The 57,671-nt window shown below is 71.0% G+C and carries 32 protein-coding genes and 1 tRNA gene (2 of these 33 cut by a window edge); 13 read left to right on the top strand and 20 right to left on the bottom strand.

Translation table 11 applies throughout. The features are described 5' to 3' along the window. Together pilV and BDD16_RS15355 are read right to left on the bottom strand one after the other, a co-directional pair. A protein-coding gene (gene pilV / locus BDD16_RS15360) for a type IV pilus modification protein PilV (protein WP_179634753.1) crosses the window boundary here: on the bottom strand, positions 1-252 show its 5' portion. It extends 243 nt beyond the left edge of the window; the window shows 252 of its 495 coding nt (coding positions 1-252); its start codon is at positions 250-252; its stop codon lies beyond the left edge, outside the window. A gap of 14 nt (positions 253-266) precedes the next feature. Then, the gene (locus tag BDD16_RS15355; RefSeq protein ID WP_179634752.1) at positions 267-794 is read right to left on the bottom strand and encodes a GspH/FimT family pseudopilin; all 528 of its coding nucleotides are present in this window, start codon (positions 792-794) and stop codon (positions 267-269) included. A gap of 200 nt (positions 795-994) precedes the next feature. Between BDD16_RS15355 and BDD16_RS15350 the strand changes: the two genes are divergently transcribed. From BDD16_RS15350 to BDD16_RS15335, 4 genes are all read left to right on the top strand, one after another. Continuing rightward, positions 995-2,176, top strand: a complete 1,182-nt coding sequence (locus BDD16_RS15350) for a vWA domain-containing protein (RefSeq protein WP_179634751.1) — start codon at positions 995-997, stop codon at positions 2,174-2,176. 74 nt (positions 2,177-2,250) lie between these two features. After that, positions 2,251-4,047 carry an autotransporter assembly complex protein TamA gene (locus tag BDD16_RS15345; RefSeq protein WP_179634750.1) on the top strand — a complete coding sequence of 599 codons (1,797 nt, stop codon included), beginning with the start codon at positions 2,251-2,253 and terminating at the stop codon, positions 4,045-4,047. A gap of 2 nt (positions 4,048-4,049) precedes the next feature. Then, complete coding sequence (locus tag BDD16_RS15340) at positions 4,050-8,306, top strand: translocation/assembly module TamB domain-containing protein (RefSeq protein ID WP_179634749.1); 4,257 nt, start codon at positions 4,050-4,052, stop codon at positions 8,304-8,306. Then, positions 8,297-8,371: transfer RNA gene (locus BDD16_RS15335), tRNA-Arg, on the top strand. The genes BDD16_RS15340 and BDD16_RS15335 overlap by 10 nt, the downstream gene beginning before the upstream one ends. A 17-nt stretch (positions 8,372-8,388) precedes the next feature. Here the strand turns inward: BDD16_RS15335 and BDD16_RS15330 are convergent. The 10 genes from BDD16_RS15330 to BDD16_RS15285 form a co-directional block, all read right to left on the bottom strand. Further along, positions 8,389-11,595, bottom strand: coding sequence for a type I restriction endonuclease subunit R (locus BDD16_RS15330; protein ID WP_179634748.1), 3,207 nt, complete (start codon positions 11,593-11,595; stop codon positions 8,389-8,391). 115 nt (positions 11,596-11,710) lie between these two features. After that, positions 11,711-13,072, bottom strand: a complete 1,362-nt coding sequence (locus BDD16_RS15325) for a restriction endonuclease subunit S (protein ID WP_179634747.1) — start codon at positions 13,070-13,072, stop codon at positions 11,711-11,713. After that, positions 13,062-14,615, bottom strand: coding sequence for a class I SAM-dependent DNA methyltransferase (locus tag BDD16_RS15320; protein WP_179634746.1), 1,554 nt, complete (start codon positions 14,613-14,615; stop codon positions 13,062-13,064). The genes BDD16_RS15325 and BDD16_RS15320 overlap by 11 nt, the downstream gene beginning before the upstream one ends. A gap of 95 nt (positions 14,616-14,710) precedes the next feature. Beyond that, positions 14,711-16,066, bottom strand: coding sequence for a GGDEF domain-containing protein (locus BDD16_RS15315; protein WP_179634745.1), 1,356 nt, complete (start codon positions 16,064-16,066; stop codon positions 14,711-14,713). Between the two features lie 116 nt (positions 16,067-16,182). Further along, complete coding sequence (locus tag BDD16_RS15310) at positions 16,183-17,259, bottom strand: OmpA family protein (protein WP_179634744.1); 1,077 nt, start codon at positions 17,257-17,259, stop codon at positions 16,183-16,185. Next, the gene (locus tag BDD16_RS15305) at positions 17,256-20,534 is read right to left on the bottom strand and encodes a hypothetical protein (protein ID WP_179634743.1); all 3,279 of its coding nucleotides are present in this window, start codon (positions 20,532-20,534) and stop codon (positions 17,256-17,258) included. Before BDD16_RS15305 ends, BDD16_RS15310 begins: the two co-directional genes overlap by 4 nt. Continuing rightward, positions 20,531-27,700: an SdrD B-like domain-containing protein gene (locus BDD16_RS15300; RefSeq protein ID WP_179634742.1), complete on the bottom strand. Its 7,170-nt coding sequence runs from the start codon at positions 27,698-27,700 to the stop codon at positions 20,531-20,533. The genes BDD16_RS15305 and BDD16_RS15300 overlap by 4 nt, the downstream gene beginning before the upstream one ends. Before the next feature lie 332 nt (positions 27,701-28,032). Beyond that, on the bottom strand, positions 28,033-28,611 hold the full coding sequence (locus tag BDD16_RS15295) for an SCO family protein (protein ID WP_179634741.1): 579 nt from the start codon (positions 28,609-28,611) through the stop codon (positions 28,033-28,035). Next, entirely contained in the window at positions 28,608-29,093 is a 486-nt protein-coding gene (locus tag BDD16_RS15290) for a hypothetical protein (protein WP_179634740.1), read from the bottom strand. The genes BDD16_RS15295 and BDD16_RS15290 overlap by 4 nt, the downstream gene beginning before the upstream one ends. Further along, on the bottom strand, positions 29,090-34,426 hold the full coding sequence (locus BDD16_RS15285) for a discoidin domain-containing protein (protein ID WP_179634739.1): 5,337 nt from the start codon (positions 34,424-34,426) through the stop codon (positions 29,090-29,092). Before BDD16_RS15285 ends, BDD16_RS15290 begins: the two co-directional genes overlap by 4 nt. Positions 34,427-34,656: 230 nt before the next feature. On the opposite strand from BDD16_RS15285, the gene BDD16_RS15280 reads away from it, so the two are divergent. Continuing rightward, on the top strand, positions 34,657-37,008 hold the full coding sequence (locus BDD16_RS15280) for a UvrD-helicase domain-containing protein (protein WP_246332566.1): 2,352 nt from the start codon (positions 34,657-34,659) through the stop codon (positions 37,006-37,008). A 19-nt stretch (positions 37,009-37,027) separates the two neighbouring features. Here the strand turns inward: BDD16_RS15280 and BDD16_RS15275 are convergent, their stop codons facing one another. Continuing rightward, entirely contained in the window at positions 37,028-37,267 is a 240-nt protein-coding gene (locus BDD16_RS15275) for a hypothetical protein (protein WP_218897826.1), read from the bottom strand. A 151-nt stretch (positions 37,268-37,418) separates the two neighbouring features. Between BDD16_RS15275 and BDD16_RS15270 the strand changes: the two genes are divergently transcribed. The 7 genes from BDD16_RS15270 to BDD16_RS23330 all read left to right on the top strand — a co-directional run bounded on the left by BDD16_RS15270 (position 37,419) and on the right by BDD16_RS23330 (position 50,478). Continuing rightward, positions 37,419-39,650, top strand: coding sequence for a PhoX family protein (locus BDD16_RS15270; RefSeq protein WP_179634736.1), 2,232 nt, complete (start codon positions 37,419-37,421; stop codon positions 39,648-39,650). Positions 39,651-39,798: 148 nt separating this feature from the next. Continuing rightward, on the top strand, positions 39,799-41,244 hold the full coding sequence (locus BDD16_RS15265) for an efflux RND transporter periplasmic adaptor subunit (protein ID WP_179634735.1): 1,446 nt from the start codon (positions 39,799-39,801) through the stop codon (positions 41,242-41,244). Continuing rightward, the gene (locus BDD16_RS15260) at positions 41,237-43,411 is read left to right on the top strand and encodes a PqqD family peptide modification chaperone (RefSeq protein ID WP_179634734.1); all 2,175 of its coding nucleotides are present in this window, start codon (positions 41,237-41,239) and stop codon (positions 43,409-43,411) included. The genes BDD16_RS15265 and BDD16_RS15260 overlap by 8 nt, the downstream gene beginning before the upstream one ends. Before the next feature lie 2 nt (positions 43,412-43,413). Beyond that, the gene (locus tag BDD16_RS15255; RefSeq protein WP_179634733.1) at positions 43,414-45,129 is read left to right on the top strand and encodes a preprotein translocase subunit SecA; all 1,716 of its coding nucleotides are present in this window, start codon (positions 43,414-43,416) and stop codon (positions 45,127-45,129) included. A 20-nt stretch (positions 45,130-45,149) separates the two neighbouring features. Next, positions 45,150-46,028: an efflux RND transporter periplasmic adaptor subunit gene (locus tag BDD16_RS15250; protein ID WP_180552347.1), complete on the top strand. Its 879-nt coding sequence runs from the start codon at positions 45,150-45,152 to the stop codon at positions 46,026-46,028. Beyond that, complete coding sequence (locus tag BDD16_RS15245; RefSeq protein ID WP_179634731.1) at positions 46,025-48,934, top strand: cadherin domain-containing protein; 2,910 nt, start codon at positions 46,025-46,027, stop codon at positions 48,932-48,934. The genes BDD16_RS15250 and BDD16_RS15245 overlap by 4 nt, the downstream gene beginning before the upstream one ends. Then, positions 48,931-50,478, top strand: a complete 1,548-nt coding sequence (locus BDD16_RS23330) for a GGDEF domain-containing protein (protein WP_179634730.1) — start codon at positions 48,931-48,933, stop codon at positions 50,476-50,478. The genes BDD16_RS15245 and BDD16_RS23330 overlap by 4 nt, the downstream gene beginning before the upstream one ends. Here BDD16_RS23330 and BDD16_RS15235 read toward each other — a convergent pair. Then, entirely contained in the window at positions 50,458-51,072 is a 615-nt protein-coding gene (locus BDD16_RS15235; RefSeq protein ID WP_179634729.1) for a glutaredoxin family protein, read from the bottom strand. The genes BDD16_RS23330 and BDD16_RS15235 overlap by 21 nt on opposite strands. Before the next feature lie 49 nt (positions 51,073-51,121). Next, entirely contained in the window at positions 51,122-51,814 is a 693-nt protein-coding gene (locus BDD16_RS15230; protein ID WP_179634728.1) for a retropepsin-like aspartic protease family protein, read from the bottom strand. Positions 51,815-52,100: 286 nt separating this feature from the next. On the opposite strand from BDD16_RS15230, the gene BDD16_RS15225 reads away from it, so the two are divergent. Continuing rightward, on the top strand, positions 52,101-52,469 hold the full coding sequence (locus BDD16_RS15225) for a tetratricopeptide repeat protein (RefSeq protein ID WP_179634727.1): 369 nt from the start codon (positions 52,101-52,103) through the stop codon (positions 52,467-52,469). Between the two features lie 6 nt (positions 52,470-52,475). Here the strand turns inward: BDD16_RS15225 and BDD16_RS15220 are convergent, their stop codons facing one another. From BDD16_RS15220 to BDD16_RS15200, 5 genes are all read right to left on the bottom strand, one after another. After that, a complete protein-coding gene (locus tag BDD16_RS15220; protein ID WP_246332565.1) occupies positions 52,476-53,672 on the bottom strand; it encodes a toxic anion resistance protein in 1,197 nt (398 codons plus the stop codon). Next, complete coding sequence (locus tag BDD16_RS15215) at positions 53,669-54,388, bottom strand: hypothetical protein (RefSeq protein WP_179634726.1); 720 nt, start codon at positions 54,386-54,388, stop codon at positions 53,669-53,671. Before BDD16_RS15215 ends, BDD16_RS15220 begins: the two co-directional genes overlap by 4 nt. Continuing rightward, positions 54,385-56,061: a vWA domain-containing protein gene (locus tag BDD16_RS15210; RefSeq protein WP_179634725.1), complete on the bottom strand. Its 1,677-nt coding sequence runs from the start codon at positions 56,059-56,061 to the stop codon at positions 54,385-54,387. The genes BDD16_RS15215 and BDD16_RS15210 overlap by 4 nt, the downstream gene beginning before the upstream one ends. Further along, positions 56,058-57,191 carry a substrate-binding domain-containing protein gene (locus BDD16_RS15205; RefSeq protein WP_179634724.1) on the bottom strand — a complete coding sequence of 378 codons (1,134 nt, stop codon included), beginning with the start codon at positions 57,189-57,191 and terminating at the stop codon, positions 56,058-56,060. The genes BDD16_RS15210 and BDD16_RS15205 overlap by 4 nt, the downstream gene beginning before the upstream one ends. A gap of 173 nt (positions 57,192-57,364) precedes the next feature. Beyond that, positions 57,365-57,671, bottom strand: the end of a protein-coding gene (locus tag BDD16_RS15200) for a LamB/YcsF family protein (RefSeq protein ID WP_179636176.1). Its footprint extends 464 nt past the window's final position; the window shows 307 of its 771 coding nt (coding positions 465-771); its start codon lies beyond the right edge, outside the window; its stop codon occupies positions 57,365-57,367.

Here is a 57,671-nt window from a genome sequence, read left to right as displayed (position 1 = left end):
GGAGGTCGCGGTCGATGGCGTGACCAGGAGGCTGTACTGCCCTGCCGTCACACCGGGCAGGTTGGCACGTACGCGGTCGGCGGCCTCGTAGGCCAGCACGGTGGCCTTGCTGCGCCACATCGCGCTGGAGTTGGCGGACAGCCCGCGCAACTGCAATGCGGCGTAGCCCAGTGCCGCCACCGCCAGGATCACGACCGACACCAGCACCTCGATCATCGCGAACCCGTGCGGGGTCCGGGAGGCCCTGCGCACGCTCCGGCTCCGGCTCAGGCGCATGTGGAGATCCTCGTCACATCGGCCAGTCCGCTGGGCGGCACCGTGACCAGCACCCCATTCTTCAGGCCCGTGCTCGGACACAGCACGAAGGTCACGGTGGCGGCCGGCGTCAGGTAGCCGATGGCGCTGAAGCGCAGGGTGGACGAGCCCTGCATCTTCAGCGTGCCCGGCAGTGCCGCATAGGTGCGCACCAGCGTGTCACCGCTGTCCTGGGTGCCGCTGCTGTTGTTGTCGAGGTAAAGGTTCCACCCCTTGGCAAATTCGTTGCCGGTGACCCCTCCCGTGGCGGGCAGCACCAGCACCGGCAGACCAGCCCGGGCCGCTTCGGTGCGCGCCAGCATGAGCGAGGAGACCAGGTCCGACGACAGCGCCGAGAGCCGGTTGCTGGCCGTGAAGGCCGTCAGCGACGGCATGGCCACCGCCCCCAGGATGGCCAGCACGCTCACCGTCACCATCAGCTCGACCAGCGTGAAGCCCCGCACGGCAGCAGCCGTGGCAGCGGCAGGGAGGTTCGGCATCGGAACAATCGGCGACAGCATCGGACAGGCGCGGTTCAGGCGAATGAAGGTGATGCTGAATGTAAGGAAACGCTGCCCTGCCGCAGCCCCCGAAGAAACGGTCAATGCCCGCGCAATTCAGCCCGGGTCGGCGCCGGACTGCACCACGTGGCCTAGACTTGCAGGCACGACGTGGTTGCCGTGCGTCCGGAGACACCCCCATGCTGATCGACTTCTTCTACACCCTGCGGGCCGCCAAGCTGCCGGTCTCGATCCGCGAGTACCTGACCCTGCTCGAAGCCCTGCAGGCCGGCGTGATCGATGACGACGGCGGCCCCTCGGTCGACAAGTTCTACTACCTGGCCCGCACCACGCTGGTCAAGGACGAGGTCCAGTTCGACAAGTTCGACCGCGCCTTCTCGGCCTACTTCAAGGGCGTGGAGATGCTGACCGACTTCACGCAGGAGGTGCCGCTCGACTGGCTGCGCAAGACGCTGGAGGTGGAGCTGAGCCCCGAGGAGAAGGCGAAGATCGAGAAGATGGGCTGGGACGAGCTGATGGAGACGCTCAAGAAGCGCTTCGAGGAACAGAAGGAACGCCACGCCGGCGGCAGCAAGTGGATCGGCACCGGCGGCACCAGCCCCTTCGGCCACGGCGGCTACAACCCCCAAGGCATCCGGATTGGCGGTGCGGGCAAGAACAAGAGCGCCGTGAAGGTCTGGGACCAGCGCACGTTCCGTGACTACGACGACAACCTGGAACTCGGCACCCGCAACATCAAGGTCGCGCTGCGCCGCCTGCGCCGCTTCGCCCGCGAAGGGGCGGCGGAAGAGCTGGATCTGGACGACACCATCCACTGCACCGCGGCCAACGCCGGCCTGCTCGACATCAAGCTGGTCCCGGAGCGCCACAACAAGGTCAAGGTGCTGCTGCTGATGGACGTGGGCGGCACGATGGACGAGCACATCCACCGCGTGGAAGAACTCTTCAGCGCCGCGAAAACCGAGTTCAAGCACCTGGAGTTCTACTACTTCCACAACTGCGTCTACGACTTCGTGTGGAAGAACAACCGCCGCCGCTACGCCGAGAAGTTCCCGACCTGGGACATCATCCGCAAGTACAACCGCGACTACAAGCTGATCTTCATCGGCGACGCGACGATGAGCCCCTACGAGATCGTGCAGCGCGGCGGCAGCGTCGAATACAACAACGAGGAACCCGGCGCCGAGTGGCTGCAGCGCCTGACCCACGCCTTCCCGAAATTCGCCTGGATCAATCCGGAGCCGCCCGGCGTCTGGGAATACCGCCAGAGCATCGCGATGATCCAGCAACTGATGAGCCAGCGGATGTTTCCGCTGTCGCTGGCCGGGCTGGAACAGGCGATGCGGCTGCTGTCGAAATGACCGGACGCAGGAGAAGACACCCACCGCTGCTGCTGGCGGCTCTGGTCGTTCAGGCTGCTGCCACCGCACCCGCCATGGCCCAGGTCGCGGCGCCGCCAGTGGCGCAGGCGGCCTCCGCAGCCGAAGACGACGCCGACACCCGCGATGTCACCTGGACACTCGACATCGCCGCGCCACCCGCGCTGCGCACGCTGCTGGCGCGCTACCTCGACCTCTCGCGCTACCTCGCCACGCCGGACACCGCCCGGGTCCCGCGCGGCGAGCTGATGCGGCTGCGGCAGGCCGCCCCCGCCCAGGCCCGCGCGCTGCTGGAAACCGAGGGCTACTTCAACGCCAGCGTCAGCACCCAGGCGCGCGACAACGGCAGTGTCATCGCGCTGAAGCTGCTGGTCGAACCAGGCCCCCGCGCGCGCGTCAGCCAGGCCCGCGTGGAATTCGAAGGTCCCCTGTCGGTCGCCGCCGAAGCGGGCGAGCCCGCCGCGGTCGCGCTGGTCGATCGGGTGCGGAGCCGCTGGTCGCTGCCGGCCGGCGAGGCCTACACGCAGGACCGCTGGAGCAGCGCCAAGGGCGAGGTGCTCGCGCTGCTGCGCGCCGAGGGCTACGCCACCGCCGGCTGGAGCGGCACCGTGGCGCAGGTGCGCGCCGTCGAGGACCGTGCGGCGCTGTTCCTGGTCGCCGACAGCGGCCCGCTCTACCGCTTCGGCGCGGTGCAGGTCACCGGGCTGGACCACGTCGATGCCGAGGCAGTGCAGGCGCTGCAGACCTTCTCCGCCGGGCAGCCGCTGCGCGAGCAGGCGCTGCTCGACTACCAGGACCGGCTGGTCAAGTCGGCGCTGTTCGACAGCGTCGCGATCGAGATGGAGCCGGACCCGGCGCTGGCAGACGCCATGCCGGTGGTCGTCAAAGTGCGCGAGCGCTCGCTGCAGCAGGCCACGCTCGGTCTGGGCATCTCCGACAACACAGGGCCGCGGGTCACGCTCGAACACCTGCACCAGCGTGTCTTCGATTTTCCCTGGCAGGCCAAGAGCAAGCTGCAACTGGGCCGCACCGACCAGCAGGCGTCGATCGACCTCACCTCGCACCCCCTGCCCGGCCCGTATCGCAATCTCATTTCGGCCTCGATCGGCCAGACCGACGCCAGCGGGCTGGAGGTCACCTCGCAGCGCGCCCGGATCGGCCGCAGCAAGGACGACGAGCGGCTGGAGCGCCTGTACTACCTGGAGTGGCAGCGCTCCCTCACCCGCCAGCTCGACAACGGCCTGACCGTGGACGACACCTCGGCCCTCTCCGGCAACTACCAGTGGATCTGGCGCCAGCTCGACCACCCGCTGCTGCCGACGAAGGGCGTGAGCCTGTCGCTGGACACGGCGCTGGGCCGCTCGTTCACCACCACGGCGCAGCGCAGCGGCGTCTTCGGCCGCCTCAACGGCCGGCTGACCCACTACGCCACGCTCGGCCAGAACTGGTACAGCACCAGCCGGCTGCAGATCGGGCAGGTGCTGTCGGCGACGGATGTGGCGGTGCCCTACTCGCTGCTGTTCCGCACCGGCGGCGATGACTCGGTGCGCGGCTACGCCTACCAGAGCCTCGGCCCGAGCAACGCGGCCGGCACGGCGGTCGGCGGGCGGGTCACGGCCGTCGGCAGCGTCGAGCTGGCCCGGCCGATCCTGGCCCGGATGCCCGCACTGTGGGGCGCCACCTTCATCGACGCCGGCAACGCCGCGCCGGACTGGCCCTCCTACAAGGCCGCCCTCGGCTACGGCGTCGGCCTGCGCTGGCGCAGCCCCGTCGGCGCGCTGCGCCTGGACCTCGCCTACGGGCAGCAGGTGCGCAAGGTGCGCCTGCATTTCAGCGTGGGCATCACCTTCTGACGATGGCTGACGACACCCCCGACGCTCCGATCCGTTCCCCGCAGGCCCACCGGTCCTGGTGGCCAGTGCTCGCCGGACTGGCCGCGCTGCTGCTCCTCCTGGGCGCCGGCCTGTACGCCGCCCTCGCCACCGAGCCCGGCAGCCGCTGGCTGCTCGGGATGGTGCCGGGCCTGCAGTCCAGCGGGGTGCGCGGTCGGCTGCTGGGCGATTTCGACGCCGACCAGCTCCGCTACCGGCTCAATGACCGCCAAACACTGCAGATCGACCAGCTGCGCTGGCGCGGGCTGGCACTGGACTGGTCCGATGGCAAGGCGCCGGTGCTGAACCTCGCCCAGCTGCTGATCGGCCACCTCGACCTGCAAGGCGCGTCCGCCAGCGACCAGCCCCCCGTGCTGCCGACGGCGCTGGACCTGCCGCTCGGTGTCCAGATCGGCGAGGTGCGGATCGACCGCCTGAGCCTCGACGCGCTGCGCGATCGGCCGGTGCGCGCGCTGTCGGCGTCGCTGAGCCTGCAGGCCGGGCGTGGCGGTCTGCACCGCGTGGACGGGCTGCAGCTGCACTGGGACCGGCTCGTGCTGCACGGCCTGGTGACACTGGGGGCGGACGCGCCGATGCCGCTGGAGGCGCGGCTGGTGCTGACCCCCGGCGCAGCGGCCGCGCCGGACACGGCGGCGCCCGCCGGACTGCCGCAGGACTGGCGCGTCGATCTGCGCGCCCACGGACCGCTGCAGCAGATCGCGGTCGACACGCGCATGGTCGCGCGCGGCCAGTCGCTGGAAGTGCAGGCCGAGGTCCGGCCCGCCCAGCGCCAGCCCCTGAGCCACCTGCAGGCCCGGCTGCAGGCGCTCGACCTCGCCCCCTTCGCCAGCGGCCTGCCCACCACGGCGCTGTCCGGACAGATCGACGCCCTGCTCGACAACCGCACCCGCACCGGCACGGCCCAGCAGCGCCTGCAGGTGCAGGTCGATCTGCAGAATCTGCGGCCCGGCCCCTGGACGCAGCACCTGGTGCCTGTCGAGACCGTCCAGCTCACCGCCAGCGGCGACCTGCGCAACCCGGACACCGGCACGCTCGACACCCTGCGCATCCACCTGAACGACGGCACCGACGACGCCGGCACCGTGCTCGGCAGCGGCCGCTGGACGCTCAGCGGCACCGGCGCCCAGCGCCGCCTGGACACGGCCCTCAGCAGCACCTGGCAGGACCTGCACCCGGCGCGGCTCGATCCGCGGGCACCCGCCGTGCAGGTCAGCGGCCCGCTCACGCTGACCTATGGCCAGTCGCTGGGCGAGAACAGCGCGGCCAGCCGGCGCATCACGCTGCACACCGACCTGCGCGGCCTGCTCGTCGGCGCCGGACTGCCCGAAGTCCGGCTGCTGCTGCAGGCCCAGGCCACGCCGCAACGCATCGACCTGGAACAGCTCCAGGCCCGCAGCGGCACCGCCCGGCTGGAGGCCAGCGGCCACGCCGAACAGGCCGACGCACACTGGCAGGTGCGCCTCCAGGGCGATCTGGAGGCCTTCGACCCCGGCGTGTGGTGGCCGGGCGCGGCCCAGGAGGCGGCTCCGGGGCCGCGCAGCGTCCACCGCCTGGACGGCAGGCTCGACACCGACCTGCGCATCCCCGTGCCGCTGGCCACGGGGCTGGCGGGACTGGCCGAGATCACGGGCCACGCCGACCTGCACCTCGACCCCAGCCTGATCGCCGGTGTGCCGCTGGCGGGCCAGCTCAAGTTGCAGACCCGCGCAGGTGCGGGCACCACCGGCGCGCCCCGCTGGAATCTCGACCTGAAGGCCACCGCCGGCGCCCCGGTCGGCGCCGCCGACGCCACCGATCTGCACCTGACCGGCGACCTCGCCCCGTCCGGCAGCGAGGACCGCTGGACCCTCCAGTGGAAAAGCAGCGCCCCCGAACGCCTGAATCCCTGGATGAAGCTCGCCGGCTCGCCCGCCCGGATCAGCGGCGACACCGAAGGCCAGCTCGACCTCGCCGGCCGCTGGCCCCGCGTGCGCAGCACCGGCCAGCTGCGCAGCGGCCAGCTGCACCTGGGCGCGTCCGATCTGCAGGCCCTCGACCTGCACTGGAAGGCCGGCACCTTTCCCGCCGACCCGATCGACGTCAGCGCCACGGTCGGCACCCTGCGCGCGGGTGGCCAGAACCTGAGCGGCCTGACGCTGCGCACCCAGGGCACGGCCGCCAGCCACCAGCTGCAGCTGCGCAGCCAGATCGACGTGCCCGCCCGCACCGACCTCCCGGCCCGCAAGCTGCAGGCGCTGCTGTCGCTGAACGGCGGCCTGGCCGAAGAGATCGGGCCGTCGCTGGCGCACCGGGAAGCCGGCCTGCGCTGGAACGGCCGGGTCGGGCAGCTGGAGCTTCGGGACGTCGCGGTGGTGCCGGCCGGCGGTCCGGTCACGGCCGCCGTCCCGCCGCCGCTGCTGCAGCTGGAGCCGGCCACCCTGGCCATCGTGCAGGACAGCAGCGGTCTGGCCGTGAAGCTCGGTGCCAGCCGGCTGTCGCTGATGGACGTGCAACTGCTGATCGACCACCTCGACTGGCAGAGCGGTGCGGCGGCGGGTCTGAGCCTGCGCGCCCAGCTCGCACCGCTGCGGGTGGCCCCGCTGCTGGCGCGCGCCCAGCCCGACTTCGGCTGGGGCGGTGACCTCACGCTCGGCGGACGCATCGAGCTGCAGTCCACCCCCGAGCAGTTCACCGCTGCCGTCACGCTGCAACGTGACAGCGGCGATCTCAGCGTCGAGGACGCGGAGCTTGGCACCGGCCCGCGCCGCCTCGGCCTCGCCGACCTGCGGCTGCGGCTCGACGCGGCCGACGGCGTCTGGCGCCTGACCCAGCTGGTCTCGGGCGGCAACCTCGGCAGCCTGAACGGCCAGCAGACCGTGCGCACCGACCGCCACGCCCTCTGGCCCGCGGCGGACGCGGCGGTGGGCGGCCAGATCGATCTGCAGATCGCCCAGCTCGGCAACTGGGGCCGCTGGCTGCCGGCGGGCTGGCGCCTGTCGGGCCAGCTCGCCACCGAAGCCCGCGTCGGCGGCACCTTCGGCGCGCCGGCCTTCGCCGGCGAGCTGAACGGCAGCCAGATCGCCGTGCGCAACACGCTGCAGGGCGTGGACTGGACCGACGCCCAGCTCAAGGTGCAGCTGGCCGGCGACACGGCCCGCATCGACACCTTCAGCGTGCGCGCCGGGGCCGGCACGCTGGTCGCCCGCGGCGAGGCCACGCTGGGGGCTGCGCCGCGCCTGGCGGTGAAGGTCACGGCCGACCGCTTCGCCGCGCTGCAGCGGGTCGACCGCAAGCTCGTCGTCAGCGGCGAATCCGATCTGGTGCTCGACGCCCAGAGCACCCAGCTCAAGGGCCGGCTGCGCGCCGACGAAGGCCGCTTCGACTTCACGCAGAGCGACGCGCCCGCGCTGGCCGACGATGTGGATGTCGACCGCGGCACCGGCGAGCCCCGGACCCGCGAGACCGGCCCCGCCAGCCGCCGCACCACCACGCTCGACCTGCGGGCCGATCTGGGCGACGCCTTCGTGCTGCGCGGGCGCGGCCTGAACACCCGGCTGGCCGGCGAGCTGCGCCTGACCAGCCCGGCCAACCGGCTGGCGATCCACGGCAACATCCGCGCGGTGGACGGCACCTACGCGGCCTACGGCCAGAAGCTGCGCATCGAGCGCTCGGTCATCGCCTTCACCGGCGTGGCCGACAACCCGCGGCTGGACGTCGAGGCGATCCGCCCGGACCTGGAGGACGTGCGGGTCGGTGTCACCGTCACGGGCACGGCCCAGAACCCGCGCATCCGCCTGTTCAGCGAGCCGAGCATGACCGACACCGACCGCCTGTCCTGGCTCATCCTCGGCCGCGCCTCCGACGGCCTGGGCCGCACCGACCTCGCGCTGCTGCAGCGCGCCGCCTACGCGCTCATCGCCGGCGAGAGCGACAGCCCGAGCCTGGTCGAGCGCATCGGCCTCGACCAGCTCTCGGTGCGGCAGGCCGGCGACGGCGACACGCGCGAGACGGTGGTCACCCTCGGCAAGCAGATCAGCCGGCGCTGGTACGTCGGCTACGAGCGCAGCCTGAACGCCGCCAGCGGCACCTGGCAGCTCATCTACCGCGCCGCCCAGCGCTTCACGCTGCGCGCGCAATCCGGTGCGGAAAACGCGCTGGACCTGATCTGGACGTGGAAGTGGGGGCCGCAGGCTACAATTCCGAGCTCTACCGCGCGTCCTGCAGCGCAGTCCTCCCCGTAGTTCAATGGATAGAACGGGCGCCTCCTAAGCGCCAGATACAGGTTCGATTCCTGTCGGGGGGACCACTTCGGCGAGACCCGCTTCAGGCCACCCAGGCCTCGCCCAGCGCCCTCGCCTGCTCCAGCACCAGCTCCACCGCCGCGACCTCCAGGTCCGGCGGGTACTTGTACTTGCGCAGGATGCGCTTGACCATCAGCCGCAGCTTGGCCTGCACGCTCTCGCGTTCGGACCAGTCCACGGTGAGGTTCCTGCGCAGGTTCTCGGTCAGCTCGTGGGCGATCTTCTTCAGCGTCTCGTCGGCGAGTTCCTGCACCGCGGAGGCGTTGTTCGCCAGCGCGTCGTAGAACCGCACCTCGTCCTCGCTCAGCCCGAGCTGGTCCCCGCGGCCGGCGGCGACCCGGAACTTCTTCGCCATCTCGACCAGCTCGCGCATCACCTGGGCGGCCTCGATCGAGCGGTTCTGGTAGCGCTTGACCACGTCGGCCAGCAGGTCCGAGAACTTCCGGTGCTGCACCACGTTGCCGGCGAAGCGGGCCTTGATCTCGCCTTCCAGCAGCCGCTCCAGCAGCTCCACCGCCAGATTGCGCTCGGGCAGGTTGCAGACCTCGGCGAGAAACGCATCGTCGAGGATGCCGATGTTCGGCTTGTCCAGCCCCACGGCGTCGAAGATGTCCACCACCTCGTCGGACACCACCGCCGCGCTGATGATCTGGTGGATCGCCAGCTCGCGCGCCTCGTCGGTCTTCTTCTGCTGGCTGATGTCGCGCTTGGTCAGCAGCACCTTCACCGCCTGAAAAAACGCCACCTCCTCCCGCACCGCCCGGGCCTCGTCGAGCGTGCAGCACAGCGTGAACGCCTTGCTCATCGCCAGCGCGGTGTCGGCGAAGCGCTTCTTGCCGTCCTTCAGGCCGAGCACGAAGTTGGCCGCGCCCGCCAGCGCCTTGTGGCCGGCGGTGAGGAAGTCGCTGTGGTCGAAGCCGTGGCCGTTCGTGCCCGCCAGCATGCCGCGCAGGATGTCGAGCTTCTCGGCCAGCACGCTGTACGCCTCGTGCGCGTCCACGGTCGGCCGCCCCCGGCCCTTGCTGCTGGTGTATTCCTTCAGCGCCGCCTTCAGCTCGTTGGAGATGCCGATGTAGTCCACCACCAGCCCGCCTTGCTTGTCCTTGAACACGCGGTTCACGCGGGCGATGGCCTGCATCAGGTTGTGGCCCTTCATCGGCTTGTCGATGTAGAGCGTGTGCAGGCACGGCGCGTCGAAGCCGGTCAGCCACATGTCGCGCACGATCACCAGCCGCAGCGGGTCGGCCGGATCCTTGAAGCGCTTCTCCAGCCGTTTCTTGACCTGCGCGCTGTAGAGGTGGGGCCGCAGCAGCGCCTTGTCGCTGGCCGAGCCGGTCATCACGATCTTGACGGCGCCGCGCTCGGGGTCGGCGTCGTGCCAGTCGGGGCGCAGCTTGACGATCTCGTCGTAGAGGTGGACGCAGATGTCCCGGCTCATCGCCACCACCATCGCCTTGCCGGATTGCGCCTTGGCGCGCTCCTCGAAGTGCGCCACCAGATCGGCCGCCACGCGGGCCACGCGTGGCTCGGCGCCGACCACCTTTTCCAGCGCGGCCCAGCGGCTCTTCAGCTTGGCCTGCTGGCTCTCCTCCTCGTCTTCGGCGAGTTCGTCCACCTCGGCGTCGACGGTGGCCATCTCGTCTGACTTGAGGCCCAGCTTGGCGAGGCGGCTCTCGTAGTAGATCGCCACCGTCGCACCGTCCTCCTTGGCCTGCTGCATGTCGTAGACGCTGATGTAGTCGCCGAAGACTGCGCGGGTGTCGCGGTCCTCGCTGGACACGGGCGTGCCGGTGAAGGCGACGAAGGTGGCGTTGGGCAGCGCGTCGCGCAGGTGCTGGGCGTAGCCGACTTGATACCGTTCCTGGGGCCGCTCGGGCGGTACGAACTCGGCCTTGTACGGCGCCGGCTCGCCCGTGCCGGTGGTCAGCACGGTGGTGGCGCGGCTGGGTTTCACCGGCTTGAACGTCTTCAGCTTGGCCTCGAAGCCGTACTGCGTGCGGTGCGCCTCGTCGGCGATGACGACGATGTTGCGGCGCGCGGAGAGCGTCGGGAACACGTCCTCGTCCTCGCCGGGCATGAACTTCTGGACCGTGGCGAAGACGATGCCGCCCGAGGGCCGGTTCGCCAGCAATGTGCGCAGTGCCTGCCGGGTGGTCGCCTGCACCGGCTGTTCGCGCAGCAGATCCTGCGCCAGCGAGAACACGCCGAAGAGCTGGCCATCGAGGTCGTTGCGGTCGGTGATGACGACGATGGTGGGGTTTTCCATCTGCGGCGCCTGCATCACGCGGGCGGCGAAGCACGTCATGGTGATGCTTTTTCCGCTCCCCTGGGTGTGCCAGACCACGCCGCCCTTGCCGCGGGTGCGCTCCTCGCCGTCCGGGCGCGAGGCGGCGATCACCTGCGTGATGGAGGCGCGCACCGCGTGGAACTGGTGGTAGCCGGCGATCTTCTTCACCAGCCGGCCGTCGTCCTCGAAGAGCACGAAGTAGCGCAGGTAGTCGAGCAGGTACGCCGGGGCGAGCACACCGCGCACCAGCGTCTGCAGCTCGTTGAACTGGCCGAGCGGGTCGAGCGTGACGCCGTCGATGGTGCGCCAGGCCATGAAGCGCTCGGCGTTGGCGGAGAGCGCGCCGAGCAGCGCCTCGGTGCCGTCGGAGATGACCAGCACCTCGTTGTACTGGAAGGCGTCGGGGATCTGGTCCTGGTAGGTCTGGAGCTGGTGGAAGGCTTTCCACACGTCGGCGTTCAGGTCGGCCGGATTCTTCAGCTCGATGATCACCAGCGGCAGGCCGTTGACGAACAGGACGATGTCGGGGCGGCGGGTGTGGCGCGGGCCGGTGATCGAGAACTGGTTGACCGCGAGCCACTCGTTGCGCTTCGGGTCGGACCAGTCGATGAGCCGCACGAAGTCGCCGCGGGTGTCGCCGTCGCGCTGGTACTGGACGGGCACGCCGGTGACGAGCAGGCGGTGGAAGTGGCGGTTGGCGGCGAGCAGCGACGGGGTGCCGAGGTCGAGCACTTGCCGGACGGCGTCGTCGCGGGCGGCGGGCGGGACGGTCGGGTTCAGCGTGTCGATGGCGCGGCGAAGGCGGCCCAGCAGCAGCACCTGTCGAAGGTTGTCGCGCTCAGGGTTCAAGCCTTCCGGCGCGATGACGTGGCCGTAGGCGTGCGTGTAGCCCACGTCCACCAGCCAGCCGAGGGTTTCCTGTTCAAGTTGGTCTTCGGTCATGCCCATCCCCTTGTCGTTTCTGTATTGATGGCAAGACTGCGATTGTCTGGAGCGGCAGGCACCTTCAGATATTCGACTGTGTGGCGCATTTCACAGTGCCACAGCCTCTTCAGTGTCAGGCGATGGCCGCTTCGATCTGCTCCTCGGCTTCGGGCAGGCGCAGTTGGCCGGAGATCAGGCGCGGGAGCAGGGTGTCGCGCAGGGTGGCAAGGGTGCGAATTTTTTGATGGTTCAGGGCTTTGCCTGCATCGACTTGTTCCATACCCGTCCGGTAAAGCTGGCAAGTTATTTCTGCAGACGGCAGTGCAATTTTTAGGTCTGACAATGTGCCCAAACTCAAATTAGCCTGCACGGCCTGAACTACTCGTTCACTCATCAGTTGCCTCGATTCGTCTCTTTGCAGGAATCGACTTATCAATCCACTCGGAAAACGGGTTTGCATCGGTCGTATTAAGGCTACGGCCTGATTAGTATTGGCAGGCAAAAAATCCTCGGGCATGATAGCAACTCGTCCGATGGTTCCGGCAATTGAAATCAAGACATCGCCTGCCTTCAGTTGAGATCGCCCCAGCAAATCGTGCGTTTCACGATCAATAAAGGCAAACTTTTCTACAATAAATCCACCATCATCCGTCATGGATTCAGCTTTGACAAAATTGATGCCTGCCTCAACAAATGGCCTTTTTAATGTGGTCGGTGTTGTGCCTTTTGTTATCCGCATAACAACATCTCCCAGTCGATGTACCAGCCACCCTTTCGGCACCAACCCCAACGCCGACTCCTCGAACCCATCCGGAAAAAACGCCGCCGTGGCGTCGTCCATCCCCGCAGGCGCGATGCCTTGCTGCTTTGCATACACGGGATCAAAATCGACGAACCACGACTTGAACAACGCTTGGGCGATGGATTCAAGGGTAGCGTTGGTTTCGCGCAGTAGGGCAATGCGGTAGTCGAGCGCATCAAGAATTCCCGCCATTTCACGCTGATCTTTCAGCGGAGGCAGGTGAATTGGAACAGCAGAAAGAATGCCAGTATTAAGGTTCGGCATGGTCGCACCAACAGCATGTCGCACCAACCAGTCTTTAGTATCAGGCAATCGCAAGCAGTGCGAGATAAATTTTGCACTGGCAATTGACTCAGTTCCCAACCGAACTTTCAGGCACCCCGTTCCACAAAACCAGCCGACTTCACGATTCCGAATCAGTGCATTTTTGGTGACATCTCCACGCCGGCTGAAAACAATGTCACCTAATCGAAGTACGTGCTGGCTCAATCGATCAACATCTATTTGCCCAATTCTCGCTATCCCATCTTCAATGATGCCACTGTCACCAATATTGGTCGGCATCACAACAGGAATACCAACCTCTTTATAGTCAGACGTGTGAAGTTGACTGCCAAAAGGTCCGGTCTGAATCGCTCCTCCTTGTATGTCACATATCGCACCAAGCGTGGTGCTCCGCCACTCAGAACTCATATCCCAGCCCCCCCAGCTTGGCGCGAATCACCAGATCCAGCTCCGCCCCCTTCGCCATCTGCTCCCCGAGCTTCTCCGTCAGCGCCCGCATCTTGGCCTCGAAGTCCTCGTCGTCGTCCTCCACCGCCTCCGCGCCCACATAGCGCCCCGGCGTCAGCACATGCCCGTGTTCGGCGATCTCGGCCAGCGGCACGCTGCGGCAATATCCCGCCACGTCGGCATACACCCCCGCGCCAGACTCCCCGCGCCACGCCGCCACGGTCCCAGCGATGCGCTCGATCACCGCGTCGGTCAGCTCGCACTGCACGCGGCTGATCATCGTCGCCAGCTTGCGCGCATCGATGAACAGCACCTCGCCCCGCCGCGCCCGCTTGGACTTGGCCAGGAACCACAGACACGCCGGGATCTGCGTGTTGAAGAACAACTGCCCCGGCAGCGCCACCATCACCTCCACCACGTCCGCCTCGACCATCGCCGCGCGGATCTGCCCCTCGCTGTTCTGGCTCGAACTCATCGACCCGTTCGCCAGCACGATGCCCGCCCGGCCGTTCGGCGCCAAGTGGTGGAGCATGTGCTGCAGCCACGCAGTGTTGGCGTTGCCGGCCGGCGGGTCGCCGTACTGCCAGCGCGCGTCGCCCATCAGGCTCGCGTGCCACCAGTCGCTGATGTTGAACGGCGGGTTCGCCAGGATGAAGTCAGCGCGCAGGTCCGGGAACTGGTTGCGCGAGAAGGTGTCGGCCGGCTCCCGCCCGAGGTTGAAGTCGATGCCGCGGATCGCCAGGTTCATCGCCGCCAGCCGCCACGTCGTCGGGTTGGCCTCCTGCCCGAAGATCGCCACGTCGCCCACCTTGCCGCCGTGCGCCTCGATGAACTCCTCGCTCTGCACGAACATGCCACCCGAGCCGCAGCACGGGTCGTACACCTTGCCGTGGTGCGGCGCGAGCACGGCGACCAGCGTCTTGACGATGCTGCGCGGCGTGTAGAACTGGCCGCCCCGCTTGCCCTCGGCGTTGGCGAACAGGCCGAGGAAGTATTCGTAGACCTGCCCGAGCACATCCCGCGCCTCGCCCGCCGTCGCCCCGAACCCGATCGTGGACACCAGATCGACCAGCTCGCCCAGCTTCCCGTCCGGCAACTGCGCCCGGGCATAACGCTTGTCGAGGATGCCCTTCAGCCTGGTGTTCTCGACCTCGATCAGCGCCAGCGCCTCGTCGATGCGCTTGCCGATGTCAGGCTGCTTGGCCGCCGCACGCAAGGCCTCCCAGCGCGCCGCCTCCGGCACCCAGAACACATTGGCCTCGCGGTAGTAGTCGCGGTCTTCGAGTTCGGCGGCGATGTCTTCGGGCGCGGCCTCGCCGTAGAAATACGCGTCGTCCGGATCCGCCAGCCGCAGCGTCAATTCCGCGTGCTTGGCCTGGAAGGTGTCGGAGACGTACTTGACGAAGATGAGGCCAAGCACGAGGTGCTTGTACTCCGCCGCGTCCATGTTGGCGCGCAGCTTGTCGGCGGTGGCCCAGAGGGTCTTTTTGAGGTCATCGAGCATGGTGCGCGGGATTCTGCCCGGCAATGGCGCCGGAATTGCAGATCCGCACCCTGCTGGACACCGCAGCGGTCGCCCGCCACGACATCGGCACCGCCTCAGCGCGCGAGACAGACCCGGTTGCGCCCCGTCTGCTTGGCCTCGTAGAGCGCACGGTCCGCGCGGCGCAGCAGGTGGATCTCGTCGTCCGGATCCCGGGCCCCGAAGGCCGTGATGCCGAAGCTGGCCGTCACCACCGCAGCCACCGGCGAGGCCGGGTGCGGCAGCGCCTCGCGCTGCAGCCGCTGCAGCAGCCGCTCGGTCAGGTTGAACGCCCCCTCGACACCGGTGCCGGGCAGCAGGATCGCGAACTCCTCGCCGCCGTAGCGGGCCACCACGTCGAGTTCACGGGCGAAGACCGATTTCATGGCGAGCGCGAACTGGCGCAGGCAGTCGTCGCCGGCCGCGTGGCCGCAGTGGTCGTTGTAGGCCTTGAAGGCGTCGATGTCGGCCATCACCAGCGCCAGCGGCTCGCCCGAGCGGCGCGCGCGCTGCACTTCGAGGTGCAGCTGTTCGTCGAACTCGCGCCGGTTGGCCAGCCCGGTCAGCGCATCGGTGGTGGCCAGGTGGCGCAGGCGCTTCTGGGCCTCGTGCAGGTCGGTGGCATCGGTCAGGCTGACGACGACCCCGTCCTTGAGCGGGCGGATCTGGATGTCAAGGTAGCGCAGCAGGTTCTGGCTGGTCAGCAGCACCCGCGTCACGGCCCGGGGCGTCGCCGAGGCCATCGTCAGCAGGCACTCGGCCTCGACATTGAGCGCCGCCCAGTCCGCCAGCGCCTCGTGCACCAGATGCCCGACCAGCGCCCGGGACACGAGCCCGAACATCTCCGTGAACGCCGGGTTGATCACCAGCACCATCCAGCCGAGATCGACACCCTGCGCATCGTGCACGCGGCGCAGCGCCAGCAGGGCGTCGCTGGTCGCGTCCAGCACGGACTCCAGCAGCTGGTGGCGCATCTGCAGGGGATGGCCGTAGACCAGCAGCCAGTCCGCGCCGTCCTGGCTGTCCAGCGGCAGGATCAGGCGCTCCCAGGTGAAGACGGAGAGCGAGCGGTCCGAGACGTGGACCGTGTAGATCGGCTGGTCGTGCGCGAGGGCGTCCTGGTAGGTCGCCAGGAAGAACGCCGACAGGCGTCCACCGAAGTCCGACACCTTGCGCCCCGTCATGTCGCCCTGCGAGTGGCGGGCGATCTCGGCGCCGTAGTGGCCGTAGACGAACTCGTCGCCCTCCCGGCGCAGCAGCATCAGGCGTGGGTACAGCTCGGGCCAGCGCCCGGCGTGGAACATCGCCACCGATGGCCGACGCTGCGCCATGCGCGCGGTCTGCCAGTGCTGCAGCAACTCGAGGACGTGCGGGTTGTTCGCGACGTTCTCGATGCCGTGTCGAATTACCTGGTGCCAGATCTGGGTCGTCATAAACCGCTGCTTCAGCGCGTCGAAGTTGGTACTCGATCGTTCTGAAGCATAACTGCATTCACGACGCTACCGGCACCCGTATCCGGGGCGTCTTCAGAAAACCGGCCGCACGCGCCTCAGCGCGGCACGCCCGTGATGCTGATCTCGACGCGGCGGTTCGGTTGCAGGCACTTCGCCAGGGCGGTCTGGGTGCGCTGCGCGCAGGTGAGGTTCGGCAGCGGCTCGGCGGCACCACGCCCCGCCGCCACGATGTCCGCCTTCACGCCCTGCTGCTGCAGGTAGGCCTTGATCGTGTCGGCACGGTCGGTCGACAACCTGGCGTTGTAGGCCTCGGTGCCGAGGCGGTCGGTGTGGCCCGTCAGCTCCAGCCGGTCGATGCGGGCATACATCCGGTCCAGACGGGCGACGAGCTGGTCGAGCTGCCCGCGGCCTTCGGGCAGCAGATCGGCCAGACCACGGCGGTCGAAGGCGAACAGCACGTTCGCGCTCAGCACGATGCGCTCGTGCACCACCGGCGGCGGCGCCACGGGAACCACCGCCGGCGGCTGCGGCGCCTCCACCGGGCTGGCCACCACCGGCGCCACCGGCACGGGCAGCGCCGGGCAGGCCTCGGCCGCCAGACGGGCGTCGCTGATCAGGTCCTCGGCGATCTGCACATACGGCTTGGCGTGGCGCCAGCCTTGCTGGCGGTGCTCGTTGCCGGCGTGCACGAGTTCGACCTCGCCGCAGGCGACCAGCTTCTCGGCACAGCGCCAGCCGGTGTGGGTCTTCAGCGCAGCGGTCTGCGCCCACAGGTCGTCGCGCAGCTTCAGCGCGTCGTTGACCAGCGGGGTCTGCTGCGCGGGGTTCTCGGCCGCACCGGGGGCGCCGCCGCGGGCCAGGTAGTCGGTGATCTGCCGCGAGGCGTCGAGCGCGCCCTGCGGGAAGGCCGAACGGTCGTTGCGCGTGTACTCGTGGAAGCTCACGTCGAGCCAGCACTGCGCCTTGGCCAGCGGGTAGCTGGCCAGGCGGTGGCGGCCGGTGTCGTTGAGGGCCTGGATCGCGTCCTGCTGGACCTTGTAGCCCTGGTGGTCGGCGGCGAGCGCGCCGTCGGTGGCCGCATCCGCGTGGACCAGCGGCGCAGCGGCCAGCAGGCCGAGGGCCAGCACGAGGGGACGCAGTGCCATGCGGGGGGAGGAAGTGGTGTAGTTCATCGCGGCAGGCTGCGGTTGATGTCGGGGTTGCTGCCGGCCCAGAGGTCGGCGTCGAACTTGTAGCGCAGGCGCAGGTAGACCCCGCGCGCGGTGTAGTCGCTCGACAGGTCGCGGTCGCTGAAACCGGCCCAGTTGAAGCCGGCGGAGAGCCAGAGGTTGGTCTTGACCAGATACCCCGCCTCGACGCCGATGGACTTCTGCAGCGACGCGCCGGTCTGGCCATCGGCCTTGCCGTGCATGACGCTGGCCTGCAGGCCCAGGTCCCAGTCCTCGGTGAGGTCGTAGACCAGCCGGCCGCCGAGCAGCCACGCCTGGTAGCGGTCGTCGCCGCCGCCCTGCGTGTTCGGGAAGCGCTCGCGCACGTCCTTGGCAGCGACACGGGCCGAGGTCCACCAGACCCGGCTCGGGTGAAAGTTCGCCTGCAGCGCGCCGACGTGGACACGGCGCGACTCGTCGGTGGCGTTGATGTTGTCCTCGGTCTTGTATTCGTATTTGCCGAGCACATCGAGCCGGTTGTGGTCCACCGGCCGGTAGGCGAAACCGATCTGGAAGCGGTCCTGCCAGCCGTCCGGGCGGGCGCCGTGGTTGTCGGTGGAGAGGTAGTAGTTGCGGGCCAGCGCGGTCCAGTCGCGGTCGAGCTTGCGCACCACGGTCACGGTGGAGAGCCAGCTGTCCTGCGTCACGCTGGTGGACACGGCGTCCAGCCGGCGCCATTCCAGCCGGCCCGACGCCTTCCACCATTCGCTGGCGGTGTAGTCGGCACCCAGCGCCGCGGCGGTGGCGTTCTGGCCGGTGCCGTCGAGGATCTTCAGGCGCTCCAGCCCGGTGGTCAGCGCCAGGCCTTCGCGGACATGCCAGACATTGCGCACGCCGGTGGCGACCTGCGAAGCGCGGCCGTCGCTGGCATCGCGCAGCCGGTATTCGCTGAAGACGTTGCCGCCTTCCATGTAGCTGCCGTCGATGCCGAGCGCGATGGCGTTGCTGTGCGCGGCGCTGTCGAGCGCGTACTGCGAGGACAGGCCAGTCTGCGACTCGCCGCGCAGGTAGAGCCGGGTGCGCTCGGCGAGCTGGTAGCTGGCGCCAACCTCGACCCGGTGGCGGTCGTCGCCGGTCACGTCGGCCTCGGCCAGCGCGCGCAGCGTGAGCCGGTCGGTGGCCTTGAACGCGGCGCTGACGAAGGCGGTGGTCGCCTCCAGATCGGGCACGGTGCCGGGGGCGGCGCCGGTGGTGGCGAGCGCATTGTTGACGTTGAACAGCGTGCTGCTGCCCGCACCGCTGAAGCCGCCTTCCGAGCCGGGGGTGAAGTAGCTGCCCGCGCTGGGATTCGCGCCGAGCGTGGCGAGCGCGCCGCGGATCCGGCCACGCTCGTCGATGCGGCGCAGGCCGCCGCCGAGCGTCAGCGCGGGTGTCACCGCCACCTCGGCGCCGACGGTCAGGCCGGTGCGGCGGGCGTCGTTGCCGGTGTCGTCGGTGCGCTGGGCGTCGGCCTTCAGGGTCACGGTGTCGGTGGCCTTGAGTGCCGCCGACGCGCCGACCTGCTGGCTGCCGGGCTGCACGCCAGCGGCCGTGTTGGCGAAACCGGCGCCGGTGCGGCTGGCGTAGACCTTGGCGGTCAGCGTCTCGCTGCGGTGGGCCAGCTCGATGCGGCCGGCGCGGCCGATCGCCGTGTCGCCGCCGGGCAGCGGCGTTTGTCCAGCCGCGGTGAGGGTCGGGCGCAGCGCGGCAAGGTCGGCGTCGGTGAAGGCGAGTTCGGCGACCAGGCTGGTCTGCTCGTTCAGCTTGACGCCGGTGTTGACGCTGGCCAGGCGGAAGCGCGCGTTCGGGTTGCGGTCCTCCACGGCGCTGCCGCCGACGGTGAGGCGCTCGCCGAGGTTGAGCTGCGCATCGGCGCCCGCCAGCCAGAAGGCCGCCCCGCCCTGGTCGATCTCGTAGCTGATGCGCAGCGAGACGGGGTTGCCGTCGGCGTCCTGGCTGGGCACCGGGCGGGTCAGCAGGATGCGGCCGCTGAAGGGCTCGAAGCTGTAGTCGTTGAGCCGCACCAGCGTCGTCACCGAGAGCACGGTGTCGCGGTGGTTGCGGTCGCGCACGACGAGCTGCACCTGCTCGCTGTTCTCCAGCGCCTGCGTGCCACTGACGGCGAAGGGGCCGCTGGTGCCGTTGGCCTGGACCTCCTCGACGACGTGGCGCAGCGTGTCGCGGCTGGCGTAGGCGTTGGCCACGCCGGTCGGTGTTTCCCAGTGGCCGCGCACGCCGGTCATCACCCGGTTGTAGGCGCCGAGCTGGCGCATCCGGGTGCCAGCCACGACCCCACCGCCGGCGGATGCGGTGTAGGCGTCGCCGGTCGAGAAGTCGCCGTAGAGCAGGAAATGGCGGTCCTTGTCGACCCGCACGAAGAGCTTGGACGAACTCTTCGCCTCGAAGCCCTTGACGCTCGAATCGCCGTAGACGGGGTAGAACTCCTCCGGCTTGATGTCGTTGAGCAAGCGGGCGCGGGTCTCCTTGTCGCTGTCGTAGGCCATGGTCAGCAGCATGTCGCCGCGGATCTTGCCCTTCAGGAACAGCGCCGCCCGTGCCGCCACCTGGCCGCGGCCGTTGTCGAAGCCGCGGCTCCACTGGCGCAGCTCGGCCTCGAAACCGTCGTCGATGCGGGCCGGGGTGATGGCGCTGTCGTAGCGGCGGCGGGTGCTGCCGATCACGCCTTCGACCAGACCGGCGGCGATCATCTCGCGCAGGTCGGGCGAGAAGCCGATCAGGCCGGACACCTCGGCCTCGCCCGCCGTGAGGCGCAGCCGCACGTCCTCGGGCTGGCTCGGGGCGATCAGGCTGAAGGTGGCGCTGCCGCCGACGACCTTCAGCTGCGTGCCGGGCACGCGGCGGTCGGCGTCCTTGCGGCTCGGGCCGAACTCGTCGGTGGCCGTGCCCTGCATCTGCAGGCGGGCGGTGCCGCTGTGCTCGATGGTGACGAGCACGGCGTCCTTCAGCAGCGCGCCGTCGCGGTCGTGCACCGTCACGGTGATGCTGACCGGCGTGACGCCGTCGGCCGTGGCGCCAGCCCCGCGCACCTCGACCTTGAGCTGCCCGACCCGGGCGTTGGCGGCGTACTGGCCGTCGAGCACGATCGCGGGAGCGGTCGTGCCGGGGACCGGGGCGAACAGCGGCTGGTAGCGGGAGGCGTCGCCCGGCTCGGCATGCGCCGCGCTGGCGCCTAGCAACACCACCGCCGCCGCAACGGCGTGGAGGGCACGGGTCTGAACTGGCATCGTGGTCGGTCTCATTGCGCAGCTCCGGTGGTGGAGCCGCTGTCTGGCTGGCGCGGCTTGACCGTGCCGCCCCGCTGGCGGGCGCTGTCGGTGGCCTGGGCCGGTGCGGTGACCGGCTTGCCGTCGAAGCGCAGCACCTGGCCGCGCTGCTCGGTGTCCACGCCCTGCGTCTCGCCGCGGGCGCGGCGGGCCTTGACCTGCTCCAGCACGCGGTTCGAGCAACTGCCCTCGACCACGTCGGCCCGGTGCAGCTCACCGTTCTTCAGGTCGAGGAACAGGCTGCCGGCGTCGCCCGCGTTGCGGCTGGACGTGGTCGTCAGGCGGCTGCCGCGCGGCAGCGTCGTCTGGTCGACCACCAGCACCTGCGTGCGCGGCGCCAGGCCACAGAGGCTGTACTTGCCTTCGACATCGCTGATGAGGCTGGTGCCGTCGGTGAGGTACATGCGCACACCGGGGATGCCCAGCTCCTCGTCGTCCTGCACGTGGTTGTGGTTGCAGTCGACGAAGACCTTGCCGACGACGCAGGCCTCGGCCGCGAACACGCCCCCGGTGACCCGGACGCGGAACTGGCTGACGTTGGAGCACAGCGCGTTCGGCGTCGTGCCGCAGGTGGCGCCGGGGGTGCCGGTGGCCTGCGCGCTGTTGATGCCGGTGCCCTGCATCGCGCCGACGCCGAGGCGGACGCGGTAGGTCAGCGTGACCGTGCTGCCCGAGGCCATCGCGCCAAGCGAGAAGCGCAGCGCCGGGCCGGGCTTGCCGACCGGATCGGCGATGCTGACGCCGTTGACCTGCGCCGTGCCGTCGATGTAGCGGAAGCCGGCGGGCAGCATGTCCACCACTTCCAGCGCCGGCAGCAGCGCGTTGCCGCTGTCCGAGCGCTTGATGACCACGGTGTAGCGCACCGAGTCGCCGAGTTCCGCCTGGGCACGGTCGCCAGTCTTGATGACCAGCAACGCCGGCACCACGGACGGGTCGAGCGGGATGTGGTTGTTCACCACGTCCGGACCGGCGGCGGGATCCAGGCGCAGCGCGGTGTACCAGGTGGTGGGCTCGGTGCCGGTCGGCGCCACGTTCTGCGCCTGCACGGTGCAGATGCCACCGGCCGCGCCGTTGGTGCAGCCCACCGGCGGGGTCAGCGTGCCGGCCTGCGCGGGCAGCGTGCGGCTGACCACGTAGTCGCTGGTCGGCGTGGTGCGCAGCTGGTAGGTGGCCGCGCCCGGGCAGCCCGCGGGTGCCGGGTTGTTCAGCAGGAAGCTGTAGACCCCTGCCAGCGTGCCGGCCGCCGAGGTGACGACGCTGTTCGCGCCGCCGACCAGACAGCCGGCCGGAACGACCGCGCCGGCCGCGTCCAGCAGTTCGACCCGCACACCGCCCACGGGGGCGCGGGAGTCGGTGCCGTAGACGACCCCGCTCGGGTCCAGCGGCAAGCTCTGGTTGATGCGGGCGCGCTGGCCAGAAGGCACGGTCAGGTTGCGGATCGTGCCGCTGGTGACCACGCCCGTGCCGGTGGCAGCGGTCGGGTCGTTGCCGCCGGCCGGGTCGTTGGAGACCGGGCGGCCGAAGTAGGCGCCGCTGACCGGATCGCGGAAGCGCACAGCAAAGCCGGTGCCCGGGACCAGTCCGTCGACACGGTAGTCACCCAGCGCATCGGTGGTGGAGGTGCCGACGACCGCGCCGCCGGCATCCAGCACCTCGACCGCCATGCCGGCCACCCCCGACTCGCTGCCGGACTGCACGCGGTCGTGGTTGGTGTCGCCCCAGACCCGGCCGGAGATGGCGCCGGCCTGCTGGACCGGGGTCGGGTCGGTGGCGGTGTTGTTGTCGCCCGTGCCGCCGGCACCGGACTCGCCACCGCCGCTGATGCGGACGTGGTTGACCAGCGCGGTGCCGTTGGCCACCGAGCACAGCCCGTTGGCATCCGGCGCCGCGCAGGCGCCCGCTGCGACGTTCACGACGAGCGTGATCGGCGCGGCGGACGCGCCGGCCGCGATCGGCGTCGACGCGGTGCAGGTGGCGCTGGTGGCGCCGAGGGCGGTCGTGCTGCAGTCCCAGCCGCTGCCGGTGGGCACCGCGGCGACCGTCATGCCGGCCGGCAGCGTGTCCACCACCGTGTACGGCAGGCTGGTCGCAAAACCACCCGTGTTGCGCGCGGCGATGGTGTAGGTGCCGGTGTGGCGCTCGGTGAAGACCGCCGGGCTGTGGATCTTGCTGACCTGCAGGTCCGGCTGGCCCAGCACGTTGACCGTCACGGTGGCCGTGTCGCAGGCCGCCGGGGTGGTGGCCGGGTTGACGCAGATCTGGTAGGTCAGCGTGTAGGGGCCGGGGGTCGTGTTGGCCGGCACCGTGAGGCGGCCTTGCGGATCGACCGTGGCGCCGGTGAGGCCGCCCGGGCTGGTCAGCGTGAGCGTCAGCTGGGCCGGCACCACCGGGGAGCCGCCGAGCGTGTCGTTGGTCAGCAGCGCGATGGTGCTGCCGGTCGCGGGCACCGCCACCGGGCCGTCGTTGACCGCGTCGATCACCGGCAATGCCGTGGTGGTGCTGTTGTTGCCGCCGGGGCCGGTGCCACCCTGGGTGTCGTTGGTGGCGCCGGTCAGGCCGGTCAGGTTGACCACGCCGCTGGCAGGCGCCGTGGCCGTGAGGGCGCAGACGATGGCGCTGCCCGCCGGCAGGCTCGCCACCGGCAGGGCCACCGCCACGCCGCCGACCGTGCAGGCGCCGACCGTGGCGCCGGTGGCGGCACAGGTGGCCTGCGTGGCGGCGGACGGGCCGCTGTTGGCGCAGGTCAGCGTGCCCGTGACGGTGCTGCCCGGCGAGGCGGCACCGGGCAGGCCGGTGAAGGTCGGGACCATGTCGGCGCCCTGCACGGTGACCAGCACCGTGGCGCGGTCGCACACGGTGGTCGAGCCGGCGGCACAGATCTGGTAGGTCAGCGTGTAGCTGCCCGGAGCGGCACCGGCCGGGACGACGAGTTCGCCGGTGGCGGCGTCCACGGTCGCGCCGATCAGGCTGCTGGTGTCGACCAGCGTCGGCACGACCTGCACCGCGGCCACGGTGCTGCCGCCGAGCGTGTCATTGCCATACAGCGGCACGCGCGCGCCGGTGCTCGGCACGGTGGCCGGGCCGTCGCTGACCGCATCGATCAGCGTGGCGCTGCTGCTGACGCTGTTGTTGCCGCCGGTGGTCAGACCGCCGTTGCTGTCGTTGGCCGCGCCGGTCGTGCCGGTGAAGACCACCGCCGTGGCCGTTTCGCGGCTGCCGCCCAGGGCGCCGGGCGCGGTGTAGTCGAAGGTGCAGGCGATGGCCGCGCCCGCGGCGACCGTGCTGCCGCTGGCCGGCGTGCACTGCAGGCTGGTGATGGTGCCGACCGAGACGCTCGGCTGGCACAGCGCGCCGGTGGCGGCCGCCACGCCGGTGGCGTTGCGGCAGCTCAGGCCCAGGCCGGTGAGCTGCTGGCCCGGGAAGACCGCGGTCGGCAGGCCCGAGAAGGCCGGGACCATGTCGGACGAGTTCACCGTGGCGGTGAGCGTGGCGGTGTCGCAGGACGCCGTGTCCGGCGCCGGGGCGCAGACCTGGTAGACGACGGTGCAGGCGCCGGTGGCCGGCATGTCGTAGGTGGCCAGGCCGGTCGGGGCCATGCTGGCGAAGGTGCAGGTGCCGCCCGTGCGGGTGAAGGTGCTGCCGGCCGGGAACTGGTCGTTCTCGGCCACGTTGGTGGTCTGTCCGGTCAGGCCGGCGGGGTGGAAGTCGGTGTCGTCGAGGGCATCGATCAGCACGGCCGAGGCCAGCGTCAGGTTGTTGCCGTTGGCACTGGTGCCGCCGTCGCTGTCGTTGAGCGCGCCGGTCAGGCCGCGGAAGACGACGTTCTCGGCGGGTTCGTTCACGCCGCCGCGGGTGCCGGGCGCCGTGTACGAGAAGGTGCAGGCGATCGCCGCACCGGCCGCCAGTTCGGCACCCGGTGCCGGCGTGCAGACCAGATCGGCGACGCTGCCGACCGAGGCCTCGGGGGCACAGGTCGGCGAGGTCGCCACGGCGCCGCCGGCGACGTTGGTGCAGGTGAGCGCCAGCCCGGTGTAGCGCTGGCCGGGGCCGACCACGCGCGGCAGGTTGCTGAACGCGGGCGACAGGTCGGCTGCACCGGCCGTGACCGTGAGGGTGGCGAAGTCGCAGGTGGTCTGGGCCGGCGCCGGGGCGCAGACCTGGTAGGTGACGGTGCAGTTGCCGCTGGCCGGCACGTCGTAGGTGGCGATGCCGGTGCTGCCGACGCTGGCGCGGGCGCAGGTGCCGCCGGTGCCGGTGAAGCTGCTGCCGGTCGGGACCTGGTCGTTGGGGGCCAGCGGCGTGGTGCGGCCGGTGCTGCCGCCGGGCTGGCCGATGCGGTCGTCGACGGCGTCGATCACGGTGGCCGGCGACTGGACCACGTTGTTGGCGGCGTTGCTGTCGTTGCTGGCGCTGGTCGTGCCGGTGAAGACGACCGAGAGCACGGGCTCGTCCGCCCCGCCCTGCACGCCGGGGGCCGTGTAGCTGAAGGTGCAGGCGATCGCGGCACCCGCCGCCACCGCACCACCGACCGGCGGGCTGCAGCTCAGGGCGGAGACGGTGCCGGCACTGACCGTCGGCGCACAGGTCGCTGCCGTGGCCGCCCCCGTGGCAGCGACGTTGGTGCAGCTCAGGCCGAGGCCGGTGAGCGTCTGGCCCGGGTGGACCACCGTCGGCAGGCCGCTGAAGGCCGCGGCCATGTCGGCGCTGGTGGCGGTGACGGTGAGCGTCGCGGTGTCGCAGGCGGTCGCGTTCGGCGCCGGGGCACAGACCTGGTAGGGCACGGTGCAGGTGCCGGCAGCCGGCACGTCGTAGGTGGCCAGGCCGGTGGTGGACACGCTGGCATTGGCGCAGGTGCCGCCAGCGCGCAGGGTGTAGACGCTGCCCGTGGGGATCTGGTCGTTGGGGTCGAGCGGCGAGGTCTGGCCGGTCAGGCCGCCCGCGCGGGTGGCCGTGTCGTCCAGCGCGTCGATCACCACGGCGGCGGCCGTGACCAGGTTGTTGCCGCCGGTGGTCAGGCCGCCGTTGAGGTCGTTGGCCGCGCCGGTCGTGCCGGTGAAGGTCACGGCGGTGGTCGGCTCGTCGGTGCCGCCCTGCGTGCCCGGGGCCTGGTAGGAGAAGCTGCAGGTCTGCACCGCGCCGCTGGCGACATCGGCGCCGACCAGCGGCGTGCAGACCACGTTGCTGACCGTGCCGACGCTGGCCTGCGGCTGGCAGAGCGTGCCGCGGGCGGTGGCCGCGCTGGCACCGCCGGCGACGTTGGTGCAATTGAGCGTCAGGCCGGTGTAGAGCTGGCCGGGGTGCACGGCGCCCGGCAGTGCGCCGAAGGTGGGCACCATGTCCGCGCCGGGGCCGACGACGATGGTCGCGGTGGCGGTGTCGCAGACGGCCGGTGTCAGCGCCGGGTTGGCGCAGAGCTGGTAGGTGACCGTGTAGGTGCCGGGCAGTGTCGCCGCGGTGGTGCTGAAGGCGCCACTGGAGGGATCGATCGTGGAGCCGGGCGTGGGCGCCACGAGCACGGTCAGCGACACGCTGCCGAAGCTGGCCGGCGTCGCGCCGCGGGTGTCGTTGGTCAGCACGCCCAGCAAGGCGGCGGTGCCGTAGGGCGTGGTGGTGGATTCGTCGACGGCGTCGAGCAGCGGCACCGGCGCGGTGGCCGTGTTGTTGGTGGCCACCGCGTCGTTGGTGGCGCCGGTGGTGCCCGTGAACACCACCGCCGTGTCGGCCGTGTCGCTGCCGCCGGCGTTGCCCGGTGCGGTGTAGCTGAAGGTGCAGGCGATGCTGGCACCGGCCGCCACAGGGCTGCCGGAAACCGGCAGGCAGTTCACTGCACTGACCACACCGGCCGAAGCGGTCGGCACACAGGTCGCCGCCAGCGCGGCTGCACCGCCGACCGCGTTCGAGCAGGTCAGGGTCAGACCGGAATGGCTGGCCCCCGGGCTGAGCAGCGCGGGCAGGTTGCCGAACACCGGGCTCATGTCCGCGGTGGTCGGGGCGGTCACGACGACCGAGCCGGTGCTCGGGTTGTTGCCGGCGGTCACCACCGCACCGCCGTTGGTGTCGTTGGCCGCACCCGTCCCGCCGGTCAGGTTGAGCGTGCCGCCGACCGTGGGCGTGAAGGTGATGCTGCAGGCACGGCTGCTGCCGCTGGTGAGCAGGCCGGTCAGCGTGCCGCAGCCGGCACTGCGCACCGCGCCGGCGGGCAGCGTGCCGGTGAAATCGCAGGAGGGATTGATGGCCACGTCCGGGCCGTTGTTGGTGCAGGTCAGCGCGCAGGTCGTCGCTGCGCCAGCGGCCACCGGATCGGGCGTGCACTGGATCAGTGTCGGCACCATGTCGGCATCCGGCACACCACCGGCGATGCCGTACTGGCGGAAGCTTTCCTGCACGCTGCCCGGGCCCGCGGCCGAGACCTCCAGACCGAACGCGAAGTCGATGTTGCCGACCATGCCGGTGTAGACCGCCGTCGCGGCGACGTTGGGCGTGGTGCTCAGCAGCGGGTAGAAGACGTAGTTGCCGGTCCCGCCGTAGCTCGAGTCGTTGCAGCCGACCGTGGTGCCGTTCGCGCAGATGATCGGCGAATAGGCGACGCCGCCGGGCACCAGGGCCGAGGTGCTTTCCAGCTGCGGACCGATCGCGACGGTGGACGTCGGCGTGATGATCTCGAAGCGCTCGCGGTAGCCGCCCGAGACAGCACTCTGCATGCCGTCGGTGTCAAGGCTGGTGAAATAGACCGGACCCGGCAGCGGGTTGTCGGTCGTGGTGCCCGGATTGACGAAGCGCAGCCGGAAGCGCACCTGCGACACGGCGCTCGGTGCCAGGTTCGTGCCCACCTTGCCGTCGATGTAGGACGCCCCACCGTTCACCGTGCCAATGGCCGCCGCGTAGACGGATGCGCCATTGGTGGTCTCGATCACCTCCAGCAGGATGTCGCGCGCATTGACGCCGACGACCGCGTTGCTGAAGCGGGTGATGCTGCCCACCGTGGTGCAGTTGCCTGCCGTGATGCAGCTGGCAGCAGACCAGTTGAACGACGCGGCCTGCGCCACCGAGGCCATCACGCTGCCCAGCAGCAGCACGGCCAACCATCGAACCAGCGCATGGAAGGTGGAAAAACGGTGAGCGCGTGTGGCGTGCGAGGACATATCCTGCCTTGAATGTTCTTGTTGGCGAGCGAGCGTGCGTGCATGCGACCGGTGCCGCACGGCGGCCGGTGCAAGCACCAATGCCGTCTGCAACGGTCCGCAGCCTCATGAAACGAGCCACCGGACCGCTTTTTCGATGGATCAAAGGCTAACCGCATGTGGTAACACAGCGCACCCGCTTGTTAACTTTAGCTAACTTTAGCGAAGAATTCGTCTAGAAAATCACAGCACAAACGCGACAATTTGATACGTTTTGTGACAATAAATTCGTTTTTATCACTTTCGTGCGCGGTGTTTCGACCGGGCAGCCATCCGGTGCGGTGCGTGCGGAATCACGTCCGGCTCTGGCGCAACGCCTGAGCCACCGCATCGGCCGAGGCCAGTTCGGCACAGCGGAAGACCAGGCGACCCGCCGTGTCAAGAAGGAACACCTGGGTGCTGTGGCGATCCGCACCCGCCGTGCGCCCGCGCAGGGTGTCCAGCAGCCGGTCGACACCGGCCACATCCGGCACGGCGGCCCGCCAGTCGGGCCCGGCCCCGAACCGGGCACGCCAGGCGGCGAGCGCGCGTGCGTCATCGCCCAGTGCATCGATGCTGATCGAGAGCAGCTGGACCGCCGGTCCGCGGCCTGCACCGTCCCGCCGCAACGCCGCCTGCAACTCGGCGAACACGGCGCCCTGCACCGGGCAGATCGCGCTGCAGCCGGTGAACATCAGCTGCAGCGCGGTCGGCCGCCCCCGCAGCACGGCGGCCAGCGGCAGGCGCCGGCCATCATGCAGGGTCACCTCGACGGCTGGCAGGGCCAGCGCCGGCAAGACCGGCCCGAGCAGGCCGTGGGCCCGGAGCCCGGGCGCGGGCCAGCACAGTGCCGCACCCGCCGCGCCCAGGAACGTCCGCCGCGCCCTGTTCATGCGGGCATCCCGGTCAGATGGATCCACAGCGCGTCGCAATCCGCCGCGGTGATCTCGTAGCGCGGCATGTGGCGGGGCAGCAGCACCGAGGCCGGATCGACCCCGGTCCGCAGCAGCGTGCAGAACGCGGCCGCGTCATAGCGGGAAGGCGGTCCGCCGCGCCGGGCCGTCGGCTCGCGCAGATGGCGGGCTGTCAGCACGGGCGCGGCCCCGTCCAGCGGATCACGGCCCGCGGCCGACGCGGACGCGGAGGCACCAGACTCGCCGCCGTGGCAGTTGATGCAACGCGCCGCCACGGGTGGCAGCGCGTGCGCATGACCGGCGATGCGGGCGGTCAGCGGCAGCGTGCCACGCCACAGCGCAGCCCCCTGCAGCCCGGCTTGCGCCGGCCCGGCCCGCTCCCCTGACCAGAACAACGCGCCAGCGACGACCAGGGCCGCCAGGCCGGCGCCGGCGAGCGACACGCGCTGCCGCGGCCTCACGGCAGGTACAGCCGGTTCGCAGGCACCGCGGTGAACACGCTCGCGGCCGGCCAGCGCCAGCGCAGCGCGATCTCGGCACGACCGCCGCGCTCGTAGTATTCGACGACGATGCGCAGCCGCTGTCCGGCCACCATGCTGACCGCGGCGCTGGTGTTGTCGGTCACGCCGTGGTCGGTCCAGTTGCTGATGACCTGCACGCCATTGACCCAGACACGCACGCCGTCGTCCGAGCGCGTCTGGAACACCACGGTGCCCGTCTCCGGCGCCTCGACCCAGCCGCTCCAGCGCACCGAGAAGTTGTCGACCGGCACCCCCGCGGCCGGCGCGCCCCGGTCCCAGTTGAAGTCGACCGCCTCGGCGGTGGTGCGCAGCGGCGTGCCGGCCAGCGCGGTGCCGGCAAAGTACTCGCCGCGCAGGCCGGTGCCGGCGCCGGTCGGGGTCGGCGCCGTGGGTTCCTCGCGGCCGATCTGGCGCACATAGGCGCTGACCTGCGCCAGCTCGGCGGCGGTGAGCGCGGGCGACAGCGTGGTGTGCGCCTGCACGGCGGCCTCGATGGTGGCGGCCGCGCCATCGTGCAGGTAAGGTGCGGTTGACCAGACATCCCGCAGCGTCGGGGTGTCCAGCCCCGTCAGCGTGGCGCCGAGGCGCTGGCCGCTGGAGGCTTTCAGCGTGCCGACGTTGCGCAACGGACTGGAGGCGCTGTCGGTGAAATCGGCGCCGCCGTGGCAGCTCGCGCACTTGCCGGCGAACACCGCGCGGCCCGCCACCGCGTCGGGGGTCAGCGTGCCATCGGCCTGCCGGTACGGCGTCGGCGCGTGGGTGCTCAGCGAGGCGACATAGGCCGCCAGCGCGTCCAGGTCGGTGCTGACGCCGGCCTTGGCATCGCCCAGCGGCTGGCTGCGCGTGCCGGTGGCGAACTGGGCGTCGCTCATCAGGCCGGTGCCCTGTTGCAGGCCGCGGATCTGGCCCTCGAAGTCCTGCACCTCGTCGAAGTTGGCGCTCCAGTGCAGCCGGCCCTGTGCACCGGCCCGTCCGCGCAGGCTGATGGTGTTGCGCAGGCCCTCGCCCTGGCCGGTGAAGTCCCAGGTGCGGCCGTCGTGGCCACCGTCGTGGTGGCAGGCGGCGCAGCTCATGTAGCCGTCGCGCGCCAGCCGCGGGTCGCGGGCGTCGTAGAACAGCTGCTTGCCGCGCAGCACCGCCGCCGGCAGCACTTCGCTGGCCGTGGCCGCCAGCGTCGCCGTGGCGGGCACCACCGCTTCCCCGCGCTGCAGCAGCGGGCGCAGGTCGAACACGCCGATGCTGCGGTCCATGAAGTGGTGGACATAGAGCGTGAACCCGTCCGCCGACACCGCCACGCCCTGCGGCGCGCGGCCCGTGTCGAAGCGGAACAGCTCGCGCCGCCCGACCGGATCGACCACTGCGATGTGGCGGCTGGCCTCCAGCGCGACGAACAGGAAGGCCCCCGTCGGGTGGAACGCCGCCGCGCTGGCCACGCCGGCGTTGTCGTGGTCCACGCGCGCGGCGGTCGCTTCGGTGAGCGTGCCGAGGTCGATGACCGAGCTGACGGCGCGCACCGTCGTCTCGAAGGTCAGGCCGAGGCCATCGCGCAGCGCGCCGCGCCGGACGTTGTCCTGCTTGGACGGCACCCAGGCGCTGCGGCCGTCGGGCGCGATCACCGGCGCACCGAGGTAATTGGGGATGCCGCGGCTGCTGACGGTCGTGTCCGGGCGTTCGCTGTGCTGCAGCACCACGGTCGACTGGCGCGCCAGCGTGGCCGGGTCGAGCACCAGCAGCTCGCCGCCCTTCGGCGCGCCGCCGACGCTGGTCTGCACCGCCGCCGTGCCTTCGCCGGGCAGTGGCGGCGTGATGAAGCGGGTCGCCAGCAGGCGCGTGCCCGCCGCGTTCAGCGCCAGATGCCGCACGTTCGGGCCGACGTCGACGCTGTTGCCGACCACACCCGCCGCCGACACCTGGGCGATCCGTCCGCTGGCCTCCAGCGACACCAGCGCCGTGCCGTCCGCGCGGACCAGCACGCCGTAGGGCTGCGAGGCCCGCGGCAGCAGCACCGTCTGCACCACCGCCAGCGTCGTCGGCGAGACGATGCTCAGCGAGGCGCTCTCCTGGTTCGCCACCCAGATGCGACCGTCCGGCGCCAGCGCCAGCGTGCGCGGCTGGGCGCCGACCGGGAGGATCGCCACGCGGGTGTTCATCGCCAGATCGAAGACGCTGACGCTGCCGTGGTCCGGGTTGACGCTCCACAGCCGCGGCGTGGCGCCGGTGCGGTTTTCCACCAGCACCGGCGAGGTCGAGCGACCGCCCTGCCCCGTCGTGCCCTGCACCACCTGCCAGAACGAGCGGGTCGTCGTGCGGCCATCGGTGGTGCGCAGCGTGGCGGTGACGGTGTAGACGCCGGCTGCCGCAAAGGCGTGGCTGGCGCTCGGCGACGCGGACCAGGCGCTCACGGGCGTGCCATCGCCAAAATCCCACTGGTAGGTGTAGGTGCCGGCCAGCGAGGGCGCCGCGGTCCACGACACGGTGCCGCCCGCCGCGACCGGCGCCACGGTCACGGGCTGCAGCGTCGGCAGCGTGACCGGTGGCGGCGTGTCGGCCGCAGGTCGGCCATGGACCTCGACCTCGGCGAGCTGCAGGAAGCTGGTGCCGGCCAGCTGCACCCGCACGTGGCGGCCGCGGGCGCCGAGCGCGTCCAGGCGCAGGGCGCGCGGCGCGGTGGTCGTGACGCTGCGGCGCCAGACGGTGGTGTCGGCCAGCAGCGCGGCCAGCGTGCGGCCGGTCATCGGCGTGTCGGAGGCGAAGACGTGGAAGTTCGTCAGCCGGTCGGCGCAGCAGTCGGTGCGGTTCCAGAGCCGGATGGCGTGCAGGTCGTGCGCGCGGCCGAGATCGACCGCCCACCACGCGTTCGCCTCGGACTGGGTGTGGGACACCGAGTTGCCCGCCCAGTTGCCATCGGTGTTGCCATCGACCGCGCGACCGGCGGCGCCCACGTCGAACTGCGAGGACTGGCCCGCGGCGCGGCCACGGGCGACGTTCTCGAAGTGGACGGTCTTCTCGGCCGTCGCGCTGGCATCCAGCTGCGTGAAATCGCCGCTGGCCACCGGCGGGCCCCAGTTGACGCCATCGGCGCTGAGCAGGACCCGGAACTGGCGGATGGTGCCGTTGGGCATGTTGCTGCGCGGCAGGTAGCGCAGGCCGGTGACCTCGGTGCCGCGCTGCAGGTCGAGCACGATCCAGTGCGGCATCGGCGCGGTCGACGCACTCCAGGTGGTGTGCCAGATCGTGGCCGGGTTGCCATCGAGGACGTTGGCGGCGCGGCCATCCTCGCCGGCCGTCTCGGCGCTGTCGGCGGTGGCGGTCCAGCCGGTGCGGGGCAGCGGGCGGCCGTCGGCGCCGAGCAGCTCGATCTCGGCCGCGGACGACCACGGGTTGCCATTGACCTCGGACAGCGCCTCCAGCCGCACGTAGCGGGTGGCGGCCGGGTGGCTGATGGTCCAGACGAAGTCGGTCGAGACGGTGCGCCCGCCGGCGCTGGCGAAGACCGTGACGCGGAAGGTGCCGGCGGTGGTGGGCGTGCCGCTGATGCGGCCGGTGACCGGATCGATGGTGGTGCCGGCCGGCAAGCCGGTGGCGCGCCAGCTGGCGACCGTGCCCGCGGGCAGCGTGACCTGCGGCGTGAAGCCGACCGGGCCGGCGGTGGTCGACGCCTGGTCGGTGACGGGCGCGAGCTGCGGGCTGCCGTCCAGCGTCAGGCGCAGCAGCGTGGACACCGAGGGCGTGCCGGCCGCGTTCAGCGCGAACAGCATCCACTGGCCCGGCAGTGCCAGGCCGCCATTGGTCGGCACGTCCACCGCGTAGCGGTTGCCGCCCAGCGCGCGGAAGGCCAGCGGCAAGCGGCGCTGGTCGTTGTTGACGGTGTGGGTGGTCGACGACTGGCGCACCAGCGCGAACGCGCTCACCGCGCTGTCGGTCGTGACCTCGATGGTCTGGCCATGGCCGGCCACGGTCGGCGCGGCGGTGATGACCGGGCGGACGGCAGGCGTGCCGTCGGCATTGGACAGGTAGGGCGGACTGAGAATCTGCAGGTCCGGGTGGTTGGCCGCGCAGCCTGCGCCGCACAGCCCGCCCCCCGCCGACAGCACGCGGCCATCGGGCAGCAGCAGCGCGACGCTGTGGTAGTTGCGCGGCACGGCCATCGCGGGCAGCGTCGTGAACGCCTCGGTCTCGGGATCCCAGAGTTCGGGCGCGAGCACCGAGTTGGCGTCCGAGAAGCCGACCGCGAAGGTCTGGCCGCCGAGGATGACCACCTGCCCGTTCGGCAGCACCACGCTGTTGTGGAAGGCCCGCCGGTAGGCCATCGGCGGCAGCTTGCGCACCGTGACGCCGCCGTTCAGGTCGATCACGTAGCTGTTGGCATTGGCCTGGACGCTGTCGTAGCCGGGGCCGCCGCCGGTCTTGAGCACCTTGCCGGCGTCGTACATCACCGTGTTGCCGCTGACGCTGAACTCGTCGTCGCCACGCCGTCCGGCGGGGGTGACCGAGCCGGTGCCGCGGGCGTCGATCCAGTGCATGTTGACGCCGGGACCGGCGTGGAAGACACGGCCGTTGCCGGCAGGGATCAGCCAGAAATGCGAGTCACCACCGAAGTTGCGCGACGGGTCGGGCGAGAGGAAGGAGTCGATCGGCACCCCGCTCAGGCGCCGCCAGCCACCCGCCTCGGTCCAGACCTCCCCATGCTTGTTGCCGACGCCACCGCTCCACGAGCCGCCCAGCGTCAGCACGCCACCGTCCGGCAGCAGCGTGTTGGCCTGGTAGCCGCGCGGGATGTTCATCAGCGCGCCGGCCGTCCACATGCCGGTGGCAGGGTTGAAGATCGAGGTCTTGGCGGAATCCAGCCCGCCGTTGACCAGGATCCGCCCGTCGGCGAGGTTGGTCGTGCCGGGGCAGAACATGTCGTGGCCGGTCTCGGACACCAGCCGCTCCGACACCGCCTCACTGCGTGGATCGAAGGTCAGGCTGTAGGTGCGGCCCGACCCGCCGAAGCTGAACTTCTCCTCGGCCGACCACATCAGCAGCCGCCCGTCCGGCAGGTTGGCCGCCGACACCGGCACCAGCGGCAAGGTCTTGACCGCCGACCAGCGCGCCAGATTCGGCTGCACGGCGGCCAGCGCCTGGCGGCGGACCAGCGGTGCGGTGGTCGATGCCGTCCCGGTCGCGTTGGTCGCGTCAGGCTCCTCGCTGTTGCACGCCAGCAGTGCCGCCGTGGCGGTCAGCAGCAGCATGCGCCTCGGCAGGCGCCAGGAAGAGCACGGAAGGTTCATGGTGGCGGAGCCGGCGGCGGCGCGGCTATTTGTTTCTAATTGTGTTTAATGGTACGAAATGAACACCCTGCCGGCGGCGCCGTGCGCACCCGCATTCGCAGGTGTCCGCCACACCGGAACCGCCCGTGTCCGCCCGACTTGTGCAGTTGCGGGCCATCGGCCGCCCGATGACCGGGCCATTCAGACCCGCCACGTAGAATTTCCCGATGCACGAATCCCCGGACTCCCCGATGCCCCACGACCCCGCCGCGCCGGTGTCGTCCCGCCTGCTCGCCAACCTCAACCCCGAACAGCTCGCCGCGGTCACGCTGCCGCCCGAGCCGGGGCTCATCCTGGCGGGCGCCGGATCGGGCAAGACCCGTGTGCTGACCACCCGCATCGCCTGGCTGCTGCAGACCGGCCAGGTCTCGCCGGGCGGGCTGATGGCGGTGACCTTCACGAACAAGGCCGCCAAGGAGATGCTCACGCGGCTCGGCGCGATGCTCCCGTTCAATGTGCGCGGCATGTGGATCGGCACCTTCCACGGCCTGTGCAACCGCTTCCTGCGCGCGCACTGGAAACAGGCCGGCCTGCCGCAGTCGTTCCAGATCCTCGACAGCGGCGACTCGCTCAGCGCGGTCAAGCGGGTCATCAAGGGCATGAAGCTCGACGAGGAGCGGTTTGTCCCGAAGCAGGTCGCCTGGTTCATCGCCGGCGCCAAGGAAGAAGGCAAGCGCCCGAAGGACGTGGACGTGCACGACCCGCACAGCCAGAAGCTCGCCGAGATCTACCAGGCCTACGAGGACCAGTGCCAGCGCGAGGGCGTGGTCGACTTCGCCGAGCTGATGCTGCGCAGTTACGAGCTGATGCGCGACGATGCCGCGCTGCGCCAGCACTACCGCCACCGCTTCCAGCACATCCTGGTCGACGAGTTCCAGGACACCAACCGGCTGCAGTACGCCTGGCTGAAGATGTTCGCGGGCGATCCGGCGCAGGGGGATGTGCCATGCGCGGTGTTCGCCGTCGGCGATGACGACCAGAGCATCTACGCCTTCCGCGGCGCCCGCGTGGGCAACATGGCCGACTTCGAGCGCGAGTTCCGGGTCGCCAGGCTGATCAAGCTGGAACGCAATTACCGCAGCTTCGGCAACATCCTCGACTCCGCCAACGCGCTGATCTCGCGCAACACCGGGCGGCTGGGCAAGAACCTGCGCACCGAGGCCGGGCCGGGCGAGCCGGTGCGGATCTACGAAGCGACGAGCGATTTCGCGGAAGCGGCGTGGCTGCTGGAGGAGCTGCAGCAGTTGCACCGGGGTGGCATGGCGCGCTCGGAATGCGCCCTGCTCTACCGCAGCAATGCGCAGTCGCGGGTGATCGAATCGGCGCTGTTCAATGCGGGCGTGCCCTACCGCGTGTATGGCGGCCTGCGCTTCTTCGAGCGCGCCGAGGTGAAACACGCGCTGGCCTACCTGCGCCTGATCGAGAACCCGAACGACGACACCAGCTTCCTGCGTGTCGTCAACTTCCCCGCCCGCGGCATCGGCACGCGCTCGGTCGAGCAGTTGCAGGAGGTCGCCCGCGCCAGCGGCCGCAGCCTGTACCAGGGCGTCAGCGGCCTGGGTGGCACGGCGGGCGCCAAGGTCGCCGCCTTCAACCGCCTGATCGACGGCCTGCGCGCCAGCACCCAGGGCCAGACGCTGCGCGTGATCATCGAGCAGGTGCTCGCCGCCAGCGGGCTGATCGACTTCTACCGCACCGAGAAGGAAGGCCAGGACCGCATCGAGAACCTGGAGGAACTCGTCAACGCGGCGGAAGCGTTTGTCACGATCGAGGGCTTCGGCAAGGACGCGGTGGCGCTGCCGGTGGACGAGATGGGCCAGACCGGACCGACGGCCAGCGAGCTGCTGCCGGACGCGGAGACGGGCGAGATCCTGTCACCGCTGGCCGCCTTCCTGACCCACGCCGCGCTGGAAGCCGGTGACAACCAGGCGCAGGCCGGGCAGGACGCCGTGCAGATGATGACGGTCCACGCCGCCAAGGGGCTGGAGTTCGACGCGGTCTTCATCACCGGGCTGGAAGAAGGCTTGTTCCCGCACGAGAACTCGGTCACCGAGGCCGACGGGCTGGAGGAAGAGCGCCGGCTGATGTACGTCGCGATCACCCGCGCCCGCCAGCGGCTCTACATCAGCCACAGCCAGACGCGCATGCTGCACGGCCAGACGCGCTACAACGTGAAGAGCCGCTTCCTGGACGAGCTGCCCGAGGAAGCGCTGAAGTGGCTCACGCCGAAGCGGCAGGCCTTCGGGTCGGGTGCGGGCTTTGGTGGCGGCTACGGCGCGCCGTCACGGCCGGCGTGGACACCGGCACCGGCACCACCGCCCTCGTGGGCATCTCCCGTGCCGGCGGCGATGGCGCGCAGTGCGGCCGAGTCCTCCGGCCATGGTCTGCGGCCGAAACAGGCGGTCTTCCACAACAAGTTCGGCGAGGGCGTGGTGCTGGCGCTGGAAGGCAAGGGAGCCGACGCCCGCGCCCAGGTCAATTTCGGCCGCCACGGCACCAAGTGGCTGGCGCTCAGCGTCGCCAAGCTGACGCCGATCGACTGATCGGCCTCTGGCGGCGAGATCAGTCGCCGCTGGACGGCGTCACCACATCGATCGTCTTCTCGATCACCTTGCCGGTGACCTTGACGCCGGTGGAGACGACCGCCCCCGTGATGGAGATCGCGGCCCCGGCGGTGGCACCGGCCACGGCCATCACGCCGCAGCCGCCCAGGGCGAACGTGGCCGCCAGCACGGCGGCACCGGCCAGACGTCGGCCTGGCAAGGAAGAGGTGGAAGCAGCAGTGCGCGCGTCGACAGTCATGGCAGTGGTGGCCCGGGGCAGCAGTGGAACAGGCGTCCATTGTCCGGCGGACAGGCTGTCACCGATCTGCCTTGATGCTGTCATGCGGATTTCACAGTGGCCGCAGAGGATGCGGAAAGTCACAATTTCTGCCACGCGCCACGGAGCACCCATGCAACAGCCCATCGACCTCAGCCACCTCGCCGCCCGCGCCGAAGAAGACAGCAACACCAGCGCCAACCCGCATTTCTCCTCGGTGCTCGACGCACGGCTGAGCCGCCGTGGCCTGCTGCGCAGTGGCGTGGGCACGGCCGCCACCGCCGTCTTCGGCAGCCTCGGTCTGGCCGCTTGCGGCGGTGGTGATGACGCCGTGGCGACGCCTGTGGTCGACACCGGCGCGCTGTCCAAGCTCGGCTTCACCGCCGTGCCCAAGGGCATGGCCGACAAGGTCACGCTGGCCGCCGGCTACACCGCCACTGTCGTCTACGCGCTCGGCGATCCGCTGACCGCCTCGACCGCTGCCTACAAGAACGACGGCACCGACACCGACTACGGCAACCGCGCCGGCGACCACCACGACGGCATGGAGTGGTTCAGCCTGGGCAGCGATGGCTCGGCCTCGACCACCGCCTCGGACCGTGGCCTGATCGCCATGAACCACGAAGCCACGACCGACGAGACGCTGTCGTCGTTCTTCCTGCACGCCAACGGTGGCACCAAGACCCTGCCGCGTCCGGCCACCGAAGTGGACAAGGAAGTCGCCATCCACGGCGTCTCGGTCGTCGAGATGAAGAAGACCGGCAGCGCCTGGGCCTATGTCCAGAACTCGGCCTTCAACCGCCGCATCACCGCGCTGACCGAAGTCGACATCAGCGGCCCGGCCAAAGGCCACACGCTGCTGAAGACCAAGTACTCGATCGACGGCACCCGCACCCGCGGCACGCTGAACAACTGCGGCACCGGCAAGACGCCGTGGGGCAGCTTCCTGTCCGGCGAAGAGAACTGGTTCGGCTACTTCACCCGTCCGGCCGGCGACAACCTGGCCCGCGGCAACGACAAGTCGGTCGTCGCGCTGAACCGCTATGGCCGCGCCGAAGGCGCCGCGTCGCGCCACGGCTGGGAAACCGCCGGCACCGCCGACATCTACGCCCGCTGGATCAATGCCAAGACCGGCACCTCGGCCGACGGCACCGACGACTACCGCAACGAGCTGAACGGCATGGGCTACATCGTCGAGATGGACCCCTACAAGGCGACGAGCCGCATGGTCAAGCGCACCGGCCTGGGCCGCTTTGCGCACGAAAGCGCCGCATTCTCGCTGCCGAAGGCGGGCGAGAAGCTGGCCGTCTACATGGGCGACGACGCGCGCAACGAGTACATCTACAAGTTCGTCTCCGACACCGCCTGGTCCGCCGCCGACGCCAACCCGACCGACCGCCTGGCCACCGGCGCCAAGTACCTGGACAACGGCAAGCTCTATGTCGCCAAGTTCGCCGCCGACGGCACCGGCCAGTGGATCGAGCTGAGCAAGGCCACCATCCCGACCACCTACACCGCCTACGCCTTCGCCGACGAAGCCGACATCCGCGTCAACAGCCGCCTGGCCGGTGACGCCGTCGGCGCCACGAAGATGGACCGCCCGGAGTGGTGCGCAACGCACCCGACGTCCGGCGAGGTCTACTTCACGCTGACCAACAACAGCAACCGCCGCGTCGCCCCGACCGCCGGCAGCAGCACCCAGCTCGCCCCGGACAGCGCCAACCCGCGCGCCTACACGGACATGAAGGGCACGACCTCGCAGCAAGGCAACCCGAACGGCCACATCCTGCGCCTCAAGGATGCCGGTGGCAGCGCCGCCGCCCTGACCTTCACCTGGGACGTGTACGTGTTCGGCGCCCAGTCGGACGCGGACACCGGCCTGGTGAACCTGTCGAACCTGACTGCTGACCAGGACTTCTCCAGCCCGGACGGCCTGGTGTTCAGCAAGTCGACCGGCATCTGCTGGATCCAGACCGACGACGGCGCCTACACCGACGTGACCAACTGCATGATGCTGGCCGGCATTCCCGGCACGGTCGGCGATGGCACGAAGAAGACGCTGCCGCACAGCTCCGCGCTGAGCGTCGACACCTTCATCGGCAAGGCGCCGACCGCCGACACGCTCAAGCGCTTCCTGGTCGGCCCGAAGGACTGCGAGATCACCGGTCTGGTCGAGACACCGGACGGCAAGACGATGTTCATCAACATCCAGCACCCGGGTGAAGGCACGAAGATGGCCGACATCGCCGACCCGACGAAGTACACCAGCCAGTGGCCGTCGAACGCCGGCTACGGCGCTGGCAAGCGTCCCCGCTCGGCCACCATCGTCATCACGAAGAACGACGGCGGACGCATCGGCACCTGAGTGTCGGGAATCGGGCGGCCAGCCTGCGAAACGGTTCTTTCCCGTTTCGCAAGGCAATGCAAAGGTTGTGATGTATTTCACACCTTTAGAATGGGTTGGCCCGATTTTTCGCACTTCTCAACCGCCGGGTCCTGCCCGGCGGTTTGCCATGACGCGTTCCCTGTCCGACCACCGCACCACCACGGCACGTGATCCCGCGAACACCAATGGCCCGCCCGCGCTGACGCAGCTCGTCGCCTGGCAAGCCAGCCTGATGTCGCAGGACCGCTTCGGTCCGGCAGGAATACAACTTGTTTCAGACCTGGCCGCCAGCTTCGGCTGTGCCCAGGTGGCGCTGGGCTGGTGGCAGCGGCAGCGCAGCCACCTGCGGGCCGTCTCCAACCCTGGCGCGCTGGGGGACGAGGCCGGCGCGGTGCGGGCGACACGCGCGTTCGAGGCCGCGATGGACGAGTGCATCGACCAGGGGGGGCTGGTGCGCTGTCCGGAGCCTGCTGGCAGCCCGCCCCGCATCACGCTGGCCCATGCCGCGCTGGTCCAGCCCGCAGGCGGTGACCTGGGCGCGGTCGCCAGCCTGCCGCTGCACGCCTGCGGCCGCGTCGTCGGCGCCCTCACGCTGTGCTGGCGCGACCCGCAGGCACTCGCCCGCTTCGACCCCGAGACCCTGGCGCACCAGCTCGCGCTGATGGCGCCGTGGCTCGACCTGCTGCACCGCCACGAACAGCCACTGTGGCAACGCGCCACCCAGCACGTGTCGCAGCGCTGGCAGCGGTCGTCCCGGCTGCGCCGCGGGCTGGGCGGCGGTCTGGCCATGCTCGCGGCCGGGTGGCTGCTGTGGCCGGTCACGCACGAACTCGGGGGCCGGGCACGGCTGGATGGCCAGCAGGAGCGCAGTCTCACGGCGCCCGCCGACGGCTTCCTGCAGGCGGTCCACGCCCGACCGGGCGACCAGGTACGCGCCGGGCAGCCGCTGCTGGAACTGGCACCGCAGGACCTGGAAGTCGATGCCCGCCGCCTGGAAAGCGAGATCGCCCGGCACCAGAACGCCTACATGGCCGCCCTCGCCCGCTCGGACCGGGCGCAGATGGGCGTGCAGCTCGCCCGCAGCGACGAGGTCGGCGCGCAGCTGCAGCAGGTGCGGCGCGAACTCGGCCGCACGCGCATCGAGGCCCCGATGGATGCACTGGTGCTGGAGGGCGACCTGACGCGCTCGGTCGGCATGCCGGTGCGGCGCGGCGACACGCTCATGCGCCTGATGCCGGACCAGGCGCCGCGGGTGGTGATCGAGATCGACGAACGCGACATCGACGCCGTGCGGCCCGGACAGCCGGCGCGGCTGGCGCTGTCGGCACTGCCGTGGGACACGCTGGCGCTGCAGGTGGAGCGGGTGCAGCCGGCAGCACACGTGGTGGAGGGCGCGAACGTGTTCGAGGTCGAGGCCCGGCTGCAGCCCGGCGCACAGGCTGGCGCGTCGGTCCTGCGCCCCGGACTGACGGGGGTCGCCCGCATCGAAGTCGGGCGGCAGAGCCGGCTGGTGGCGCTGGGCAGCCGGGTGGCCGACTGGCTGCGCCTGCAGTGGTGGCGCTGGAATGGCTGACTTCCCCTCCGATGCCCTGCTGCACCCGCACTGGTACCGTGTCGCGCCACTGAAGCCACGGCTGCGTGGCCACGTCCGCCTGCAGCGCCAGACCACGCGGGGCGAGCGCTGGATGCTGCTCACCGATGGCGTGTCGCAGCGCACCCACCGGCTGGACGCCGCCGCCTGGGCCCTGGTCGGGCGCTGCAACGGCGAACGCACGGTGCAGCGGCTGTGGGAGACGCTGCTCGATGAACAGGGCGACGACGCGCCGACCCAGGCCGAGGTGATCGACCTGCTCGCGCACCTGCAGCAGGCGGGTCTGCTGCAGGCGCCGATCGATGCCGCGGCGGCGGGTCCGTCCCGCCCCGACCACGACTGGCAGCCACCGCGGCCGCGGTCGCTCGTCAGCGCGGCCAATCCGCTGGCTTTCCAGGTGACGCTGGGCGATCCGTCGCGGCTGGTGCGGTGGCTGGAACACGGGCTGCACCCGGTGCTCCAGCCCGCGCTGCTGGTGCTGTGGGCGCTGGCGGTGGCCGCGGCCGGGCTGGCGGCGCTGGCCGACTGGCCGGCCCTGTCCGCCCACGGGCGCCACTGGCTGAGCAGCCCGCACCACCTCGGCCTGCTCTGGGCCGTCTACCCGGTGATGAAGCTGCTGCACGAGACCGCGCACGCGCTGGCCATCCACCGCTTCGGCGGCGAGGTGCGCGCCTTCGGGCTGACGATGGTGCTGTTCACGCCGGTGCCCCATGTGGACGCCCGCGCCGCCAGCGCGCTGGCGAGCCGGGGCCAGCGGCTGCTGGTCAGCCTGGCGGGGATCATGGCGGAGCTGGCGATGGCCGCCGGCGCGCTGGTGGTCTGGCAGCACACGCAGAACGGCCTGCTGCACGACCTGGCCTTTGTCGTGCTTTTCCTGGGCGCGGTGTCGAGCCTGCTGGTCAATGGCAACCCGCTGCTGCGCATGGACGGCTACCACGCCCTGTGCGACGCGCTGGACCTGCCGAATCTGGCGGCGCGCTCGCGGCGCTGGTGGCTGCGTGTCGGCAGCCGGCTGGTCAACGGCCCCGGACACGCCGCCCCCGCACCGGCCTGCGCGCCGGGCGAGCGGGGCTGGCTGATCGCCTATGCACCGCTGTCGTGGCTCTACCGCGCCGGGCTCGGCCTGCTGATCGTGCGCTGGCTGGGGAGCGTGCACGCGGGGCTGGGGCTGGCGGCGGCCGCCGTGCTGGGCGGGCTGGTGGTGGGCGCACCGCTGCTGGAGCTGTGGCGGCAGCTCCAGGCGCCGATGCTGGCGGCGTCGGTGCGCCGGGTCGCCATGGGGCGGGTGGCGCTGATCGCGGCGGCCATGCTGGCGCTGTTCTTCTTCTGGCCGCTGCCGCACGCCACCACCGCGCAGGGCGTGGTCTGGCTGCCGGAGTCGGCCTGGATCCGGCCGCAGACCGCCGGCTTCGTCACCACCCCGCCGGCGTCGGCCAGCCGCCGCGTGGCCGCGGGCGACGTGGTGCTCCCGCTCGCCGACGACCGCCTGACCAGCCGCCGCGCCGCGCTGGACGAACAGCTCGCCGGGCTGGACGCGCGCCGATTCGATGCCCTCGCCCGCGACCCGGGCCAGGCCGCCGCGCTGCAGCAGCAGGCCGGCGCCCTGCGCGCCCAGCGCCAGCAGCTCGACACGGAGATCGCCGGACTGGCCGTGCGCGCGCCGCGCGCCGGCACGCTGGTGCTGGACGACGCGCCCCGGCTCGGCGGGCGCTGGCTGGAACGCGGCGACACGCTCGGCCATGTCCGCCCGGACGACAACCGGACGCTGCAGGTGGTGCTGCCACACGAGGATGCGCTGCTGGTGCAGGACAGCCTGCAGGGCATCACGCTGCGCCGCAGCGACCGGCCGGCCGACCGGCTCGGCGCCCGTCTGCGCACCACCACCCTGCCGTCGGCCACCCGGCGCCTGCCGACCCGCAGCCTCGGCGACACCGGCGGCGGTCAGGTCGTCACCGATCCGACCGACCCGCAGGGGCTGACCAGCCGCGACCCGGTGTCGGTGCTCGAACTCGCCAGCGACCAGCCGCTGGGCGAGCGGGTCGGCAGCCGCGTGTGGGTGCGCTTCGCGTTCGCGCCGCGCTCGGCCGCGTGGCAACTGGGGCGCTGGCTGCGGCAGACCTTCCTCGGCCAGTTCCAGGCGCGCGACTGACGATGGACACCAACGCCGCGCTGAAGACCCGCCTCGACGCCACCTGCCGCGAGGCGCTCGGGCTGGTGCCGCGCCCGAACCAGTGGCTCGCGGCACAGGCGCTGGTCGAGGGCCGCCTGGCCGAACTCGCCACCGGCGAAGGCAAGACCCTCGCGCTCGCGCTGGCCGCGGCGCTGCTGGCCCTGCGCGGCCGCAGCGTGCACCTGCTCACCGCCAACGACTACCTCGCCACGCGGGATGCCCGGCAGCTGCACGGCTGGTACGCGCGGCTCGGCCTGCGCGTGGCGGCCGTCAGCGCCGAGCACACCGCGGCCGAACGCGCCGCGGCCTACCGCGCCGACGTGGTGTACGTCAGCGCGCGGGAGCTGGTCTTCGACAGCCTGCGCGACCAGGTGGCCGGCCGCTCGGCCTGGTCCGCCTCGGCGCGGGACGCCCGCCTGAGCGCACACGCCCGCGCGCTCACCCAGACCCCCGACGACGATGCCGCCGCGACCGTGTCCGCGTTCGACGCGGCCCTGATCGACGAGGCCGACAGCATCCTGCTCGACGAGGCCGTGATGCCCCTGGTGCTGGCCCGCCACGGCGAGGCCGGCGAGCGCCTGTCGCAGCTGGGCACCGCGCTTGATCTGGCCGCCCGGCTGCAGCCCGGACGCGACTTCGAGCTGCAGCCGGTCGCCCGCGATGCCGCGCTGACCCCCGCCGGTGCGCAGCGGCTGGACACGCTCTGCACTGGCCTCGCGCGGCTGTGGCGCCACCGGCTGCACCGCGAGGAACTCGTGCGCCTGGCGCTGGTCGCCACGCACCTGCTGCAGCCGCAGCGCGACTACCTGGTGCGCCATGGCCAGCTCCGCCTGATCGATCCCGTGACCGGCCGCATCGCCACCGGGCGGATGTGGTCGAACGGCCTGCACGAGCTGGTCTGCCTGAAAGAAGGCTGCCCGCCACCGCCGCCCACCGAAAGCGCCGCCCGCACCACCTACAGCCACTTCCTGCGCCGCTACCGCCTGATCGGCGGCACCAGCGCCACACTGCACGACCAGCGCCACGAGCTGCACCGGCTCTACGGCCTGCGGGTCACGCGCATTCCGCCGCATGCGCCGCCCCGCCGCGAACGCGGCCCGAACCGCTGGTTCGCCGACGAGGCGGCCCGCGACCGGGCGGTGGTCGAACGGGCGCTGGCGCTGGCCCGGCTCGGCCGCCCCGTGCTGATCGGCACCGATGGCGTGCCGCAGTCGCTGCAGCTGGTCGCGGCCTTCGAGGCAGCGTTCGCGGCCGGCGCGGCGCCGATGCCGCTGCAATGCCTGGACGCGCGGCAGGATGCCCTCGAAGCGACGCTGATTTCCGAGGCGGGCCAGCCCGGCCGCATCACCGTGGCCACCCGCATGGCGGGCCGCGGCGTGGACATCCGCCTGCACCCGCGCGCCGCCCAGGCCGGCGGTCTGCACGTGCTGAACTGCCAGGACAACCCGGCACGCCGCCTGGACGAGCAGCTCTTCGGCCGCTGCGCCCGGCAGGGCGATCCCGGCAGCGTCGAACACTGGCGGGTCGGTGCGCCCCGCTCGCTGTACACCGTCAGTGCGCTCGGGGCCTGGCGCGATGTGGCCTGGCGCCTGCGCCAGCGCGCCCGCGAGGCCCGGGCGGCCGACGAACGCCGCCGCCTGCGCCTGGGCGACGACCTCGTCCGCCAGCGTCTCGACCGGCTCGCCCCGGGCGACTGACCTCCCTCCACCCCTGTCCGATGACACCACGACCCATGCCCTGCGACCGCCACCCGCCCCGCCCCGCCCTGCTGCTCGGCCTGTCGCTCTGGCTGCTGCTGCCCGCCTGCGCGTCCGCGCTCACGCTGGGTTGCCTGATCACGCCGGCCCGGGTGGCCGAGATCGGCACCCCGGTGGCGGGCGTGGTCGAGCGCATGCTGGTCGACCGCGGCGACAGCGTGCGCCAGGGCCAGCCGCTGGCGGTGCTGCACGCGGCCGGCGAGCGGGCCTCGGTCCGCACCGCCGAAGCCCGGGCCCGGGCACAGGCCGCCGTCAGCGCCGCCCAGGCCACGCTGTCGCTGGCGCGGCAGAAGACCCAGCGCGCCGAATCGCTGCACGCCGAGCAGTTCATCTCCGACATCGCCCTCGACCAGGCCCGCACCGAGCTGACCGTGGCGGCGCAAAGCCTGAAGCAGGCCGAGGACCAGCGCGCCATCTACCAGGCCGAATCAGCGCAGGCGCTGGCCCAACTGCACCAGCGGGCGCTGCGCAGCCCCTTCGATGGGGTCGTGGTCGACCGCATGGCGCAGCCCGGCGAGCGGGTCGAGCTGCTGCCGCTGCTGCGCGTGGCCGATGTGGCGCGGCTGCGGGTCGAGGTGGTCGTGCCGGCCAGCCAGTTCGGGCAGGTGCGCGCCGGCGCCCGGCACCCGGTGAAGGCCGACGTGCCGGGCGTGGCCGCGCGCGAGGCCACGGTCACGCAGGTCGACCAGGTGATCGACGCGGCCAGCAACACCTTCCGGGTCCGGCTGGCGATGGACAACGCCGACCGCGCCGTGCCGGCCGGCGCGCGCTGCCAGGTGGACCTGGGTCTGGCCACGGTCGCCGGATCGGCGGGATCCGCCGGGACGAAGACACCATGACGCGCCCGCCCCGCCGCCGCTGGCAGTACGAGGAACTGGAGCCGCGCATCCTGTACGCCGCCGACACCGCCGCGCTGGCCAGCCTGGGCGACATCGGCAGCACCTTCGTCGTCAGCACCACCGCCGACAGCGGCACCGGCTCGCTGCGCGACGCCATCACCCAGGCCAACCTGCACCCCGGCGCCGACACGATCCGCTTCGACCTCCCGGCGCCGCTGGTCGACGGCGCCCACACCATCACCCCGCGCTCGGCGCTGCCCATCCTCACCGACACCGTCTGGCTCGACGCCAGCCGCGAGCCGGACGCGCTGGCGCTGAGCCGGCCGGTGGTGGAGCTGGTCGGCACGGACGCGGGCGGCAGCGCCTCGGCGCTGGTGCTGGCCGACGGCAGCGACGGCAGCCTCGTGCGCGGGCTGGTCATCAGCCAGTTCGGCGGGGCCGCCATCCAGGTCCGCGCCGGTGCCGATGGCGTGACGCTGGCGGGCCTGCGCATCGGCACCGACGTCACCGGCCAGTCCGCACCGGGCAATGGCAGCAACGCCATCGAGATCAGCGCCGCCCAGGCCCTGGTCGGCGGACCGACGGCGGCCGACCGCAACCTGCTGTCCGGGAACAACGCCGGCGTCCAGGTGACGGGCCCGGCCGCGGTCGGCGCCCGCATCGAGGGCAACTACATCGGCACCGACGCACTCGGCCAGTCCGCGCTCGGCAACCGCACGGTCGGGGTCTACCTCGACGCCCCGTCGGCGACCGTGGTCCACAACCTGGTCAGCGGCAACGGCTACGAGGGCGTCTACCTGCTGGCGGGCGCCAGCGGCAGCACCGTGCAGGGCAACCTGATCGGCACCGACGTGAGCGGCACCCGCGCCGTCGGCAACGGTGCGTTCGGCATCTACGTGGAAAACACGCGCGACGTGCTGATCGGCGGCACCACCGCCGGCACCGGCAACCTGATCGCCTGGCAGAAGGCCGGCGCGGGCATCTCCATCGTCGGTACCGCAGGGGGCGTGTCGGTGCTCGGCAACGCGGTCCACGACAACGCCGGGCTGGGCATCGACCTCGGCGCCGAGGGCGTCAGCGGCAACCGCGAGGCCGACACCGATGGGGGTCCCAACAACCTGCTGAACTACCCCGTGCTGGGCAGCGCCACGAGCGCGGCCGGTGTGACGCGGCTGGTCGGCGACGTGACCGGAGCCGCCGGCACGACGCTGCGCATCGAGTTCTTCGCCAGCGACCAGGCCGATCCGCTCGGCTTCGGCGAAGGCGCGGTCTTCCTCGGCAGCACCCGCGTGACGGTCGGCGCGAACGGCCTCGCGCCCATCGACGCCACGCTGGCCGGTGTGCTGCTGCAGACCGGTCAGGTGGTGTCGGCGACCGCCACCGTGCAGTCCGCCACCACGGCGGCCCGGCCCTGGGGCGACAGCTCCGAGTTCGGCAACGCGGTGCCGGTGCAGGTGGTGCCCAGCGCCCCGGTGGTCGATGCCGCGCAGACCCTGCACGTCCTGGAAAACAGCCCGGCCGGCACCGTGGTCGGCACGCTGCGCGCCACCGACGCCGACCCCGGTACCACCCTGTCCGGCTGGACACTCGCCGGCAGCCCCGCGCTGGCGGTCGATGCGGCCACCGGCACCATCCGGGTGGTCGACCCCGCCACGCTCGACCACGAACAGCGGGCCTCGGTCGTCCTCACGGCCACCGTGCGCGATGGCGTCCTGAGCAGCGCCCCGCAGACCCTCACGGTCTTCATCGACAACGTCAACGAGCCGCCGGCGCTGACGCTCGCGCCCTGGAAGATCCAGAGCGACCAGCCGCTGACACTCGGCCCCGCCGTGCTGAACGCGCAGGACCCGGACGGCAGCACCACGTCCCTGCGGGTGGAGGTCGGCACGGTCACCGGCGGGCGCTTCGAGGCCGTGAACGCACCGGGCACCGCGCTCGCACAGTTCAGCCTGGACGCGCTGCAGTCCGGCCAGATCCGCTTCGTCGCGACCGCGGCGGACCAGGCGCCCACCGTCCAGTTGCGTGTCAGCGACGGCAGCACCTTCAGCGCCTGGACCACGGTCGGCGTGGAGTGGAGCCCCGCACCGGCGCCAGGTCCTGCGCCAGCGCCAGCGCCGGCGACGGTGCAGATGCCACCGCTGGAACCGACCCCGCTGCTCACGGTCAGCAGGCCGACCGTGCGGGATGCCGAGGAGATGCAACGCCAGTCCATGGACCTGCCCGCGCTGTCCGGCGACCGGCTGCCGCTGTCGCGCGAGGTGCGCGCCGTCACGGCGGAGCAGTGGCTGGCGCAGGTCCAGGCCGACAGTTCAGCCGACATCGCCGCGCTCAGCGCGCACAGCCGCACGGCGTACGCCGGTTCCAGCGCCGCAGCGCATGCCACCGACCCGGTTCCCCCTCCCGACTTGCTGGCACTGGTGCTGCCCGACACGGCGCTCGCGGCGCTGCAGGCCGGGTATGCACTGCCGAACGTGCTGTCGCACGGTGTCGAGCTGCCGGCACTGGCCGGCGACGGCCTGGGCCAGTTGCGCACGGACCTGCAGGACGCCGCCGGGCAGCTGCAGTCGGCCATCGACCCGATCGAGGCCTCGGGGCTGGCGCTGACCGCGGGGCTGGTGTGGTGGACGGTGCGGCTGGGCGGCGTGGCCGGCTCGCTGCTGGTGTCGGTGCCGACCTGGCAGTTCTTCGATCCGCTGCCGGTGCTGACCCGGGCGCCGCTGCCGGTGCGCATCCGGCCGGGCGACGCTGGCGCAGCGGGGCAGGACCCGCAGAACGAGGAAGCCTCGGCCGCCGAGGTGCTCGGCCGGGACAGCCCCCACGCGCCCAGCGAGGACGGCGACCAGGACGACGGCATCGACACCACCACAGGCAAGCCCGGAACCCCGGGCCAGGGAGCCGCACGGTGAGCCGGGCCACGCTGCCCGCCTGGTGGCCGCGGCCGGGGGTCGAGGTGCGCCTGACGCTGGGGCTGGTGGCGATCTTCCTGGCGGTGATCTTCCTGCTCGATGTGCTGTTCGGCCTGATCCCGGACCGGGCGCGCACCGAACTCGTCGCCCGCCAGACCACCAGCACGGCGCTGGCGCTGCTGGTCACGCAAGGCATCGAGCAGGGCGGGCGCCTGCCGCAGGCGGCCATCCGGCAGCTGGCCGAACAGGACCGCGAGGTGCTGTCGGTGGCGCTGCAGCAGCAGGGCCGCCCGCGCACGACACTGATCGGCAACCATGCGGCGCACTGGACCCTGCCACCCGGCGAGCGCTCGACGCTCACGCAGGTGCGCGTGGCCATCCGCGACGCGCAGTCGCAGCCCTGGGGCACGCTGGAAATCGCCTTCCGGCCGATCTACCCGACCTCGCTGGCCGAGGTGCTGGCCGCACCCGTCGTGCGGGCGCTGCTGGGCATCGTGGTGCTGAGTTCGGTGGCGATCTGGCTCTACCTGCGCCGGGTGCTGCAGCACCTCGACCCGGGCCAGGTGATCCCGGAGCGGGTGCGCGACGCCTTCGACGTGCTCGACGAAGGCATCGTGATCCTCGACCCGCAGGCCCGCGTCATGATGGCCAACGAGGCCTTCCGCCGCCTGGCGCCCCTGCAGCAGCCGCGGCGCGCGGTGACCATCGGCCAGCCGGTCACCCAGCTCGACTGGCTGTGCCGCGCGCTGGATGGCGAGGAGCCGGAGCCCGCCGAGGCCCCATGGACCAGCGCGGTGCGCACGGCGGCCCCTTCCGAGGAACGCGAGGTGCGCATCGGCCCGGCGGACGACCCGGCGCAGGTGCGCGAGGTGCTGGTGAAGTGCACGCCGGTGCTCGACCCCGGCGGTCAGGTGCGCGGCAGCATGCTGCGGCTGCGCGACGTCAGTGCGCTGCACCAGCTCAACCGGGCGCTGCAGACCTCGCAGCAGGCCCTGCGCGAGCGCAACGAGGAACTCGGCCGGCTCGCCACCCGCGACCCGATGACGGGTTGCCTGAACCGGCGCGCCTTCTTCGAGCAGGCCAGCCGGCTGTTCGAGCTGGCCGACCAGCGCGGCGAGGGCCTCGTCTGCGTGATGGCCGACATCGACCACTTCAAGCAGTTCAACGACCGCCACGGCCACGCCACCGGCGACCAGGTCATCAAGGCGGTGGCGGCCATCCTCGCGGGTGGTGTGCGCAGCACGGATCTGGTGTGCCGCTACGGCGGCGAGGAGTTCTGCCTGCTGCTGCCGCAGCGCGAGGCGGCCGACGTGCTGATGCTGGCCGAGCGGCTGCGGCGCGAGATCGAGGACACCGCGGGCAGCCAGGTCGAGTCCGTGGCCGGCCTGCGGGTCACGTCCAGCTTCGGCATGGCGCTGTTCGAGCCGGGGCTGGCCGGACTGGCCGCGCTGGTGGATCGGGCCGACCAGGCGCTCTACGACGCCAAGCGCACTGGTCGCAACCGCGTCAGCCGCTGGCCCGTGTCAGAACCGGAAACTGCCTGAGGCCGCGGGCAGCACCGGGGCGGGCAATGGCACCGCCGGACGCCGGGGCGACGCATCCGCCTCGCGCGAAGCCGGCCTGTCCACCTCGACCGGCACCAGCGGCCGGGCCGCAGCGGCCCGCCAGGTCGGCGGCAGCTGCGAGGTGCGCGGGTAGCCGGCGGCGTCGAGCGTGCCGTGCCAGTCCCCGGCCTCGAAGCCCTGCAGGCGCTGGGCGCCCAGGCGCAGGATGGGCAGCTCGATCCGGCCCTCGCGGCGCTGCAGTTCGGCCACGTCCTCGGCGCGCTCGATGGTGAACTCGCGCACGGGAATGCCACGTTGCCGCAGCAGCGCACGCGCGCTGTCGCAGGGCGCGCAGTCCGGCGCGGCGTAGAGCGTGGCCGGGTAACGCGCGGCCGCCTGCCGCAGCGTGTAAGGCAATTCCGCGGCGGGCGTCGACGGGCTGGCCGCACCCAGCGGGCGGGCCACGGCGCCTGCGGGCGGGCGGTCGGTGTAGGTGATCCGGCCATCCGGGCCGACCACCTTGTATTGCGCCGAGGCCGAAGCGGCCAGCCAGAGCAGCAGCCAGCCGCCGCACCGTGTCGCCAGGGTTGTCATCGCTGCACTCCTCGTGTCCTGGATCCGGCCCATGGTAGCGCCAGCGGCGTCACGGTGTCAGCGAGAGGCGGCCCTGCTCCCACTGCAGCCGGAAGCCCTGCAGGAAGCTGTTGCCGTAGAGCACATAGGGCATGTCGCTGTCGATGACCACCGCCTCGACATCGCGCGCCTGCAGCGGGCCGAGGCGGACCTGCGCCAGCCGCACGCGCCGCCCGGCACTGCGCCCGGACGCCGTCTGTACCTGCGCGGAGGTGCCGGCCTGCCAGTCCACACCCAGCCGGCGTGCCAGTTGCGTGGACAGCACGACCAGCGAGGCACCGGTATCGACCACGCCCTGCACCGCCTGGCCATTGATCTCTCCGCCGGCATGGAACAGGCGATCGCTGCCGGCCTCCAGCACCAGCCGCTGCGCCGCGCCGGCCGCTGTCCCGCCGACCGTCACCGGCGCGGCACCCACCACCAGCTCCCGCTGCACGCCACCGCTGGTCGCCACCACCACCGACTGGCCCGCCGCACCACGCTGCACGCGCAGGCCATCGGCCGTCTCGCCGACCGTCATGACCCGGGTGCGGCCGTCGATGACCAGCACCACCTTGTCACCCATCGTGCCAGCCAGAACGACCGTCGGTGCACCGGCAGCACGGCCCGGCCCCGGCACGGCCAGAGCGCCCAGCGCCAGCGCCGCAGCCCCACCCCGGGCACAGACCCGCTGAAATCGACCGATCGGCCAGGAACCAGACATCCAACACTCCGTTACAAGCTGGTTCGCAGACTACGGCCGGGCAGGACCGGGCAGGACCGGAATAAGCGCGCCATTCGGGCGGCACATCGGCCCCGAGGTCGAGGTCCTCGGACCGCTGCAGATGGACGTGACACTGAACGCTCACGGCATCAATGTCTGGCTATCCCAAGGTACTGCGCGCAAAAATGAAACGAAGGGTTAAATCACAGCCATGTTTCCGGCATGTTTCCAACGGTTGTGCATTGCGCCCTTGAAGCTCGGGAAAGTACCAATCAGGATGGCGGTCATGCATACCCTCAACACCTCCTCCCTGCGCCGATGTCTCAGCGTGCTCGTGCTGGCTGGCGCTCCCCTGGGCACGGCCTGGGCCGGCTACGACGACGGAGTGGTGGCCTACCAGCGTGGCCGACATGACGTGGCGCTCAAGGAATTTGCCGATGCGGCGGCCCGCGGCGACGCCCGCGCCCAGCGCAGCCTCGGGCTGATGCATGAGCGTGGAGAGGGCGTTCCCCGAGACCCGGCACAGGCCGCCGAGTGCTACCGCAAGGCCATCGCACAAGGGCTCGCAAGCGCGCAGTACAACCTCGCTTTCGTGACCCAGGCGCCCCAGTCTGGTGCACCCGTTGCCGTCCATCTGGCCACCTCGCGCCCCTGAGCGGGTTCAGAGCTTGACCGGCCCTCCCGTGGCCAAGCCCACCGACGCCGCCTCGCGCGCCTGCTGCTGGCGGGTGCGATCGACATAGTTGTCGGCCCGGGCCAGCTGGTCCCGGATCATCGCGTTGTTCTGGCCCATCACCTCGATCGCCTTGGTGCGGAAGTTGTCCATCGTGTCCATGGCCTGGAAGGTCTGGTCGAACATCTCCTTCATCTTCTCGATGCCGAGCATCGGGTTCTGCGCGAACTGGGTAGTCTGGTCGACGTGCTGGTTGAGCTGGCGGCCGGTCTCGCTGATGAGGTTGCCGATCGTGGCGTTCACCCCCTGCAGCATCTCCATCACCCGGATCTGGTTGCCCGTCGCGCGCGCCACCGTCTGCGCCACCGCCAGCGCGCTCATGCCCGTGGTCGCCACGCGGGTGCAGCCATTGATCATCTCGCGGCCGGTCTTCTTCAGCACATCCAGCGCGAGGTAGCCGTTGACGCACACCGCCTGCTGGGTCTGGATGTCCTGCAGGTTCTGGCGGGCGTAGAACAGCACCTCCTGCCGCAGCGCCTGCGCCCGCTGCGGGTCGGTCGGCTCCAGCGCACGCACACGCTCGTCGAGCTGGGTGTCCAGTTGCGTGGCGAAGCGTGAGGCCGCGGCCAGCTTGGTCATCGCCTCCCACAGCTTGCCGCGGGTGGACTCGATGGCGATCACGTCCTTCTGCATGTCGTCGCGGGCGGCGTAGAGCTGGCCCATCGAGGTCTTGAGCTGCTCGGCGGCGCTCTGGTACTTGCGGAAATACGCCTCCAGCTTGTTGCCGAACGGGATCAGGCCCAGCAGCTTGCGCGGCTGCATCAGGTCGCCGTCGTTGCCGGGGTTGAGGTCGTCGAGCTGGGCGCGGATGTCCTGCAGCGCCTTGTAGGCGGGGCTGCTTTCCACGCCGACGAAGTTGGACTGCATGAAGCGGCCCTGCATCAGGCTCGACGCGTTGGAGATCTCTTCCTTGCCCAAGGCAAACGCGCTGTCGAGCCGCGCCTTGAAGGTGTCGGAGTGGATGTCCTCGGTCGCCAGCGCGTCGATGAAGCGCAGCACCTGGTCGTCGACCTGCTTGCGCAGTTCCGGCTGCAGCGGCACCGCCTCGCGGGCGGCTTCGACCGGCACCGGGGCCAGCACTTCGGGTGGCGTCAGCGTGAAAGCCGGGGTAGCGGGTTGGTTCATGTCGAAGCGTCCTTCCGTGGGATCGGGGAAATCGAGGGATTCGGGGGGAGGTTGAGCGCGGGAGCGTCCAGCCCCTGCGGCGCGAACTTCTGGTTCAGGAAACGGGAGTGTTCGAGGAAGGCCTGCGCGTCCTGTCCAGCCAGATCGCTGCGCAGCTGGCGAACCTTCCCTTCCAGCTCAGCCAGCGTGGCCTGGAAGGTGTCCACCGCCGTCTTGCCGTTGTCCAGCCGCTGCGTGGCGGCAAACTCGGCCGGGATCGACAGGTAGGTGTTGAGCATCTCGGGCAGGTAGCGGATCGCGATGTGGCGCGCGTGGAAGCTGTCCTGCAGCGACAGCGTGCCCTTCGAGCCTTCCCACTGCGTCAGCAGCGCGTCCAGCGACTGGCACAGCGCCAGCACCCGCGTCCGCAGCGCCGTCGGGATGCGCTGACCCGGGTTCTGATCGACCAGCCGCCGCACGCCGGTCAGCGCACGCTCCATCGCCTCGCGCGTATCCCCTTCGTCGCTGAATTCGAGCGCCTCCCACGCCGGTTCCCGGTTCGACGGAAACCCGAACCACAGCCCGCCGACCACAAACCCCGCGCCATAGCCGACCACCGCCATCCCGAGCCCCAGCGTGCCAAGCAACCCGGCGCCCTTCAACCCGAGCACGACACTCGCCAGCCCCAGCCCGCACCAGTTCGCTGGCGAGGCCAGCCACCGCATCAGCACCTTCATTGATAAGCCCGGATGTCCTTGAACACGCTGTACAGCGGCGTCTTGCGGGCGTCGAACACGCGCCCGCCGGTGAGCTGCGCGAGTTCCTTCAGCGCCGCCTCGTTGGCCTCGCCGAACAGCACCCAGAACACCGGGATGCCGCGCACGTCCTCGGGCAGCGCCGCGTAGTCGCGCTTGAAGTCCTCCAGCGAGCGGCCCTTGTTGTTCTCGCCGTCGGTGAGGGCGACGACCGAATACTGGAACTTCGGGTTCTTCTGGCGCTCGGCGAGCATGTGGGTGAGTGCGTCAAACACGGCGTCGTACACCGCCGTACCGCCCTGCATCTGCAACTGGTCCGCCGCGCCGCGCACGTCGGCCAGCACCTGCCGCTTGGCGTCACTGTCCGCCTGTTCCGCCACGCCCTTGGCCGTCGCCGCGCCGGCCGGCACCTCGAACGCCTTCAGCCCGTAAGGTGTCTCCGAAAACGGCTGCAGCCAGATCCGCTCCCGGTTGGTCAGCTTGGCGATGCGGCCGGTCAGCGAGGTGTCGGCGCCGGCGATGTAGTCGATGGCCTGGATGAGCTGGCGGCGGCGCTCGCCCTGCATGCTGCCGCTGGTGTCGAGCACGAAGGTGCTCGCGATCGGCGTGCGGAACTCGTTCAGGTAGGCGGCGATCAGGCCGTCCGCCAATGCCCGGTCTGGCGAGAACGGCAGTTCCACCTGCAGGCCCTGCTTCGGCAACAGGTCGTCGACCCGCGCCGCCACGTCCTGCTTGATCGGCCGGCGCAGCGTCTGACGCGCGAGCCACGTCTGCGCCTCGTCGCCCTTCAGGTACTCGACCACCTTCAGGTAGTCGGCGCGCTTGCCCTCGTCGAGCAGCATGAACGGGTAGTCCGCCGTGCTCACACCCTCAAAGGGGTAGATCAGCCGCAGCTTCTCGCGCAACTTGCCGCTGGCGTTCAGGCTCAGCAGCCAGCTCTCGTAGTTGATGAAGGCGTTGACGCGCGTGCCCTGCTGCAGGATGAACTGCTCGGACAGGTAGGTCGAGTTGTCGCCCGGCAGCTTGTAGCCCTTGAGGAAATCGGCGATAGCGCCGCGGTCCACGTCCGCCGCCGACAGCGCTTCCGCCTTGCCACTGGCGGCGGCCACCACGCCCATCAGCGCCATGAAGCCCTGGTTCGACGTGGCCGGGTTGGACAGCGCGTAGTTCAGCTTGCCGGCCTTGGCGGCGGCGGCGATGTCCTTCCAGGTCAGCTTCAGGTCGGGCTTGTCCCAGCCGTGGCGCTGCGCGTCCGACTCGCTCACGCCGATCGCGATCGGCGACAGCATGATCTTCTCCTGCAGCTTCACCCGCGCCTGCCCCTGCGGGTTCGACAGCAGGTAGCGCGCGTTCGCGAACCACGCCGCGTCCGCCTTCGCCTCGCCGTTCAGCACCGCCTCCGTGCTCTCCATCGTGCCGCCGAAGCGGAACTTCAGCTTCACGCCGGTGGCCTTGTCCACCATCTGCTCCAGCGGCTGGATGTCGCGCAGGTCGCTGGTGGCGAGCACGGTGAACTCGGGCGCGGCGGCGACCTGGGGTATCGGGGCGGAGGCTGCGATCGGCGCGGGCTCGTCCGCCTTCTTGCCGCAAGCGGCCACCAGCAGCACCAGCGCCGTGGCCGCCAGGCGGCGAAACGTCATCATCGTGCGGTTCATTGCGTCATCTCCCTGGCAACGGTGTCGATCATCTCGGTCATGACCTCGGGGGACGGCGGATCGACGAGCTGCGTCACCCGCGGCTCCACCGCCAGCCCGGTCGGCTTCACGGCGGCCACGAAGCGCTCCGTGTCGGCGATGCGGAAGCCGTATTCGACCGCGATGCCCTGCAGCTCGGTGTCACTGGCCAGCAGCTCGCCCAGCGCCTTCGCCCGCTCGTTCAGCGAGACGAAGACTTCCTTGTTGACGATGGTCGGCTGCGGGTACATCAGGACCATGTCGGCACCGATGCCCTTCTTCTGCAGCGCGTGGCGCACGATCTGGAATTCGTAGAGGAAGGCCATCGGGGTCTTGCCGATGCCGATGGACACGTAGTCGTCGAAGTTGCCGTCGACGTAGTTCTCCTGGTAGCCCTGGCGCTTGAAGAGTTCGGTGAGCTGCAGCGCGAGCTTCTGGCCGGTCGCGCGGTCGGTGACCACGTCGCCGTTCAGCGCCGCGCTGGTCAGCGCCAGGTACAGCGCGCCGGAGTTGCTGCGCCGCAGGTCGGTGGTCGAGACCAGCACGCTGCGCGAGACGTCGTAGCCGCTGCTGTCCTGCAGGTCCTTCCAGCGCTTGCGGGCGAGCATCAGCTTGGTCAGCCGCTCGGTGTCGACGCCGTAGACCTTGGGTGACACGGCCTTGGCGAGCCCGTTGGCGACGAGGATCTTGGCGATCGGCTCCCACGAGGCGATGACCAGCGGGGAGTTGAACGGCGCGACCTGGACGGCGGGCAGGTTCGCCTTGCGCGCCGCCTCGACGATCTGGTTGGCGGAGACGACGCCCGAGGTGAAGAAGAAATCCGGTGCCGATCCGGCCACCACCCGGGACGCCATCTCGCGGCTGCCCACCCGCACCACCTCGACCGGCAGCCGCCGCGCCGCCAGCACCTTCTGCACCCGCGGATCCTTGAAATAGCCCTCGACATCGAGCGAGATCACGCCGCGCAGCACGGTGGCCGCGGCGACTTCCTGCTGCTCGATCTGCGCGGCCTGCTCCTGCTGCTGGCCGCGCAGGGCGAAGTAGAGCGCGCCGCCGAACGCGGCCGTGACCAGCGCGGTGATCGCGGCGCGCCTGCCGGGTGAAAGGGCCATCAAGGTGCTCCTGGGTGTATCGATTGCCAAGGATGGCAGTCTGCTGCGCCAAGATAGCGCTGATCGGCGGAATTCTCTACCGAGGGCAGCCCATAGGGTCTGCGCGTCGTCATCCACAACGCTGTGGGAGGCGTGCGTGGGTCCTCGCATTCGCGAGGATGACGTCCGGCAGTTCAGCCCGGCAGTTGCGGCAGCGGCACGACCGCGATCCCTGCCGCCACCAGTCCGGCGCGGATCGCCCGCGCGGTCGCCACCGCCCCGGCGCCATCGCCATGCACGCAGACGCTGTCGATCGTGGTCGGCAGATGCCGGCCGGTGACGCTGACCAGCGCCCGTGCCTCCAGCATCCGCTGCACGTGCGGCCAGCAGGCCTCGGCGCCATGCAGCACCGCGCCGGGCTGCGAACGCGGCACGAGCTGGCCGTCGTCCTGGTACGCCCGGTCCGCGAACACCTCCAGCGCCACCCGCAGACCAGCGCGC

The organism is Sphaerotilus montanus (genome assembly GCF_013410775.1).
Classification (GTDB): Bacteria; Pseudomonadota; Gammaproteobacteria; order Burkholderiales; family Burkholderiaceae_C; genus Sphaerotilus; species Sphaerotilus montanus.
The sequence above is the reverse complement of the archived record's forward strand: the minus strand, read 5'-3'. Positions and strand labels throughout refer to the sequence as shown.

Bases quoted from the DNA above. Each gene is read 5' to 3' on its own strand.
- BDD16_RS15355 (WP_179634752.1), bottom strand. From the start codon at position 794: ATGCCGAACCTCCCTGCCGCTGCCACGGCTGCTGCCGTGCGGGGCTTC.
- BDD16_RS15350 (WP_179634751.1), top strand. From the start codon at position 995: ATGCTGATCGACTTCTTCTACACCCTGCGGGCCGCCAAGCTGCCGGTC.
- BDD16_RS15345 (WP_179634750.1), top strand. From the start codon at position 2,251: ATGGCCCAGGTCGCGGCGCCGCCAGTGGCGCAGGCGGCCTCCGCAGCC.
- BDD16_RS15340 (WP_179634749.1), top strand. From the start codon at position 4,050: ATGGCTGACGACACCCCCGACGCTCCGATCCGTTCCCCGCAGGCCCAC.
- BDD16_RS15330 (WP_179634748.1), bottom strand. From the start codon at position 11,595: ATGACCGAAGACCAACTTGAACAGGAAACCCTCGGCTGGCTGGTGGAC.
- BDD16_RS15325 (WP_179634747.1), bottom strand. From the start codon at position 13,072: ATGAGTTCTGAGTGGCGGAGCACCACGCTTGGTGCGATATGTGACATA.
- BDD16_RS15320 (WP_179634746.1), bottom strand. From the start codon at position 14,615: ATGCTCGATGACCTCAAAAAGACCCTCTGGGCCACCGCCGACAAGCTG.
- BDD16_RS15315 (WP_179634745.1), bottom strand. From the start codon at position 16,066: ATGACGACCCAGATCTGGCACCAGGTAATTCGACACGGCATCGAGAAC.
- BDD16_RS15310 (WP_179634744.1), bottom strand. From the start codon at position 17,259: ATGAACTACACCACTTCCTCCCCCCGCATGGCACTGCGTCCCCTCGTG.
- BDD16_RS15305 (WP_179634743.1), bottom strand. From the start codon at position 20,534: ATGAGACCGACCACGATGCCAGTTCAGACCCGTGCCCTCCACGCCGTT.
- BDD16_RS15300 (WP_179634742.1), bottom strand. From the start codon at position 27,700: ATGTCCTCGCACGCCACACGCGCTCACCGTTTTTCCACCTTCCATGCG.
- BDD16_RS15295 (WP_179634741.1), bottom strand. From the start codon at position 28,611: ATGAACAGGGCGCGGCGGACGTTCCTGGGCGCGGCGGGTGCGGCACTG.
- BDD16_RS15285 (WP_179634739.1), bottom strand. From the start codon at position 34,426: ATGAACCTTCCGTGCTCTTCCTGGCGCCTGCCGAGGCGCATGCTGCTG.
- BDD16_RS15280 (WP_246332566.1), top strand. From the start codon at position 34,657: ATGCCCCACGACCCCGCCGCGCCGGTGTCGTCCCGCCTGCTCGCCAAC.
- BDD16_RS15275 (WP_218897826.1), bottom strand. From the start codon at position 37,267: ATGACTGTCGACGCGCGCACTGCTGCTTCCACCTCTTCCTTGCCAGGC.
- BDD16_RS15270 (WP_179634736.1), top strand. From the start codon at position 37,419: ATGCAACAGCCCATCGACCTCAGCCACCTCGCCGCCCGCGCCGAAGAA.
- BDD16_RS15265 (WP_179634735.1), top strand. From the start codon at position 39,799: ATGACGCGTTCCCTGTCCGACCACCGCACCACCACGGCACGTGATCCC.
- BDD16_RS15260 (WP_179634734.1), top strand. From the start codon at position 41,237: ATGGCTGACTTCCCCTCCGATGCCCTGCTGCACCCGCACTGGTACCGT.
- BDD16_RS15255 (WP_179634733.1), top strand. From the start codon at position 43,414: ATGGACACCAACGCCGCGCTGAAGACCCGCCTCGACGCCACCTGCCGC.
- BDD16_RS15250 (WP_180552347.1), top strand. From the start codon at position 45,150: ATGACACCACGACCCATGCCCTGCGACCGCCACCCGCCCCGCCCCGCC.
- BDD16_RS15245 (WP_179634731.1), top strand. From the start codon at position 46,025: ATGACGCGCCCGCCCCGCCGCCGCTGGCAGTACGAGGAACTGGAGCCG.
- BDD16_RS15235 (WP_179634729.1), bottom strand. From the start codon at position 51,072: ATGACAACCCTGGCGACACGGTGCGGCGGCTGGCTGCTGCTCTGGCTG.
- BDD16_RS15230 (WP_179634728.1), bottom strand. From the start codon at position 51,814: ATGTCTGGTTCCTGGCCGATCGGTCGATTTCAGCGGGTCTGTGCCCGG.
- BDD16_RS15225 (WP_179634727.1), top strand. From the start codon at position 52,101: ATGCATACCCTCAACACCTCCTCCCTGCGCCGATGTCTCAGCGTGCTC.
- BDD16_RS15220 (WP_246332565.1), bottom strand. From the start codon at position 53,672: ATGAACCAACCCGCTACCCCGGCTTTCACGCTGACGCCACCCGAAGTG.
- BDD16_RS15215 (WP_179634726.1), bottom strand. From the start codon at position 54,388: ATGAAGGTGCTGATGCGGTGGCTGGCCTCGCCAGCGAACTGGTGCGGG.
- BDD16_RS15210 (WP_179634725.1), bottom strand. From the start codon at position 56,061: ATGAACCGCACGATGATGACGTTTCGCCGCCTGGCGGCCACGGCGCTG.
- BDD16_RS15205 (WP_179634724.1), bottom strand. From the start codon at position 57,191: ATGGCCCTTTCACCCGGCAGGCGCGCCGCGATCACCGCGCTGGTCACG.